Annotated in this window: 54 protein-coding genes and 1 pseudogene (2 of these 55 cut by a window edge); 26 read left to right on the top strand and 29 right to left on the bottom strand. The window is 70.5% G+C overall.

Annotated features, from left to right (window positions below):
• The 3 genes from AWC30_RS11060 to AWC30_RS11050 all read right to left on the bottom strand — a co-directional run.
• On the bottom strand, positions 1-959 hold the 5' portion of the coding sequence (locus tag AWC30_RS11060) for an ArsA family ATPase (RefSeq protein WP_234808044.1). It extends 259 nt beyond the left edge of the window; only the first 959 of its 1,218 coding nucleotides appear in the window; the start codon lies at positions 957-959; its stop codon lies beyond the left edge, outside the window.
• A gap of 40 nt (positions 960-999) precedes the next feature.
• Positions 1,000-1,437 (bottom strand): SRPBCC family protein, encoded by a 438-nt coding sequence (locus tag AWC30_RS11055; protein ID WP_085110246.1) that lies wholly within the window; start codon positions 1,435-1,437, stop codon positions 1,000-1,002.
• A gap of 63 nt (positions 1,438-1,500) precedes the next feature.
• Positions 1,501-1,896: a polyketide cyclase / dehydrase and lipid transport gene (locus tag AWC30_RS11050; protein ID WP_085110244.1), complete on the bottom strand. Its 396-nt coding sequence runs from the start codon at positions 1,894-1,896 to the stop codon at positions 1,501-1,503.
• Positions 1,897-2,021: 125 nt separating this feature from the next.
• On the opposite strand from AWC30_RS11050, the gene AWC30_RS11045 reads away from it, so the two are divergent.
• Complete coding sequence (locus AWC30_RS11045; protein ID WP_085110243.1) at positions 2,022-3,845, top strand: AMP-dependent synthetase/ligase; 1,824 nt, start codon at positions 2,022-2,024, stop codon at positions 3,843-3,845.
• Between the two features lie 78 nt (positions 3,846-3,923).
• On the opposite strand, the gene AWC30_RS11040 is transcribed toward AWC30_RS11045, so the two are convergent.
• Positions 3,924-4,841 carry an alpha/beta hydrolase family protein gene (locus AWC30_RS11040; RefSeq protein WP_085110241.1) on the bottom strand — a complete coding sequence of 306 codons (918 nt, stop codon included), beginning with the start codon at positions 4,839-4,841 and terminating at the stop codon, positions 3,924-3,926.
• A 139-nt stretch (positions 4,842-4,980) separates the two neighbouring features.
• On the opposite strand from AWC30_RS11040, the gene AWC30_RS11035 reads away from it, so the two are divergent.
• Positions 4,981-5,838 carry a helix-turn-helix domain-containing protein gene (locus AWC30_RS11035; protein WP_085110239.1) on the top strand — a complete coding sequence of 286 codons (858 nt, stop codon included), beginning with the start codon at positions 4,981-4,983 and terminating at the stop codon, positions 5,836-5,838.
• A 134-nt stretch (positions 5,839-5,972) separates the two neighbouring features.
• On the opposite strand, the gene AWC30_RS11030 is transcribed toward AWC30_RS11035, so the two are convergent.
• From AWC30_RS11030 to AWC30_RS11010, 5 genes are all read right to left on the bottom strand, one after another.
• A complete protein-coding gene (locus tag AWC30_RS11030; protein ID WP_085110238.1) occupies positions 5,973-7,121 on the bottom strand; it encodes a glycosyltransferase family 4 protein in 1,149 nt (382 codons plus the stop codon).
• 9 nt (positions 7,122-7,130) lie between these two features.
• A complete protein-coding gene (locus AWC30_RS11025) occupies positions 7,131-7,874 on the bottom strand; it encodes a hypothetical protein (protein ID WP_207568430.1) in 744 nt (247 codons plus the stop codon).
• A gap of 61 nt (positions 7,875-7,935) precedes the next feature.
• Positions 7,936-9,030 (bottom strand): peptidoglycan hydrolase RipC, encoded by a 1,095-nt coding sequence (gene ripC / locus AWC30_RS11020; RefSeq protein ID WP_234808043.1) that lies wholly within the window; start codon positions 9,028-9,030, stop codon positions 7,936-7,938.
• 160 nt (positions 9,031-9,190) lie between these two features.
• Positions 9,191-9,445, bottom strand: a complete 255-nt coding sequence (locus AWC30_RS11015; protein ID WP_085110235.1) for a hypothetical protein — start codon at positions 9,443-9,445, stop codon at positions 9,191-9,193.
• Between the two features lie 106 nt (positions 9,446-9,551).
• Positions 9,552-10,955, bottom strand: coding sequence for an IS110 family RNA-guided transposase (locus AWC30_RS11010; protein ID WP_085110233.1), 1,404 nt, complete (start codon positions 10,953-10,955; stop codon positions 9,552-9,554).
• Between the two features lie 250 nt (positions 10,956-11,205).
• Here AWC30_RS11010 and AWC30_RS11005 point away from each other — a divergent pair.
• Positions 11,206-13,050 (top strand): annotated as a pseudogene (locus tag AWC30_RS11005) (DEDD exonuclease domain-containing protein); the annotation flags it as partial.
• Here AWC30_RS11005 and trpD read toward each other — a convergent pair.
• Positions 12,988-14,082 carry an anthranilate phosphoribosyltransferase gene (trpD, locus tag AWC30_RS11000; protein WP_085110231.1) on the bottom strand — a complete coding sequence of 365 codons (1,095 nt, stop codon included), beginning with the start codon at positions 14,080-14,082 and terminating at the stop codon, positions 12,988-12,990. The pseudogene AWC30_RS11005 and the gene trpD overlap by 63 nt on opposite strands.
• Before the next feature lie 167 nt (positions 14,083-14,249).
• Between trpD and ctaE the strand changes: the two genes are divergently transcribed.
• From ctaE to qcrB, 4 genes are read left to right on the top strand one after another with little or no spacing between them, the layout of a single operon-like run.
• Positions 14,250-14,861 (top strand): aa3-type cytochrome oxidase subunit III, encoded by a 612-nt coding sequence (gene ctaE, locus AWC30_RS10995; protein WP_085110230.1) that lies wholly within the window; start codon positions 14,250-14,252, stop codon positions 14,859-14,861.
• Entirely contained in the window at positions 14,858-15,727 is an 870-nt protein-coding gene (gene qcrC / locus AWC30_RS10990) for a cytochrome bc1 complex diheme cytochrome c subunit (RefSeq protein ID WP_085110228.1), read from the top strand. Before ctaE ends, qcrC begins: the two co-directional genes overlap by 4 nt.
• Positions 15,724-16,902, top strand: a complete 1,179-nt coding sequence (gene qcrA / locus AWC30_RS10985) for a cytochrome bc1 complex Rieske iron-sulfur subunit (RefSeq protein ID WP_085110226.1) — start codon at positions 15,724-15,726, stop codon at positions 16,900-16,902. Before qcrC ends, qcrA begins: the two co-directional genes overlap by 4 nt.
• Complete coding sequence (gene qcrB / locus AWC30_RS10980; RefSeq protein WP_085110225.1) at positions 16,899-18,539, top strand: cytochrome bc1 complex cytochrome b subunit; 1,641 nt, start codon at positions 16,899-16,901, stop codon at positions 18,537-18,539. Before qcrA ends, qcrB begins: the two co-directional genes overlap by 4 nt.
• A 146-nt stretch (positions 18,540-18,685) precedes the next feature.
• Here qcrB and AWC30_RS10975 read toward each other — a convergent pair whose 3' ends face one another.
• From AWC30_RS10975 to ctaC, 5 genes are all read right to left on the bottom strand, one after another.
• Positions 18,686-19,672 carry an alpha/beta hydrolase gene (locus AWC30_RS10975; protein ID WP_133053684.1) on the bottom strand — a complete coding sequence of 329 codons (987 nt, stop codon included), beginning with the start codon at positions 19,670-19,672 and terminating at the stop codon, positions 18,686-18,688.
• A gap of 5 nt (positions 19,673-19,677) precedes the next feature.
• A complete protein-coding gene (locus tag AWC30_RS10970) occupies positions 19,678-20,289 on the bottom strand; it encodes a DUF2561 family protein (RefSeq protein WP_109562021.1) in 612 nt (203 codons plus the stop codon).
• A complete protein-coding gene (locus tag AWC30_RS10965) occupies positions 20,289-21,071 on the bottom strand; it encodes an MmpS family transport accessory protein (protein WP_085110222.1) in 783 nt (260 codons plus the stop codon). Before AWC30_RS10965 ends, AWC30_RS10970 begins: the two co-directional genes overlap by 1 nt.
• A gap of 163 nt (positions 21,072-21,234) precedes the next feature.
• A complete protein-coding gene (locus AWC30_RS10960) occupies positions 21,235-21,654 on the bottom strand; it encodes a cytochrome c oxidase subunit 4 (protein ID WP_085110220.1) in 420 nt (139 codons plus the stop codon).
• Between the two features lie 8 nt (positions 21,655-21,662).
• Entirely contained in the window at positions 21,663-22,685 is a 1,023-nt protein-coding gene (gene ctaC / locus AWC30_RS10955) for an aa3-type cytochrome oxidase subunit II (protein WP_085110219.1), read from the bottom strand.
• A gap of 199 nt (positions 22,686-22,884) precedes the next feature.
• Here ctaC and asnB point away from each other — a divergent pair, with 199 nt between their 5' ends.
• Positions 22,885-24,840: an asparagine synthase (glutamine-hydrolyzing) gene (asnB, locus tag AWC30_RS10950; RefSeq protein WP_085110285.1), complete on the top strand. Its 1,956-nt coding sequence runs from the start codon at positions 22,885-22,887 to the stop codon at positions 24,838-24,840.
• A 13-nt stretch (positions 24,841-24,853) separates the two neighbouring features.
• Here asnB and AWC30_RS10945 read toward each other — a convergent pair whose 3' ends face one another.
• Entirely contained in the window at positions 24,854-25,828 is a 975-nt protein-coding gene (locus AWC30_RS10945) for a carbohydrate kinase family protein (protein WP_085110218.1), read from the bottom strand.
• A 101-nt stretch (positions 25,829-25,929) separates the two neighbouring features.
• On the opposite strand from AWC30_RS10945, the gene AWC30_RS10940 reads away from it, so the two are divergent.
• Positions 25,930-26,571, top strand: coding sequence for an Rv0361 family membrane protein (locus AWC30_RS10940; protein ID WP_085110217.1), 642 nt, complete (start codon positions 25,930-25,932; stop codon positions 26,569-26,571).
• Positions 26,572-26,596: 25 nt separating this feature from the next.
• Here AWC30_RS10940 and AWC30_RS10935 read toward each other — a convergent pair whose 3' ends face one another.
• The gene (locus tag AWC30_RS10935) at positions 26,597-26,953 is read right to left on the bottom strand and encodes a HesB/IscA family protein (protein ID WP_085110216.1); all 357 of its coding nucleotides are present in this window, start codon (positions 26,951-26,953) and stop codon (positions 26,597-26,599) included.
• A 69-nt stretch (positions 26,954-27,022) separates the two neighbouring features.
• Positions 27,023-28,147, bottom strand: a complete 1,125-nt coding sequence (locus tag AWC30_RS10930; RefSeq protein WP_085110215.1) for a glycerate kinase family protein — start codon at positions 28,145-28,147, stop codon at positions 27,023-27,025.
• Positions 28,148-28,217: 70 nt separating this feature from the next.
• Between AWC30_RS10930 and AWC30_RS10925 the strand changes: the two genes are divergently transcribed.
• From AWC30_RS10925 to AWC30_RS10910, 4 genes are read left to right on the top strand one after another with little or no spacing between them, the layout of a single operon-like run.
• Positions 28,218-28,895 carry a DUF3043 domain-containing protein gene (locus tag AWC30_RS10925; protein WP_234808041.1) on the top strand — a complete coding sequence of 226 codons (678 nt, stop codon included), beginning with the start codon at positions 28,218-28,220 and terminating at the stop codon, positions 28,893-28,895.
• Between the two features lie 33 nt (positions 28,896-28,928).
• On the top strand, positions 28,929-29,465 hold the full coding sequence (locus AWC30_RS10920) for a bifunctional adenosylcobinamide kinase/adenosylcobinamide-phosphate guanylyltransferase (RefSeq protein WP_234808040.1): 537 nt from the start codon (positions 28,929-28,931) through the stop codon (positions 29,463-29,465).
• Positions 29,465-30,529, top strand: coding sequence for a nicotinate-nucleotide--dimethylbenzimidazole phosphoribosyltransferase (cobT, locus tag AWC30_RS10915; RefSeq protein WP_085110213.1), 1,065 nt, complete (start codon positions 29,465-29,467; stop codon positions 30,527-30,529). The genes AWC30_RS10920 and cobT overlap by 1 nt, the downstream gene beginning before the upstream one ends.
• Positions 30,526-31,257, top strand: coding sequence for an adenosylcobinamide-GDP ribazoletransferase (locus AWC30_RS10910; protein WP_085110212.1), 732 nt, complete (start codon positions 30,526-30,528; stop codon positions 31,255-31,257). Before cobT ends, AWC30_RS10910 begins: the two co-directional genes overlap by 4 nt.
• Positions 31,258-31,266: 9 nt before the next feature.
• Here AWC30_RS10910 and AWC30_RS10905 read toward each other — a convergent pair whose 3' ends face one another.
• Together AWC30_RS10905 and gcvT are read right to left on the bottom strand one after the other, a co-directional pair.
• Positions 31,267-32,370 (bottom strand): branched-chain amino acid aminotransferase, encoded by a 1,104-nt coding sequence (locus AWC30_RS10905; RefSeq protein ID WP_085110211.1) that lies wholly within the window; start codon positions 32,368-32,370, stop codon positions 31,267-31,269.
• Between the two features lie 22 nt (positions 32,371-32,392).
• On the bottom strand, positions 32,393-33,487 hold the full coding sequence (gene gcvT, locus AWC30_RS10900) for a glycine cleavage system aminomethyltransferase GcvT (protein ID WP_085110210.1): 1,095 nt from the start codon (positions 33,485-33,487) through the stop codon (positions 32,393-32,395).
• 31 nt (positions 33,488-33,518) lie between these two features.
• Here gcvT and AWC30_RS10895 point away from each other — a divergent pair, with 31 nt between their 5' ends.
• On the top strand, positions 33,519-34,586 hold the full coding sequence (locus tag AWC30_RS10895) for an adenylate/guanylate cyclase domain-containing protein (protein WP_085110209.1): 1,068 nt from the start codon (positions 33,519-33,521) through the stop codon (positions 34,584-34,586).
• Between the two features lie 11 nt (positions 34,587-34,597).
• Positions 34,598-36,130, top strand: a complete 1,533-nt coding sequence (locus tag AWC30_RS10890) for a leucyl aminopeptidase (protein ID WP_085110208.1) — start codon at positions 34,598-34,600, stop codon at positions 36,128-36,130.
• A gap of 4 nt (positions 36,131-36,134) precedes the next feature.
• Here AWC30_RS10890 and AWC30_RS10885 read toward each other — a convergent pair whose 3' ends face one another.
• Entirely contained in the window at positions 36,135-37,592 is a 1,458-nt protein-coding gene (locus AWC30_RS10885) for a PPE family protein (protein WP_085110207.1), read from the bottom strand.
• 260 nt (positions 37,593-37,852) lie between these two features.
• Between AWC30_RS10885 and sucB the strand changes: the two genes are divergently transcribed.
• From sucB to AWC30_RS10860, 5 genes are read left to right on the top strand one after another with little or no spacing between them, the layout of a single operon-like run.
• Positions 37,853-39,640 carry a 2-oxoglutarate dehydrogenase, E2 component, dihydrolipoamide succinyltransferase gene (sucB, locus tag AWC30_RS10880; RefSeq protein WP_085110206.1) on the top strand — a complete coding sequence of 596 codons (1,788 nt, stop codon included), beginning with the start codon at positions 37,853-37,855 and terminating at the stop codon, positions 39,638-39,640.
• A 4-nt stretch (positions 39,641-39,644) separates the two neighbouring features.
• On the top strand, positions 39,645-40,547 hold the full coding sequence (locus AWC30_RS10875; RefSeq protein WP_085110205.1) for a TIGR01777 family oxidoreductase: 903 nt from the start codon (positions 39,645-39,647) through the stop codon (positions 40,545-40,547).
• A gap of 20 nt (positions 40,548-40,567) precedes the next feature.
• The gene (gene lipB / locus AWC30_RS10870) at positions 40,568-41,272 is read left to right on the top strand and encodes a lipoyl(octanoyl) transferase LipB (protein ID WP_085110282.1); all 705 of its coding nucleotides are present in this window, start codon (positions 40,568-40,570) and stop codon (positions 41,270-41,272) included.
• Positions 41,269-42,204 (top strand): lipoyl synthase, encoded by a 936-nt coding sequence (lipA, locus tag AWC30_RS10865; RefSeq protein WP_109562020.1) that lies wholly within the window; start codon positions 41,269-41,271, stop codon positions 42,202-42,204. The genes lipB and lipA overlap by 4 nt, the downstream gene beginning before the upstream one ends.
• A gap of 58 nt (positions 42,205-42,262) precedes the next feature.
• On the top strand, positions 42,263-43,015 hold the full coding sequence (locus AWC30_RS10860) for a DUF4191 domain-containing protein (protein WP_085110204.1): 753 nt from the start codon (positions 42,263-42,265) through the stop codon (positions 43,013-43,015).
• 6 nt (positions 43,016-43,021) lie between these two features.
• Here AWC30_RS10860 and AWC30_RS10855 read toward each other — a convergent pair whose 3' ends face one another.
• Positions 43,022-43,480: an RDD family protein gene (locus tag AWC30_RS10855; protein ID WP_085110203.1), complete on the bottom strand. Its 459-nt coding sequence runs from the start codon at positions 43,478-43,480 to the stop codon at positions 43,022-43,024.
• A 167-nt stretch (positions 43,481-43,647) separates the two neighbouring features.
• On the opposite strand from AWC30_RS10855, the gene glnA (AWC30_RS10850) reads away from it, so the two are divergent.
• Complete coding sequence (glnA, locus tag AWC30_RS10850) at positions 43,648-45,084, top strand: type I glutamate--ammonia ligase (protein ID WP_085110202.1); 1,437 nt, start codon at positions 43,648-43,650, stop codon at positions 45,082-45,084.
• A gap of 24 nt (positions 45,085-45,108) precedes the next feature.
• Here glnA (AWC30_RS10850) and AWC30_RS10845 read toward each other — a convergent pair whose 3' ends face one another.
• Entirely contained in the window at positions 45,109-45,510 is a 402-nt protein-coding gene (locus tag AWC30_RS10845) for a hypothetical protein (RefSeq protein ID WP_085110201.1), read from the bottom strand.
• 83 nt (positions 45,511-45,593) lie between these two features.
• On the opposite strand from AWC30_RS10845, the gene AWC30_RS10840 reads away from it, so the two are divergent.
• Positions 45,594-45,806 carry a hypothetical protein gene (locus AWC30_RS10840; RefSeq protein WP_085110200.1) on the top strand — a complete coding sequence of 71 codons (213 nt, stop codon included), beginning with the start codon at positions 45,594-45,596 and terminating at the stop codon, positions 45,804-45,806.
• Positions 45,807-45,864: 58 nt separating this feature from the next.
• Here the strand turns inward: AWC30_RS10840 and AWC30_RS10835 are convergent, their stop codons facing one another.
• Positions 45,865-46,713, bottom strand: coding sequence for an endonuclease domain-containing protein (locus tag AWC30_RS10835; RefSeq protein ID WP_085110199.1), 849 nt, complete (start codon positions 46,711-46,713; stop codon positions 45,865-45,867).
• Between the two features lie 115 nt (positions 46,714-46,828).
• Between AWC30_RS10835 and dtd the strand changes: the two genes are divergently transcribed.
• The 3 genes from dtd to AWC30_RS10820 are packed head-to-tail and all read left to right on the top strand — an operon-like array spanning position 46,829 to position 48,875.
• Positions 46,829-47,260, top strand: a complete 432-nt coding sequence (gene dtd, locus AWC30_RS10830) for a D-aminoacyl-tRNA deacylase (RefSeq protein WP_085110278.1) — start codon at positions 46,829-46,831, stop codon at positions 47,258-47,260.
• A gap of 30 nt (positions 47,261-47,290) precedes the next feature.
• Positions 47,291-47,713: a DoxX family protein gene (locus AWC30_RS10825; RefSeq protein WP_085110198.1), complete on the top strand. Its 423-nt coding sequence runs from the start codon at positions 47,291-47,293 to the stop codon at positions 47,711-47,713.
• A gap of 10 nt (positions 47,714-47,723) precedes the next feature.
• On the top strand, positions 47,724-48,875 hold the full coding sequence (locus AWC30_RS10820) for an acyl-CoA dehydrogenase family protein (RefSeq protein ID WP_085110277.1): 1,152 nt from the start codon (positions 47,724-47,726) through the stop codon (positions 48,873-48,875).
• 6 nt (positions 48,876-48,881) lie between these two features.
• On the opposite strand, the gene AWC30_RS10815 is transcribed toward AWC30_RS10820, so the two are convergent.
• From AWC30_RS10815 to AWC30_RS10805, 3 genes are read right to left on the bottom strand one after another with little or no spacing between them, the layout of a single operon-like run.
• A complete protein-coding gene (locus tag AWC30_RS10815; protein ID WP_085110197.1) occupies positions 48,882-49,742 on the bottom strand; it encodes a TIGR03619 family F420-dependent LLM class oxidoreductase in 861 nt (286 codons plus the stop codon).
• Positions 49,739-50,365: a PaaI family thioesterase gene (locus AWC30_RS10810; RefSeq protein WP_085110196.1), complete on the bottom strand. Its 627-nt coding sequence runs from the start codon at positions 50,363-50,365 to the stop codon at positions 49,739-49,741. Before AWC30_RS10810 ends, AWC30_RS10815 begins: the two co-directional genes overlap by 4 nt.
• 47 nt (positions 50,366-50,412) lie before the next feature.
• Positions 50,413-53,379 (bottom strand): bifunctional [glutamine synthetase] adenylyltransferase/[glutamine synthetase]-adenylyl-L-tyrosine phosphorylase, encoded by a 2,967-nt coding sequence (locus AWC30_RS10805; protein ID WP_085110195.1) that lies wholly within the window; start codon positions 53,377-53,379, stop codon positions 50,413-50,415.
• Positions 53,380-53,528: 149 nt separating this feature from the next.
• Here AWC30_RS10805 and AWC30_RS10800 point away from each other — a divergent pair, with 149 nt between their 5' ends.
• Complete coding sequence (locus AWC30_RS10800) at positions 53,529-53,879, top strand: ectoine synthase (RefSeq protein ID WP_085110194.1); 351 nt, start codon at positions 53,529-53,531, stop codon at positions 53,877-53,879.
• Positions 53,880-53,888: 9 nt separating this feature from the next.
• Here the strand turns inward: AWC30_RS10800 and glnA (AWC30_RS10795) are convergent, their stop codons facing one another.
• Both glnA (AWC30_RS10795) and AWC30_RS10790 read right to left on the bottom strand, forming a co-directional pair.
• Complete coding sequence (glnA, locus tag AWC30_RS10795) at positions 53,889-55,229, bottom strand: type I glutamate--ammonia ligase (RefSeq protein ID WP_085110193.1); 1,341 nt, start codon at positions 55,227-55,229, stop codon at positions 53,889-53,891.
• A 47-nt stretch (positions 55,230-55,276) separates the two neighbouring features.
• A protein-coding gene (locus AWC30_RS10790) for an alpha/beta hydrolase (RefSeq protein ID WP_085110192.1) crosses the window boundary here: on the bottom strand, positions 55,277-56,452 show its 3' portion. The gene runs 348 nt beyond the window's last position; 1,176 of the gene's 1,524 nt are visible here — the last part of the coding sequence; the start codon falls outside the window, past its right edge; its stop codon occupies positions 55,277-55,279.

Raw genomic sequence — 56,452 nt, 5'->3', positions numbered from 1 at the left:
GGCCCCGGCGGCGCCGAACCGTCCCGCCGCCGGATCGCGGCCAGCAGGTCGGCCAGGGCTTTGGCGCCGATCGGCTCGCCGGGCAGGTGCGGTGCCAGCACCAGCGCCACATCGCCGATCGCGTCGTCCAGTTCCTCGAGCACCGTGCGTTGTTCGGCGATGCGTTCGGCGTACCAGTCGAAGGCGGGGTGGGCGGGAAGATTGTGGTACTCGTATGAATCATCTTGCAGCAGAACCTGGTTGACGATGAGCTCGTCGACCCGAACCCCCATCAGGGCCAGCGATCCCAGCGTGCGCGTCGCCTCGGCGGCGACCACCCGCTCCGCGGTCAACACCAGATGCGCCCCGACCCGGTCGCCGTCGGTGAGCAGCTCGGTGAGGCGTTCCACGCCTGCGGACAGGCCCTCGAGCAGCAGCGCGATCGCCGCGGTGGCGCCGTCGGCGGCGGTCAGCCGGCGATGCCGCGGCCAGGCCCGTTCCGCGTACAGCGCGAACGTGCCCGGCAGGGTGAGCATCCGCAACGCGTCGGCGGTCGAGGCGCAGTCCACCACCACGTGATCCCAGCGTCCGCAGTCGGCCAGTTCGCCGACCTCGTGGAGCCCGAGCACCTCCTGCACGCCGGGAAGCGCGGAGAGCTCTTCGGGCGCCAGCGAGCCCAGCTCGGAGTCGGGGAAACGGGCGGCCAGCGCCGCGGCCACCTGACGCCACCGGTCGGCCAGCAGCGCCAGGGTGTCCAGCGCGAGGGCGTCGAGCGATCCGACGTCGGCGACGCCGTCGTCGAGCCGGACCTCGACCGGGTCCCGGCCGCCGGTGGGCGGCACCGCCACGCCGAGGACGTCGCCGAGCGAGTGCGCCTGGTCGGTGGAGACCACCAGCACCCGCTCGCCGGCCGTGGCGCCGTGCACCGCGGTCGCCGCGGCGAGGGTGGATTTGCCTACGCCACCCTTACCGACGAACAAACTGATGCGGGCCGGGCCGGAAGCCGTGGCCGTGGCGTTCTCACTCAGCCTCGACTCGTTTCTTCAGGTCCTTCAACGCGGTGTCGGTCAGCCGCCGCTCCGCCTTGCGCTTGAGCAGGCCGATCATCGGGACCATCAGGTCCACCGACAACTCGTAGGTGACTTCGGTACCGGAGCCCTTGGGGCGCAACAGGTACGCACCGTCGAGGGCTTTGAGCAGCGAGCTGGAGACCAGCGACCAGCGCACCGAGTTGCGGTCGGCGGGCCACTCGTAGGACAGGACCATGGTGTCTTTGATGACGGCGGCGTCCAGCTGCAACCGGGCCACCTTCGGATAGCCGTCGGCGTCGGATTCCAGCACCTCGGCCTGCTTGTACTCCGACACCCACTGGGGGTAGGCGGTGATGTCGGCGATGACCGCCATCACCGCTGCGGGTTCGGCCTCGATGTAGATGGTCTGCGCCGTCTTGTCCGTCACGTAAATGCTTCCTGCTCGCTACGCCCGTACTCCCCCAGGCAAGAACGGTACCCTGCCGGGCCGCTACCCGGTTCGGCCAGGTGCGACGCCGATCGGCCGGTCGGCCTCGAGGATCTGTTTGAGTTCGAACGACATGGCCTTGCCCGCGACCCGGCGGCGGTGGGTCATCGCGGCCAGGTTCATCCGGGCCAGTTGCCAGGCCGCCACACCGCTCGGTTCGGCGTGCAGGAAGTAGTGCAGCAGCACCCCGTCGAGGCACGGTTCCAGCCAGATCTCCATGGTGCCGGTCAGCGGGCCGGCCACCGTCCAGCGCACGCCCAGTTCGGCCCGGTCCTCGACGACCTGCAGCAGCAGGTCGGGCCACCACCGCCGCCAGTTGGCGGGATCGCCGACCGCGCCGCCGACCGTGGCGGGGTCGGCGGCGATGAACGTCTCGTCGGCGACCTGGATGCTGTTCACCGCCCTAGCTTCACATACCGGCGCGCGTCGCCGTCGGCGGCGGCGGCGGAGGTGAACCGAGTCACATCGGTGCGGTCTAGGGTGGACGGCAAACCGCCCACCGCGATGTTGAAGAGGTCAGCAAAGTGCCTGAATTCACCGTTCCGGCGTCGTTTACCGTCGAGGACCACGACACGCTCGCGAGCGCGATCTTCGACCACGAACGCCGGAATCCCGACAAGGTGGTCTTTCAACGCCAGACCGACGGCGACTGGACCGACGTCACCTACGCCGAGGCCGCCGAGCAGGTGCGCACCCTGGCGCGGGGCCTGATCGGGCTGGGCGTGCAACCCGGCGACCGGGTGGGCCTGCTGTCGGCGACCCGCTACGAGTGGGCACTGGTGGACCTGGCGATCCTGACGGTCGGCGCGGTGCTGGTCCCCATCTACGAGACCTCGTCGACCCAGCAGGTCAACTGGGTGTTGCGCGATTCGGGTGCGGTGCTGGTGGTCGCCGAGACCGACGAACACGCCGCCACGGTGGCCGACGCGGCCGGCGAGGACACCGCGTTGAAGGAGACGCTGGTGCTCGACGGCGCCGGGACCTCGGCGTTCGCCCGGCTGGCCGAAGCCGGCGCCGGAGTCGAGGCCGCGGAGGTGGAGGCCCGACTGTCGGCGGTGCGGTCATCGGATCTGGCCACCCTGATCTACACCTCGGGCACGACCGGGCGGCCCAAGGGCTGCCAGCTCACCCACGCCAACCTGGTCTACGAGGCGCGCGGGGCCAAGGCGGTGCTGCCGTCGTTGTTGAGCGAGGACGCCCGGATGCTGACGTTCCTGCCGATGGCGCACGTGTTCGCCCGCTCGATCACGTTGGCCGCACTGGTCAACAAGGTCACCGTCGGGTTCACCAGCGACATCAAGAACCTGGTACCGCTGTTCGCCACCTTCAAACCGACCGTGGTGGTCTCGGTGCCGCGGGTGTTCGAGAAGGTGTACAACACCGCCGCCCAGAACGCCGCCGACGGCGGCAAGGGCCGCATCTTCGAGGCGGCCGCCGAAACGGCGGTGGCCTGGAGCAAGTCCCTCGACGAGGGCGGTCCGGGGTTGTGGCTGCGCGCCAAGCATGCGCTGTTCGACCGGTTGGTCTACCACAAGCTGCGCGAGGCACTCGGTGGTGACTGCCGGGCGTCGATCTCCGGCGGTGGGCCGCTGGGCAAGTGGTTGGGCCACTTCTACCGCGGGGTGGGACTGACCATCTACGAGGGCTACGGCATGACCGAGACCTGCGCGGCCATCACCGTCAACCAGATCGGCGCGGTGAAGGTCGGCACGGTCGGACAACTGCTGCCCGGCAACAGCATGCGCATCGCCGAGGACAGCGAACTGCAGGTGCGCGGCGGGGTGGTGTTCACCGGCTACTGGAACAACGAGGAGGCCACCGCCGACACCTTCACCGACGGGTGGCTCAAGACCGGAGACCTGGGTTCGATCGACGACGACGGTTTCCTGACGATCACCGGGCGCAAGAAGGAGATCATCGTCACCGCAGGCGGGAAGAACGTCGCCCCCTCGGTGTTGGAGGACCAGTTGCGCGCCCACCCGCTGATCAGCCAGGCGATGGCGGTCGGCGACGCCAAGCCGTTCATCGGTGCGCTGATCACCATCGACCCGGAGGCGTTCGAGGGCTGGAAGCAACGCAACAGCAAGGACGGCGGGGCGACCGTGGCGGATCTGGCCACCGACCCGGATCTACTGGCGGAGGTGGACGCGGCGGTCAAACAGGCCAATCTCGCGGTGTCGCATGCGGAGTCGATCCGCAAGTTCCGGATCCTGCCGAGCGACTTCACCGAGGAGAGCGGTGAGCTGACCCCGACGATGAAGGTCAAACGCAAGGTGGTGGCCGAGAATTTCGCCGACGAGATCGAGGCGATCTACGGCGACGCCCCCGACGCGGGCCGGCGTGGGTAGCTGTGATGTCTCAGTACGTTGGTGACGCGAGAGGGAATCGGGGTTGGTCGACGCCCGCGCTGACGGTTGCCGGAGGTGTCAGTTGACGTGTTTGTCGAACCACTCGATCGGTAATTCGGGGTGTGCACCGAAGAAGTTGTAGCCGTCGAATCGGCGATCGGTGCCCTCGATCCAATACAGGCTCTTCTCGGCAACGGGGAGAGCGTCATAGATGTCCTGCACATCTTGCGGGCGAGTCATCGTGTCGTCGTGCACCTGGGCGACCAGCGTGGGAACGGTAACCGCCTTAACGTGCTGCAATGGTGATTGCTCAGCGAGGTGAAACCCGGTGCGCTCATGCACAGCCGTAGCGAACTTCTCGTAGCCGTCGTCCATGCCGATGCTCTTGACGAACTCCTCGACGATGTATTTGCCGGAGACCGGTTGTAGCATCACCATCGCCTGGACCTCGGCGAACTCCTCGGGATGTTTGGACCACGCGACCGTCGTTGAATCGGCACCCAGGCACACCGACAGCAGCGCTTTCTTCATGGCCTTTGTGTCCGAACGAGCCGCGGCGTAGCGAAGCGAGCCGATGACGTCGCGGTATTCGGTCAACCCGATGCCGGCGATCCCACCGTTGCCCTGGCCGCTCATCCCATGGTTGCGGATGTCGTATGCCAACACGTTGTAACCGGCATCGTGCAGCGCCTTGTATTCAGGCAAGAAATTGACCTCAAAACCACCAAGGCCACCAAACTCGGGCAGATGGCCCGGATAGCCGTACCGGTTTCCCGGCAGGAAATGGTTGTGGATGATGACCTTGTCGGAGTCGGCGGGGATGAACCATCCCTCCAGAGGTACGCCATCCATGGAGGGGAAGGTCACGTCCTCGTATCGGAGACCGACCTCGTCGGGCCGGCGGAGCACCGGTGCCCGGCGTCCCGCCGTGGTTCCCGTCGTCCACAGCTGCACAAAGTTGTCGAATGCGGCTTGCGCTTGATCGTTGCTCGTCATTGCCCTAACTCTTTTTCCCGATGTCCGTGAACCGTCTGCAATCGAAGCTAGCTTCGGATACCGGGCCTCGGCAGACACCGTTTATAGGGGGGATAGCCAGTACCCCCCACAGCCTCGGTGTCGTTCCTAAGGTGGTGGGATGGACGTCGCCCAGGACATCAGAGAGTTCTTGATGAGCCGCCGCGCCAAGATCGGACCGGAACAGGTGGGGCTCACTCGGAGCGGTCGCCGCCGCGTTCCCGGCCTCCGGCGCGAAGAGGTTGCGCAGCTCGCTGGGGTTAGCACCGAGTACTACACCAAGATTGAACGCGGCAATATCGCTGGTGTATCAGTCGACGTCCTCGACGCTGTCGCCAGGGCATTGCGTCTCAACGACGACGAGACAGCTCACTTCTGGGATCTCACTCGCGCCGGCGCCGACACCAAAACCGGCCGGCCCAAACGCAGGAATGATCAGAAGATCCCCGATGGAATCCAAACGCTGATGGACAGCATGGCCACCTCGCCGGCCATCGTGATGAACGGCAGCCTCGACTTCCTGGCGGCGAACGCTCTGGGCCGCGCGATTTACGCGCCTATGTTCGCCAGGGCCAACGGCGCGCCGAACCTCGCTCGGTTCCTGTTTCTCGACGCGTCCTCTGATCAGTTGTTTCCGCAGTGGGATCGCACCGCCGACGAGGCGGTCGCGCTACTGCAAGCGGAGGCGGCCCGCGCCCCTCACTCACCTGGCGTCACCAAAGTCGTCGGCGAGCTTGCCACTCGCTGCGAATCATTCCGATTGCGGTTGGCCGCCCACAACGTCACCGCCCACAAGCACGGCAGCAAAAAGTTCGGCAACGCGCGATTCGGCGAACTGACGTTGACCTACCACGTCCTGGCCATAACCGCCGCACCAGGACTGTCACTGGTCGGCTACACCGCCGAACCGAACTCGCCTGCCGCTCAGGCAATTCAGATGCTCGCCGACGAGCATTCCACCAGCCCGCCGACACCGTGACCCCGAGCCCGCACGTGTCGGCGGGGGGTCGAAGGCGACGCCATCCGCGACGCGGCGCAATCCGTCCGCTTTACTCCGGGCGATGCCATGCGCGTCACCGCGGCGCAACCAACCTCATGAGACAGCACAGTTGGCTAGCACTCGCCGCCCAGCAGGCCCGCCAGCCGCTCGGTCAGCACGTCCCAGCGCCAGTGGGCACTGACCCACTCGCGCCCGGCTGCACCCATCGCGGCCGCCCGGTCCGGGTCGGCGAGCAGGCCGGCCACGGCGTCGGCGATCTTCTCGACGGCACGACCGTCGACCACCAGGCCGGTCTTGTTGTGCTGCACCGTTTCCGGAGCACCGCCCGAGTCGCCCGCCACCACCGGGACGCCGGTGGCCGAGGCCTCCAGGAACACGATGCCCAGCCCTTCGACATCCAGTCCGGCCCCGCGGGTGCGGCACGGCATCGCGAACACGTCGGCCACGGCGTGGTGGGCCGGTAGCTCCGCCGCCGGGACCCCGCCGGTGAACGTGACGTGCTCGCCGACGCCGGTGCGCTCGGCCAGCCGCTGCAGCGCGGCCCGGTGAGGGCCGCCGCCGACGATGAGCAGGGCGGCGCCGTCAACGCGCCGGCGGATCCTCGGCAACGCCTGGATGAGCATGTCCTGGCCCTTGCGCGGCACCAGCCGGGACAGGCACACCACGGTGGGCCGCTCCCCCAGTCCGTAGCGGGTCCGCAGTTCGGCGCGGGCCGCCGGGTCGGGCCGGAACCGCTCGGTGTCCACCCCCGGCGGCAGATGCTCGAGTGTCGCGGCCGGACCGAACGCGGCGGCGAACCGGCCTTTGGTGTAGTGACTGACGAAGGTGACCGTGTCGGTGTGGTCGCCGATGCGGCGCAGCACCGAGCGGGCCACCGGAAGCATCGACCAGCCGACCTCGTGACCGTGGGTGCTGGCCAATACCCGCGAGGCGCCGGCGCGGCGGGCGGCCGGCGCCAGCAGCGCCAGCGGCGCTGCCGCGCCGAACCACACGGTGTCGATGCCGTGTTCGGCGATCAGCGCTCGCATCCGTGACTCCACCGACGGCACCGGCAGCATCAAGCTTCCGGGGTGGCGGACCACCGGATAGCCGGCCGCGGCGGCCGCGGCGTCGTAGGTCTCGGCGCCCTTCCACGCCGGGGCGTAGACGGTGACCTGCCGGTCGCTTGAGGTGACCAGCCGGCCCACCAGTTGCTCCAGGTAGGACTGGATGCCGCCGGGCCGCGGCGGGAAGTCGTTGGTCACCAGCAGTACCCGGGTCACGTCAGCAGGCTAACCGGTCGCCCACCGCTGCCACTGCTCGAGCAGCTGCGGCAACCCGACACCGAGCGTCGCGTGCACCGCGTCGGGCAGGCCGGGGTGGTCGACACCGCACGCGGCGGCGTAGAGCGCCCGCAGCCGTTGCGGCCCGTAGCGGTCGGCGACGAAGCGGGCGAACCACCACGCCCGGTCGTAGGCGTCGGCGCGGTCCGGTCCGGGGCCGTCGAGTTCGGCGTCGGTGGGCAGCCTCAACTCGGTTCCGGCGGGCACCGGTGCGTCGTGGTCGCCGTCGCGGGCCACATAGTCGGCGACGCCCTCGACCAGCCAGCGCGGCGCATCCAGCGCGGTCACCGCGCGGGTGGCGTAGTGGAAAAGCTCGTGGCGCAGCACGATGCGAAGCGCCGCGTCGCTCATCGCCGCGGCGCCGGGTGCCAGCACGATCCGCTGCCCCTCGGCGGTGCGACGGGCCGGGTCCACCCGGGTGGCGATCGCCACCGCCGCCGTGTCGGGGGCCACCGGGGCGCCGACGGCGGCCCGGAACTCCGCCGGGGTGGCGGTGGCCTGCACCACGATGCGATGGGGCCAGTCCCGGCCCCAGAATTCCTCGACCGCGCCGGTGGCGGGTCCGATCTCGGCGCCGACCCGGTCGAGCAGCACGGCGGTGGCCGCGTCGCCGATCAACTCGACACTGCGGCGGTCCCCGACGAACAGCGGTCCGTCGGGCCGGCCTGAGGTGTCGGCCGAGTGCAGCAGCACTGCGGCGGCGAGAACCAGCTCGGCCAGCAGCAGCGCGAGCAGCGTTGCCGCGGCCCGCCGGTCAGTAACGGCGGGCGTTGTAGATCGGGCCGGAGGCGGTCATCGGCACGACCGCGACGGGCACCCCGTAGGTGGAGGCGTGCACGATCATCCCGTCACCGATGTAGAGGCCGACGTGCGAGGCGTCGGAGTAGAAGCTGAGCACGTCGCCGGGCTGCAGTTCGGACAGCGAGACCGGCTGGCCGCCGGCGGCCATCGCGTAGCTGGAGTGCGGCAGCGAGATGCCGGCCTGCTGGAAGGCCCACATCACCAGCCCGGAGCAGTCGAAGGCGCCGGGACCCGAGCCGCCCCACGAATACGGCGAGCCCACCCGGCTCAGCGCGGCCTGGACGGCCGTCGCGCCCGCCCCGGAACCCCCACCGAGGTTGGGCGGCAACGCCTCCGGCGGGCCGCCGGGCGCCGCCTCCGGTGGAGCGGGCAGCGCCTCCGGCGGCGGTCCGACGTCGGCCAGCGCGGTGCGCTGGACCGGCGTCAGCGCCTGGTATTGGGCTTTGACGATGGCGATCTGGGTCTGCAGTTCGCGCTGCTTGTTGACCAGGCCGGTGCGCACCTCGGCGGCCTGCTCGGCGGCGGTCTTGGCGTCGGCCGCCGATTTCGCCGAGGTCTGCTCGGCGGCGGCGGCCTCCCGGCCCGCGGTGCGGTACTGCGACATCTGGGTGGACATCTCGGTGCCCATCACCTGCTGCACGGAGAGTTTGTCGATGACCGCCTGCGGGGAGGTGGCGGTCATGATCGCGTCGAATCCGTCGGTGCGACCGCCCATGTACATGGTGGCGGCGAATCCGTCGACGGACTTCTGGTAGGACCCCAGCCGCTCGCGGGCCGCGTCGACGGCGGCCTGGTCCCGGTCGTGTTGCTCTTCGGCGGCCTGCTGGGCGGCGAGTTTCTCATCGAGGTCGAGCTGGGCGGCGTGCATCGCCTCGGTGGTCTGCTCAGCCTGCCGCGACAGCTCGTTGAGCCTGGTCAAAGCGTCGTCGGCCGGGTCGGCGTAGCCGGTGGCGCTCAAGGCTCCCGCCGCCACGGTGAGGCCGACGACCGCAGCGACGACCGGTCGCCGGGCCGCACGCAACGTCCTGTGCATCCAGTCGAGCACCACGATGACATCCTCACAACTGCGCTCGACGGCGCGGCCACCCCGGCCCCGAGCCGTCGATCGAACTTTGATCTCGAACAGGTTACGAAACGGTCACGTCCCTGTCTACCAGGGCAGAAACTTTACCAGTCACCCGTCGCCCGGCGGACAGACACGCCGCCGGTCAGGCTACCCCAGACTCGCGCCCGTCCCGAATCGGCACGAGCCGCAGCCGCGGCGCCAGACCGGCCTCGGCGAGCACGTCCAACGCGGCCCGCTCGTCGTCGTGCAACGTGGCCGGCACCCCGAGCAGGACGCTGACCACGCAGTCCTGGCACGCCGGGCCGCGCACCGCGCAGCTGTCGCAGTCGATGAGCACCGGCTCGCCGCCCGATGGCGGGAGTGCGGACGGGTGGGCGGGCTGATTGGGAGAGGCCACGAGGGATCCTTTCGACTGCTTTGCGGTCCGGTTGTCCGGCACGCTAACGACGCCCACCGACAGCCGCGCCCGGCGTGCCCCGGCCGTCCTGAGTTCCTAACCGGAGTCAAGCCACGTGTTGGCTCGTAGGCTGGGTGTCGGCGGGCCTGGATGTTGGAGCGCTTGGCGACTCCTGTGACTCCTGGCCCGCCGCCTGCTTGCGGCGCTCGCGCATTCTCTTGTGCCGGACGTTGTCGCGTCTGTGCGCTTCGAGTTGGTAACGCTGCTGGACGATGATGCGGCCTTTGGCCTCGGTGATCACGGTGCCGTCGACGTCGCGCAGGACGTAGTGCTCACCGTTGCGCATGCAGGCCGCGATCCGGGTCAGCATGATCGTTGCCAGGTGGCAGATAGCCGAGGAATGGTGCCGGTCGCCGGCCATCAGGCGCTGGTACTTCGCTGCGATCTGGGGATCGACCTTGCGGGCGTGGTCGGCGGCCGCGAACAGCATCTCACGCAGCAGTGGGTCGCCGGCTTTGGTGATCCTGGACTCGACCTTGCTGACCCCGGACTGGCTGACCCGAGGCACCAGACCGGAGTAGGCACGGACCGCCGCCAAGGACGTGAACCGGTGGGGGTCGCCGATCCGGCCGGCGATCACGGCGCTGATCGTGGGACCGACGCCGGGCGCTGAGGCGACGATGCCGTCGGGGTCAGCGTCGGCGTAGAGGTTCGCGAGCCGCTCGTCGATCTCTTTGAGCTGACCGGTCAAGAACAGCGCCTGCTCGGCCTCGTGGGCGATGTCAGCGGCCAGTTCGGCGAAGTCCATCCCGTCGCCATCCCCGGTATCCCACAGTGCGAGAGTCTCTTTCGCCGCGAGGATCAGCACAGCGGCCCGGTCCTCGCGCCAGGCGCCGCGGGAACGGCCGATCAGGAACCGGGACAGGCGGGCCTGGCCGAGCCGGATCACCGCGTGCGGGTCGGCGTAGCGGGCCAGGAACTCCAACGCCGCGACGCCATAGCGAGCGTTCATGGCCTCGTACCAGGCCGGGCCGAGAAGCTCGGTCAGCGCGTCGAGTCGGGCGAAGATCGCAGTACGACGTTTCACCATCGTCGAGCGCTGCTTGGTCAGCCGGCGCAACGGATCGGCCGGCCCCTGCCCTGAGTACTCGCGCAGCCCTTCGGGATGCAGCAGCGGCAGCCGCGCCAGGAGCTCGGAGTCGATCCGATCGTTCTTGGTGTGCTTGGAGTAGTACTTGCGCAGGTCCGACGACTGCGTTGTCGGGACCATCACCACCTTCGCGCCGCGGCGGCGGAACCACTCCGCGACCACGATCCACGCGTTCCTCGTCGGCTCGACCACCACGGTCAGCTCGCCCGGGTCTTCAAGATCGAGGTCGTTCCAGAGCCGCTCCAAATCCGCCAGCCTGGTCCAGAACTTCCGGCCCCGCCACACCGTCTTCCCGTCAGCGGCGAGGGTCGCCTGATGCGCAGCCCGGCAGGCCACGTCGATACCCAACGTCAACGCCATCGTCGTCCTCCTGTCAGTCACTTCGGATTCCCAGGTGACTGACCACCACGGCCACGGCCCAGACATTCTCTAAGCAGGAGTCCCGCACCCAGGCTGGCTCCAAGTTCCCGAACAGGGACACCGCTCGACCAGACACCGGGCCCGCGGGCGGCCACTCAGATGCCAGGGATCACCACGTGTCCCGGTCGGTAGCCTCGACCGCCCACGGACCCACTCAAAGGCTAAATGTCGGTGCGGTTGCCTACCGTCGGTGAGTGTGGCCGTCCCCGCTTCCCCCGAGGTGACCCAGCTCAGCCTGCCCGGCCTGGGCTCGGAGCCCGAGACGGCGGCCGACACCGCCCTGGCCGAGACCACCTTCGTCATCGTCGACCTGGAGACCACCGGCGGCAGCGCCGCGGGCGCCCGGCCCGACGCGATCACCGAGATCGGCGCGGTGAAGGTGCGCGGCGGGGAGATCCTCGGCGAGTTCGCCACGCTGGTCGACCCCCGCCGCGGCATCCCGCCGCGGATCGTGGAGCTGACCGGCATCACCACCGCCATGGTGCGCACCGCCCCGACCATCGAGGCGGTACTGCCCGCTTTTCTGGAGTTCAGCGAGTTCGGCCGCGGCGCGGTGCTGGTCGCCCACAACGCCGGGTTCGACGTGGGTTTCCTGCGTGCCGCCGCCGCCGGCTGCGGGCTGGACTGGCCGCGCCCGCCGGTGCTGTGCACGGTGCGGCTGGCCCGCCGGGTGCTCAGCCGCGACGACGCCCCCAGCGTGCGACTGGCGGCCCTGTCGCGGCTGCTCGGCGTCTCCGTGCAGCCCACCCACCGGGCCCTCGACGACGCCCGGGCGACCGTGGAGGTGCTGCATGCCCTGATCGAACGGGTCGGCAACCTAGGGGTGCACAGCTACGCCGAACTGCGCGACTACCTTCCGGCGGTGCCGGCCGCCCAGCGCCGGAAGCGGGTGCTCGCCGCGGACCTGCCGCGCCGGCCGGGGGTGTATCTGTTCCGTGCCCCGTCCGGCGAGGTGCTCTACATCGGCACCGCCACCGACCTGCGCCGACGGGTCGGGCAGTACTTCACCGGGTCCGAACGGCGGTCCCGGATGGCCGAGATGGTCGGCCTGGCCGGGCGGGTCGACCACGTCGAGTGCGCCCATCCGCTCGAGGCCGGGGTCGCCGAACTGCGGCTGCTGGCCGCCCACGCCCCGCCCTACAACCGCCGGTCGCGGTTCCCCCGGCGCTGGTGGTGGCTGGTGCTCACCGAGGAGGCGTTCCCGCGCTGGTCGGTGGTGCGCTCACCGCGCCACGACCGCGCGGTGGGGCCGTTCCGGTCCCGCGCGAAGGCCGCCGAGACCGGTGCGCTGCTGGCCCGCTTCACCGGGGTGCGGACCTGCACGACCCGGCTGGCGCGCGCGGCCGTGCACCACTGCCCCCCGCGGGAGGTCGCCCCGTGCCCGGCGCCGGCGGGTCTGAGCGCCACCCAGTACGCCGCGGCCGTCGCCCGTGCCGCGGCCCTGATCGAGGGGTCGGACTGCGCGCCGCTCGGCGAGGCGGTGCAGCGGGTCGCGGCCCTCGCCGGCGCGCATCGCTACGAGAGCGCCGCGCGGCTGCGCGACCGGGTGGCCGCCACCGTCGAAGTGCTCTGGCGGGGGCAGCGGCTGCGGGCGCTGGCGGCGGTGTCCGAGCTGGTCGCCGCGGCCCCCGACGGCGCGGGCGGCTGGGCGCTGGCGGTGATCCGCCACGGCCGGCTGGCCGCGGCCGGGTCGGCGCGGCGCGGGGTTCCCCCGCTGCCGGTGGTCGCGGCCATCAGCGCGGCCGCACAGACCGTGCTGCCCGAACCGGCGCCGCTGGGCGGCGCCCTGATCGAGGAGACCGCGCTGATCGCACGCTGGCTGGCCGGTCCGGGGGTGCGCATCGTGCGCGCCGACGAGACCGGCTGGACCTCGCCGCTGGGGTCGGCGGGCCGGTGGGCGGAGTGGGCGGGTGCGGCCCGCTCGGCGCGCCTCGCCGCCGAGCAGGCCCTCGGGGATGCGGTGGCGGGCCGCTCAGAGCTGCTGGCCGAACCGCACCCAACGCGCGAGCAGCTGTTCGGCGGCGCCGGTGTCGATCGCCTCGGCGGCGCGGGACAGGCCGTCCTCCCAGGCCGGGAGCCATTCGGCGCTGCTGGATAGCCCGGCGTGGGCGACCATCGCGCCGGCGGCGTTGAGGACGACGGCGTCGCGGACCGGGCCGGCGACCCCGGCCAGCACCGCACGCACCTCGGCGGCGTTGGTCTCGGCGTCCCCGCCGACCAGCTGGTCGAGCTCGGCGCGGGCGAAGCCGAAACCGGCCGGGTCGAAGGTCACCTTCTCCACGGTGCCGGCCTGCACCCGCCAGATCGTGCTCGTCGTGGTGGTGGTCAGTTCGTCGAGCCCGTCGTCGCCGTGGACCACCAGCACGCTGGAGCGCCGGGCGGCGAACACGCCGGCCATCACCGGCGCCAGTTCGGCGAACGCGCAGCCGATCAGCCCGGCGCGCGGCCGGGCCGGGTTGGTCAGCGGGCCGAGCAGGTTGAACACGGTGGGCACGCCGATCTCGCGGCGCGGCGCGGCGGCGTGCCGGTAGGACGGCTGGAACTGCGGGGCGAAGCAGAACCCGATGCCGACCTCGGCGACGCTGCGGGCGACGTCCTCGGGCCGCAGGTCGATGCGCACGCCGAGGGCCTCCAGGGTGTCGGCGCCGCCGGAGAGCGATGAGGCCGCCCGATTGCCGTGCTTGACCACCGGGATCCCGGCGGCGGCCACCACGATGGCCGCCATCGTCGACAGGTTCACCGTGCTGACCCCGTCGCCGCCGGTGCCGACGACGTCGACGGTGTCGGTGCCGATCGCCTCGGTGGGCATCCGGCGGGCGTGGTGCAGCATGACGTCGGCCAGTTCGGCGACCTCCGCGGCGGTCGGGCCCTTCATCTTCACCGCGACGCCGAACGCCGCGATCTGTGCCGGGGTGGCCGTACCGGCCATGATCTGCTCCATCACCCAGCCCGCCTGCCCGCGCGCCAGGTCCTGGCCGGTCGTCGCCCGACCCAGGATCTGCGACCACGACCAGCCGGCTTCGGCTGCCGGGACCGGTCCGGGATGCTGCTGAGATGACGCCGTCACGCGCCGATCGTCGCATGCCGGCCGCCGACACGCCGCACGCCCGTCACCCCCCGCGGAGGTGGCAACCCGCTGAGAAGCTGCTGAAATCCGCCCGGGTGCGACCGGTTTGCGACCAAATCGGCGACCCGGGTGGAGATTGACAACTACATAACGTCATACTTGCGGATGTGACGAGCGCTGTTGGGTCTTCAGGTACTGCCATCACATCGCGCGTGCATTCGCTGAACCGGCCGAACATGGTCAGTGTGGGCACGATTGTGTGGCTCTCCAGCGAGCTGATGTTCTTTGCTGGATTGTTCGCGATGTACTTCACCGCCCGCGCCCAGGGCGGCGACCAGTGGCCACCGCCGCCCACCGAACTGAACCTGGCGCAGGCCGTGCCGGTCACCCTGGTGCTGATCGCCTCGTCGTTCACCTGTCAGATGGGCGTGTTCGCCGCCGAGCGCGGCGACGTGTTCGGGCTGCGCCGCTGGTACACCATCACGTTCCTGATGGGTGCGTTCTTCGTCGCCGGGCAGGGCTACGAGTACTACCACCTGGTCACCCACGGCACCACCATCTCCTCCAGCGCCTACGGCAGCGTCTTCTACATCACCACCGGGTTCCACGGCCTGCACGTCATCGGTGGTCTCGTCGCGTTCCTGTTCCTGCTGGCCCGCACCAAGATGAGCAAGTTCACCCCGGCGCAGGCCACCGCGAGCATCGTGGTCTCCTACTACTGGCACTTCGTGGACATCGTGTGGATCGCGCTGTTCGCGACGATCTACTTCATTCGATGAGCAGCCACCCGACGAACAGGAGTGTTCGGTTGAAGTCACTGCGTATCCCCCGGTCGGCCGGTTCCGATCGGTCCCGTCGTCGCCTCCGCCGACGGATGTCCGCAGCGGTGTTGCTGCTGATGGCGTTGACGGTGGCCGGCGGCCTGGCCGCGCTGCTCACCCCCAGCCCGCAGGTGGCGGTGGCCGACGAGGACTCCTCGGCGCTGCTGCGCACCGGTAAGGACCTGTTCGACACCTCGTGTGTGTCCTGCCACGGCGCCAACCTGCAGGGCGTCGACGGGCGCGGGCCGAGCCTGGTCGGGGTCGGCGAGTCCGCGGTGTACTTCCAGGTCTCGACCGGCCGGATGCCGGCGGTGCGTGGTGAGGCCCAGGCCCCCCGCAAGTACCCGGTGTTCGATGAGCACCAGACCGACGCGCTGGGCGCCTACATCGCGGCCAACGGCGGTGGGCCCGCGGTGGTCCGCAACGCCGACGGCACGGTGGCCCAGGAGTCGCTGCGGGGCAACGACATCGGCCGCGGCGGTGACCTGTTCCGGCTCAACTGCGCGTCCTGCCACAACTTCACCGGTAAGGGCGGCTCGCTGTCCTCGGGTAAGTACGCGCCCAACCTCGACGGCGTCAGCGAGCAGCAGATCCTCGCGGCGATGCTGACCGGTCCGCAGAACATGCCCAAGTTCTCCGACCGGCAGATCCCGTTCGAGGAGAAGCGCGACATCATCGCCTACGTCAAGAGTTCCACCGACGAGCACAACCCCGGCGGTGTCGGGCTCGGCGGCTTCGGCCCCGCCCCCGAAGGCATGGTGATGTGGATTGTTGGGATGGTCGCCGTCATCGGCGTCGCAATGTGGATCGGGGCACGCGCATGACCGAGAGCAACAACACCGGCCGGCCCGACGACGCGGAGCTGGCCGCCATGTCCCGCGAGGAGCTCGTCGAGCTCGGCGGCCGGCTCGACGGCGTGGAGACCGTCTACAAGGAGCCGCGCTGGCAGGTCGAGGGCACCCGCGCCGAGAAGCGCGCCGAGCGGCAGGTGGCGCTGTGGTTCCTGCTGGCCGGGTTCTTCGGCTTCGCCTTGCTGCTGGTGTTCCTGTTCTGGCCGTGGGAGTACAAGTCCGTCGACGACCCCGGCGGCTTCCTCTACTCCATCGCCACCCCGCTGTACGGGTTCACCTTCGGCATGTCGGTGCTGTGCCTGGGTATCGGCGCGGTGCTGCTGCAGAAGAAGTTCATCCCCGAGGAGATCTCGGTTCAGGATCGGCACGACGGTCAAGGTGACGGCTCGGCGGAGATCGACCGCAAGACCGTCGCCGCCAACCTCACCGACGCGCTGGAGGGCTCGACGATCCGTCGCCGCAAGGTGCTCGGCCTGTCCGTCGGGATCGGCTTCGGCGCCTTCGGTCTGGGCACCGTGGTCGCCGGCCTGGGCGGCATCATCAAGAACCCGTGGAAGCCGGTGGTCCAGACCGCCGACGGGATGAAGGCCGAGCTGTGGACCTCCGGGTGGACCCCGCGCTACCACGGCGAGACCATCTACCTGACCCGCTCCACCGGCACCCACGGCCCCGGCGCGTTCGTCAAGATGCGCCCGGAGGACCTCGACGCCGGCGGCATGGAGACCGTCTTCCCGTGGCGGGAGACCGACGGCGACGGCACCACCGAGGAGTCCCGCGAGCGGCTGCACGCGATCACCATGGGGGTGCGTAACCCGGTCATGTTGATCCGGATCAAGCCCAACGACATGGAGCGGGTGGTCTACCGCAAGGGTCAGGAGAGCTTCAACTTCGGCTCCCTGTTCGCCTACACCAAGATCTGCTCGCACCTGGGTTGCCCGTCGTCGCTGTACGAGCAGCAGACCTACCGCATCCTGTGCCCGTGCCACCAGTCGCAGTTCGACGCGTTGCACTTCGCGAAACCGATTTTCGGCCCGGCCGCACGCGCCCTGGCGCAGCTGCCGATCACCATCGACAAGAACGGGTATCTGGTCGCCAACGGCGACTTCGTCGAGCCCGTGGGACCGGCATTCTGGGAGCGTTCCTCATGAGTCCGACCAACAACTCCAAGATCGGCGCCCTGCTCACCGCGCAGGGCAACGACATCGACTCGCGCTACCACCCGTCGGCGGCGCTGCGCCGCCAGCTGAACAAGGTGTTCCCGACGCACTGGTCGTTCCTGCTCGGTGAGATCGCCCTCTACAGCTTCGTGATCCTGCTGATCACCGGGGTGTACCTCACCTTGTTCTTCGACCCGTCGATGGCCGAGGTCACCTACAACGGCGTCTACCAGCCGCTGCGCGGTGTGCAGATGTCGCGGGCCTACGAGACGGCGCTCAACATCTCCTTCGAGGTGCGCGGCGGCCTGTTCGTCCGTCAGGTCCACCACTGGGCGGCGCTGATGTTCGCCGCGGCGATCATGGTGCACCTGGCCCGGGTGTTCTTCACCGGCGCTTTCCGCCGCCCCCGCGAGGCCAACTGGATCATCGGCTCGCTGCTGCTGATCCTGGCGATGTTCGAGGGCTATTTCGGCTACTCGCTGCCCGACGACCTGCTCTCCGGCATCGGTCTGCGTGCGGCGCTGTCGTCGATCACGCTGGGGATGCCGGTGATCGGCACCTGGCTGCACTGGGCGCTGTTCGGTGGGGACTTCCCCGGCGACATCATCATCCCGCGCCTGTACGCCCTGCACATCCTGCTGATCCCGGGCATCATCCTGGCCCTCATCGGCGCCCACCTGGCGCTGGTGTGGTTCCAGAAGCACACCCAGTTCCCCGGCCCGGGCCGCACCGAGCGCAACGTCGTCGGCGTGCGGGTGATGCCGGTGTTCGCGGTGAAGTCCGGTGCGTTCTTCGCGCTGACCACCGGGGTGCTCGGCCTGATGGGTGGGCTCATGCAGATCAACGGGATCTGGAACCTGGGCCCCTACAAGCCGTCGCAGATCTCCGCGGGCAGCCAGCCCGACTTCTACATGATGTGGACCGAGGGTCTGGCCCGGCTCTGGCCGGCCTGGGAGATCTACGTCGCCGGCTACACCATTCCCAGCTCGGTCTGGGTGGCGCTGATCATGGGCCTGGTCTTCGGTCTGCTGGCCGTCTACCCGTTCCTGGAGCGCCGGTTCACCGGCGACAGCGCCCACCACAACCTGCTGCAGCGGCCCCGCGACGTCCCGGTGCGCACCGGGCTGGGCGTCATGGCGATCACCTTCTACATGATCCTCACGCTGGCCGCGATGAACGACATCATCGCCTGGAAGTTCCACATCTCGCTGAACGCGACGACCTGGATCGGCCGGATCGGCATGGTGGTTCTGCCGATGGTCATGTTCTTCGCGACCTACCGCTGGTGTGTGGGTCTGCAGCGCAGTGACCGCGCGGTGCTCGAGCACGGTATCGAGACCGGCATCATCAAGCGGTTGCCGCACGGCGCCTACGTCGAGATGCACCAGCCGCTCGGGCCGGTCGACGAGCACGGCCACCCGATCCCGCTGGAATACCAGGGTGCACCGGTGCCGAACAAGATGAACAAGCTGGGCTCGGCCGGCTCCCCCGGCAGCGGCAGCTTCCTGTTCGCCGACCCGGTCAGCGAGGACCGCGCGCTGCGCGAGGCCGAGCACGCCGCCGAGCAGCGGGCGCTGACCGCGCTGCGCGACCACCAGGACGACGAGCACCCGAACGGGCAGCACTAGCGAGCCCACGAGGGCGTCGGCTCACCAGACGAATCCACGAGTGAAGCGTCAGGGCGGAAAAACCTAACGGATTCCGCCCTGACGCTTCACTCGCGGGAGTTGTCGCCGCGGTCGTCGCCTGAGATCTCGGCGGCCTACGCAGCGGCCTACTCAGCGGCAGCCGCCACCCGCTCCTGAATGAACTGGGCGATCAGGTCGAACGCCGCCTTGCTCTCGGGCAGGAACGGGAACACCGCCGGGAACGCGTGCAACTGGCGCGGCCACACCCGCAGGGTGCAGGAACAGCCGGCGGCCACCAGCGCGTCATGCATGTGCTCGGCGTCGTAGCGCAGTGCCTCGCTCTCCGCGACGACGATCAACGACGGCGGAAAACCGGTCAGGTCGCCGTGCACCGGCGACGGGTCCGCGATGCCCTCGTCGGGGCGCGCGCAGGCCATGATCGGCGGCAGCGCCGCCGCCCAGATGACCGGGTCCCGCCACGCGTTCTCGTGCTCGGCGCGACCGACGCAGTCGATCTCGAGCAGCGGGGAGATCCCGACCACCCCGCCCGGGGCCGCCAGGCCCTCCCGCCGGGCGGCCAGCGCGGTGGCGAAGGCCAGGAACCCGCCCGCGGAGTCGCCACCGAAGACCACCCGATCCGGGCTGACGCCGCGGTCCAGCAGCCAGCGGTAGGCGCTCAGGCAATCCTGCACCGACCCGTCCACCCGCACCGCCGGGTGCTGCCGGTAGTCGACATGGACCACCGGCAGCCCGGTGCGTTGGGCCAGGATCGCCACGGTCTGCAGATGGGAGTCCAGATTGCCCAGGAAGAAGCCGCCGCCGTGGAAGTACAGCAGGGCGCCGTCCTGCAGCGCCGCGGTGCAGCCCCGGGCGCGCACCGTCTCCACGGTGACCCCGCCGACGACCTCACGGGTGATGTTCAGCCGGCGGACGAACGGGCGCCGCCGCTGCGCGCGGGACAGCCGCTCCACCGCCCGGCCGACCGTCACCATCCGGTCGGCGATCGGAACCTTGCCGTCCTCGGACAGGTAGCGGCGGGTCAGCGGCCCGATGGCGCGCACCCCCACCGAGTAGGCCGCCCGCGCCCGCCAGCTGGGCCGGGTGGTGGACAGGGAACCGGCGGGCAGGGGCATGGAGTTCACTCCGTTTCTCGGGCCAGCAGGACGTGGAGTTGACGCAGGAAGTACCACGGGATGGCCGGCATCGCCGCGGTGATCACTCCGGCCACCGCGTAGCTGATCCAGGACACACCGTCACGGCCGACGGCCATCAGGTTGGTGCCGATCGCGACCGCGGTCAACGCCGCGCCCACCGCGATGGCCAGCAGCACCGTGCCGCGCACCCAGATCCGCTCCATCGGCGTGACCGAGACCGGGTCGAGCATCCGCAGTTTCTCGGTGGCCGCTCCCCCGTTCGGGATGTCCGCCGAGTACTTGTCGGGCCGTACCGGCCGGCGCGGTGCCGCCGCGGGCGTCGCGGCGTTCTGCCGGGCCCGCAGCAGCACCGGGATGGCGGCCAGGATCACCAGCGCGGAGACCACCGCGATGACGTAGAGCGCCCACGGCGTGCTCCCGCTGCGCACCGCGTCGCCGTGGTTGTCGCCCTGGGCCAGGTTGACCAGCGACACCACCGCGGCGACGCCGGTGCCCAGCAGGACCAGCCAGATCACCGCGCTCACCCCGATCAGGATGCGGTCGGTGTCGACCGGGGACCGGGAGATCCGGTTGGGGACAAATTTCCATCGACTCATCAGCAACTCGTCTGGGGTGCGTTGTTGGTATTGGAGGACAGTACGGTTCCGTCGTTGGTGGTGATCGAGCAATTGAGCTTGCTGACCCGGAACAGGCTGGACGCCTCGACGGAGCCGACCTCGGACGCCGAGATCGGGGTGAGGGTGATCGACCACGGGATGTAGACGTTGCGCTGGGTGCGCCGGCGCCCGGAGGCGTCGATGTAGGTCACCGTGATGATGTCACCGGGTGCTTTCGTGCCGGTCACCGAGTAGGTGCCCTGCCGCGGGCCGGCCCGCGTCGTGGTGGTCGGGGTGGTCGTGGTCGGCTCCGGGGTCGTCGTCTCCGGCTCCGGTTCCTCGCTGGGCGGCGGAGGCGGCGGTGGCGGCGGTGGCGGCGGCTCCGGCTCCTCGATCGGCGGGGGCGGCGGTGTGCTCTTGGGGTATTCGTCGTGCACCGGCGGCAGCGAGGTGGTCGGCGCGGCGGTATCCGCGGTGTCGCTGGTGTCGGTCCCGGTCACCACCAGCGACACCGAGACCACCAGCGCGATCGCCGCGATGATCGCGGTGATGCCGACGACCCAGGGCCAGCGCGGTGGCGGTGGTTCGTCGTCGGCGTCGGACTCGGCGTGAGCGTCGTAGGCGTCGTAGTCGTAGAGTTCGCCCGGCGGCACATAGGGCGCCAGCAGATGTTCGGATTCGGGGGCCGAATAGGCCTGCGAGAAGGGTTCCTCGGCCTCCGTCTGATCGCCCGCGATCGGCTCGTCCGGCTCATCCGGATCGGGAGGCTTCGGGCCGCTCATCTCCGCTTATCCTGTTCGGCTGCTTCACCGGGGCGGGCCGCCGCCCGGCGTGGCCGGTGCGCCGATCCCCCGCGATGGGTCGTGGTGTCCGCGGGCAACATTACCCAAATGTCGGGGCCACCCGCGGTAGCCACCCTCGGCACGTCTTCGCCCGCGGCGAGGTTCAGTGCTTCTCCGCGCCGAGGTAGTACTCGAACACCAACCCGCCCGCGGCGGCGATGACCATCACGATGCCGGCGCCGAACAACCACGGCAGCCACAGCGCGATACCGACGGCGACGATCGAGAAGGCCAGCGCGCACAGGATCGGCCACCAGCTGTGCGGGCTGAAGAAGCCCAGCTCACCGGCGCCGTCGCTGACCTCGGCCTCTTCGTAGTCCTCCGGCCGGACGTCCACCCGGCGGGCGACGAAGCCGAGGAAGGTGGCGGTGATCATCGCCATCGCGCCGGTCAGCGCCAGCGCGGTGGTACCGGCCCACTCGATCCCACCGGTGCCGAACCGGTCGGTCAGGAACCCGTAGACGATCGCGGTGATGAAGAAGAACGCGGAGATGAACTCGAACAGCCTGCCTTCGATGTGCATGGGGTGTCCTAACTACTCGCTTGGGAGACCTGCAGGCCGCGCCGGCTGTCGAACGGGCGGGTCGACGTGGCCAGCGGGTCCTGGCCGATCGCCGAGAGCGCCTCGGCGTTGGTCAGGCCGTCCCGCCGCTTGTCGAGGTAGAGCTTGAACTCGTTGGGGCTCACCGCGCGGAGCTCGAAGTTCATCATCGCGTGATAGGTCCCGCACATCTCGGCGCAGTGCCCGAGGAACGCGCCCTCCTTGGTGATCTCACTGACCTGGAAGACGTTCACCGAGTTGTTCGCCTCCGGGTAGGGCATCATGTCCCGCTTGAACAGGAACTCCGGGACGAAGAAGGCGTGGATCACGTCGGTGGCGATCAACCGGAACTCGATGCTCTTGCCGGTCGGGACCACCAGCACCGGCACCTCTTCGGTGGTGCCGAGGGTCTCGACCTCGTCGTAGTACAGGAAGCTGCGGTCCTCGGGGTTGAGGCCGTGCAACGCGCCGACCCGCTCCTTGCCGTGCTCGTCCACACCCTCGGGCTTGGAGACCATCGCGTCCTTGCGCTCGGGCTGCGCACCGTCGTAGGTGTAGGTGCCGTCGGCGAAGTCGACCTTGTTGTAGCCGAACTTCCAGTTCCACTGGAACGCGGTGACGTCGACCACGACCTCGGGGTCGTCGACGAGCTTGAGCTGGTCCTCCTGCACCCTCACGGTGAAGTAGAACAGCACCGAGATGATCAGGAACGGGACCACCGTCAGCACCAGCTCCAGCGGCATGTTGTAGCCGAACTGGCGCGGCAGTTCGGTGTCGGTGGGCCTCTTCCGGTATGCGATAACGCACCAGAACATCAGGCCCCACACGATCACGCCGACCACCAGCGAGGCGATGACCACACCGACCCAGAAGGCGCGGTTGTGGTGCGCCTCGGGGGTGATCCCCTCCGGCCACCCCAAGCCGAGCGCCTGCGACCAGCTGCAGCCACTGAGTGTGACCGCGACCAATCCGACGGCGCCGACCAGCACCGATCGTCGTAGCCAACGAGGCATGGTGCGGCGCTGCGAAGCGGCCTGCGGCAAGCCTGTCCCGCGAAGTGTCACGGTGGGCGCCTCCTGAGTCAGAACCTGGAGCGAGAGTCGATCACGTCGAATACTACGCACCGTAATCCACGACCGGAACACAGGCCCGACGAGCCACCGGTCCGTGTCCGAAATCGCCCTCGGCGACGGTGCGGCATACTGGGTCGCGATGTGTGGACTGCTGGCCTTCGTGGCCGCCTCCGGGGGAGCCCCGGCCGGCACCGGAACCATCGATCAGCGCGGGATCGCCGCGGCCGTCGCCGAGGCTTCACACCTGATGCGACACCGTGGCCCCGACGAGTTGGGGACCTGGTCCGACGAGCGGGTCGTCCTCGGCTTCAACCGGCTGTCGATCATCGACATCGAGCACTCCCACCAGCCGCTGCAGTGGGGCCCGCCGGAGTCGCCGGACCGCTACCGGCTGGTGTTCAACGGCGAGATCTACAACTACCTGGAGTTGCGGGAGCGGCTGCGCGCCGAGCACGGCGCGGTCTTCCACACCGGCGGCGACACCGAGGCGATCGCGGCCGCCTACCACTACTGGGGGACCGCGGCGCTGGCCCGGCTGCGCGGCATGTTCGCCTTCGCCCTGTGGGACACCCACACCGGTGAGCTGCTCTGCGCCCGCGACCCGTTCGGCATCAAACCGCTGTTCATGGCCGACGGGCCCGGCGGCACCGTGGTCGGCAGCGAGAAGAAGGCCCTGCTCGAACTCGCCGACCTGGTGGGTTTCGACACCGCCCTCGACGCGCGGGCGGTGCAGCACTACACCGTGCTGCAGTACGTGCCCGAACCGGAGACGCTGCACCGCGGGGTGCGCCGGCTGGAGTCGGGCTGCTACGCCCGGATCCGACCCGACTCCCCCGCCCCCGAGATCACCCGGTATTTCACCCCCCGATTCGAGGCCACCCCGATCGCCGCGGGCGCCGAGCAGGCCCGCTACGACGAGATCACCGCGGTGCTGGAGGACTCGGTCGCCAAACACATGCGCGCCGACGTCACGGTCGGGGCGTTTCTGTCCGGCGGCATCGACTCCACCGCGATCGCTGCGCTGGCCATCCGGCACAACCCCGACCTGATCACCTTCACCACCGGTTTCGAGCGCGAGGGGTTCTCCGAGGTGGACGTGGCGGTGGCCACCGCCGAGGCGATCGGGGCGCGCCACATCGCCAAGGTGGTCAGCCCGGCCGAATTCGTCGCCGCCCTGCCCGAGATCGTCTGGTACCTCGACGAGCCGGTGGCCGACCCGGCCCTGGTGCCGCTGTTCTTCGTCGCCCGCGAAGCCCGCAAGCACGTCAAGGTGGTGCTCAGCGGTGAGGGTGCCGACGAGTTGTTCGGCGGCTACACGATCTACCGGGAACCGCTGTCACTCAAGCCGTTCGACTATCTGCCCGCGCCGCTGCGCCGCGGGGTGGGCAGGATGTCCAAACCCCTGCCGGAGGGGATGCGCGGCAAGAGCCTGCTGCACCGCGGTTCGCTGACGTTGGAGCAGCGCTACTACGGCAACGCCCGCAGCTTCTCCGATGAGCAACTGCGGGCGGTGCTACCGCAGTTCTCCCCGGACTGGACCCACACCGACGTCACCGCCGCGATCTACGCGCAATCGCAGGGCTGGGACCCGGTGGCCCGCATGCAGCACATCGACCTGTTCACCTGGCTGCGCGGCGACATCCTGGTCAAAGCCGACAAGATGACGATGGCAAACTCGCTGGAGCTGCGGGTGCCGTTTCTGGACACCGAGGTCTTCGCGGTGGCCTCGAAGCTGCCGGTGTCGGCGAAGATCACCCGCACCACCACCAAGTACGCGCTGCGCCGGGCGCTGGAGTCGGTGGTGCCCGCCCATGTGCTCAACCGGCCGAAGCTGGGCTTCCCGGTGCCGATCCGGCACTGGCTGCGCGCCGGGGAGCTGCTGGACTGGGCACACGAGATGCTGAACACCTCGCAGGCCGACGAGTTCATCGACCTGGGCGCCGCACGACAGCTGCTCGAGGAGCACCGTGCCGGGGTCAGCGACCACAGCCGCCGGTTGTGGACGGTGTTGATCTTCCTGCTCTGGCACGCGATCTTCGTGGAGCGCAGCGTGGTGCCGCAGATCAGCGAACCGGATTACCCGGTGCAGTTGTAACCGGGACGTCGGCTCAGTGCAGCGCGGCGGCGATCTCGGCGGCGGCCTGATCGCCGTACGCGCCGGCCAGTCGGGTCACCGCGGCCTCCCGGTCCCACTCCCATTCCTGGGTGCCGGTCGATTCGAGCACCAGCACCGCGACCAGGCAGCCGAGCTGGGCGGAGCGTTCCAGGTTCAGCCCGGCGCTGCGGCCGGTGAGGAACCCGGCCCGGAAGGCGTCGCCGACCCCGGTGGGGTCCACCCGGCTGGTCTCCGGTACCACCCCGACGTGGACGCGTTCGCCGCCGGGCTCGACGATGTCGACCCCGTTCTCGCCGAGCGTGGTCACCCGCAGGCCGACCTGGCTCATCACGTCGGCCTCGCTCCAGCCGGTCTTGGACAGCAGCAGGTCCCACTCGTAGTCGTTGGTGAACAGATAGGTCGCACCGTCGACCAGGGTGCGGATCTCCTCGCCGGTGAGCCGCGCCAGCTGCTGGGAGGGGTCGGCGGCGAAGGGCAGCCCGAGTTCACGGCATTCGGCGGTGTGCCGGAACATCGCCTCCGGGTCGTTGGCCCCGACGATCACCAGCTCGGGTGCGCCGCCGTCGGCGACCAGCCCGGCCAGCGAGATGTCTCGGGCCTGCGACATCGCGCCCGGGTAGAACGACGCGATCTGGGCCATGTCCTGGTCGGTGGTGCACACGAACCGGGCGGTGTGCGCGGTCGTCGACACCAGGACGTGGTCGCAGTCGACGCCGTGGCTGGTCAGCCAGCGCCGGTAGTCGTCGAAGTCGGTGCCTGCGGCCCCGACGAGTTGGACCTGCCCGCCGAGCACGCCGATGGCGTAGGCCATGTTGCCGGCGACCCCGCCGCGGTGGACCACCAGATCGTCGACGAGGAAGCTCAGCGACACCTTCGCGAGGTGGTCGGCGAGCAGCTGTTCGGAGAATCGGCCGGGAAACCGCATCAAGTGGTCTGTCGCAATCGAACCGGTCACCGCTATCGCCACGAAGTCTCCGCCCTTTCTCGATCTGCCTGTCCAGCGAACGGTGCTCAGCGTAGCGGCCTGCGTCCTGATCGGGTCGCGCAGAGGTGCGCTAGCCTGCCTACATGACCGGCCCGTATCCCCTGCCGCCGCAGTTCGGCACGCACGGACCGCCCCGTCACGCAGCACACACCGGGCCGCACCCGGTCGGGTACGCCGGGCCGACGACCGGGCCACTGCCGGTGCCGCCGCCCGGCTACCAAGGTCCGCCGCCGCTGCCCTATCCCCCGCGCCGCTCGCCGTGGCCGCTGGCGATCGCGGTCACCGTGACGGTAGCGGTGATCGCGGCATTGGGTGCGGCGACCGTCTTCGCGGTGCGCGACACCGCCGCTCCGCTCACCGACACCGCCGCGCAGTCCGCGATCCAGGGGTATCTGGACGCGCTGGCCGATCGCGACATCGACGTGGTCGCCCGCAACACCTTGTGCGGCACCTACGACGCGGTGTCCGACCGCCGCTCCGACGAGGCGCTGGCCAAGCTGAGCAGCGACGCGTTCCGCAAGCAGTTCGACACCGCCGAGGTGACGTCGATCGACAAGATCGTGCTGCTCTCGGACTACCAGGCGCAGGTGTTGTTCAGCATGCGGGTGACGCTGGCCGTTGGCGGTGATCCGCGCGACGGTGTGCAGGGCACCGCGCAGCTTCTGATGCAGGACGACCAGATTCTGGTCTGCTCCTACGTGTTGCGGACCGGCGGGGCCTACTGATCGGCCCGGCCGGCCCGGCGGCGGCTCAGTTGAACGAGTCGCCGCAGGAGCAGGAGCCGCCTGCGTTCGGGTTCTCGATGGTGAAGCCCTGCTTCTCGATGCTGTCCACGAAGTCGATGGACGCCCCGTCGAGGTAGGGCAGGCTCATCCGGTCGACGGTGAGTTTCACCCCGGCGAACTCAGCGGTGGCGTCACCGTCGAGGGACCGGTCGTCGAAGAAGAGGTTGTAGCGCAGCCCCGAGCAGCCACCGGGCTGGACGGCGATCCGCAGCGCCAGGTCGTCGCGGCCCTCCTGGTCGAGCAGCGATTTCGCTTTCGCCGCTGCCGCGTCGGTGAGGATGACGCCGTGGGCGGCGGTGCTGGTCTCGTTCTGAACTGTCATTGCTTCTCCCTACACGTTGCGGCGTGTCAGACGCTGTCGCGGGCCGCTCGACGGCGAAAACCCACCAGGTCAACGGTACCGCGTCGGACTGTTATTCCCGAGTTGGGCCGCGGTCACCGTGGCGAGCCCCATCAGTTGGTTGACGGCGTCCTCCAACGCCAACTCTACCGACCCGGCGTAGTCGGAGATAGCCACCGCGGCGGCGATTCCGGCGGCGTGCAGCGCGGCGGGGTCCACGTCGACCTGGCCGGCCAGCACCAGCACCGGGGTCTGCCGCTCGCGGGCGGCGGCGGCCAGCGAGCCGACCACCTTGCCGCGCAGCGACTGCCGGTCGATCCGGCCCTCCCCGGTGACGATCAGATCGGTCACCTCCAAATCGGCGGCCAGCCCGGTGTGCTGGGCGATCACCGCGGCACCGGGGACTCGTCGGGCACCCAGCGCCAGCAGGGCCGCGCCGATCCCGCCGGCCGCTCCGGCCCCGGGCTCGGCGCTCACCTCGCGGCCGGCCGCGGTGTCCAACTCGACGGCCCACTCGGCGAGGCGCTCCTCGAGGAGGGTGACGGTGGCACGGTCGGCCCCCTTCTGCGGGCCGAACACCCGCGCCGCGCCCCACGGACCCAGCAGCGGGTGGTCGACGTCGGTGGCGGCCACCACGTCCAGCTCGGCCAACGCGCGCCGCGCGGCGATCAACCCGCCGAGGTGCTCCACCAGGCCGCGGCCGCCGTCGGTGGCGGCGCTGCCGCCCAGCCCGACCACGATCCGGCGCGCGCCGGCTTGCCGGGCGGCGTCGATGAGCTGGCCCACCCCGGCACTGTGCGCTGCCAGCGCGCTCTGCGGGGTGGGCGGACCGCCGAGCAACTCCAGGCCGCACGCCTGCGCGACCTCCAGGTAAGCGGTCTCGGTGTCCTGGTCGTAGAGCCAGGCCGCCTCGACATCGCTGTCCAGCGGCCCCCGCACCGGCAGTCGGCGGGTGCGCCGGCCGAGCCGGTCGGCGAGCACGGTGACGAACCCGGGGCCGCCGTCGGACTGTGGAGCGATGGTGAACTGGTCGCGGGGCCGCGACCGGTACCAGCCGGTGGCGATGGCCGCGGCCGCCTGCTGAGCGGTGAGGCTGCCGCCGAAACAGTCCGGGGCGATCAGCACCCGCAACGGCAGCGTGCCCGGCTCGGGGGGCGGCGCGGCGGCGTTGCTCATGCCAGCAGCGTAGGCCCAGCCGATGCGGCCGCATGCCCGACATCGAGATCAGCGAAGTAACCTGGCAGCCGTGAGGTTGCTGGGGCGCAGGAAAGACGACGACCGCGCCGCCGACACGGCGGGCGGGACCGACGAGGCCGCCGAAACCGGTGACGACGCCGCCCGTCCGGCGGGCACCACACCGCCCAAGGGCCGGCCCACCCCGCGCCGCGACGCCACCCGGCGCCGTGGGCCGGTAGCCCCGCCGCCGATGACCGCCGCCGAGGCTCGTGCCCGCCGCAAGGAACTCGCCGGCCCCAAACTCAGCCGGGAGGAGCGTCGGGCGCAACGCGCCGAGCGGCTCGAGCGGCGCACCGAGTACCGCGAGCGGATGCTGGCCGGCGACGACGCCTACCTGCTGCAACGCGACCGCGGGCCGGTCCGTGGCTATGCCCGCGACCTGGTCGACGCCCGCCGCAACCTGCTGGGTCTGTTCATCCCGTCGGCGATGCTGCTGCTGTTCCTGACGCTGAGCATGCCGCTGGCGGTGCAGCGTTACGTCTCGCTGGGCCTGCTGGTGCTGATGGCGGCGATGGCCGTCGACGCGGTGCTGCTGGGCCGCTACGTCAGCCGTCGGGTGGACGAGAAGTTCCCGGACAACACCGAGGCGCGCTGGCGGCTGACCATGTACGCGGCCGGCCGGGCCTCACAGCTGCGCCGGATGCGCGCCCCCCGCCCGCAGGTCGCCCGCGGTGAGCGGATCGGTTAGCCGGCGCCCGCCCGGCCCGACTGCGACGGCGTCGTGACCTCCCGACTGCTGGTGCTCGGCGGAATCCGGTCGGGCAAATCACGGTGGGCCGAGAGCCGGTTCGGCGCGCCCGGCCCGGCGGTGCGGTACCTGGCCACCGGGACCGGCGGCGATGATGCGGACTGGGCGGCCCGGGTCGACGCGCACCGCGCCCGCCGCCCGGCGCACTGGTCGACCGTCGAATCCACCGATGTGGCCGCCGTGTTGGGCCGGCCCCCGCACCCGCCGACCTTGGTCGACGACCTGGGCGGCTGGCTGACCGCGTTGCTGGACCGGCACGGCTGGGACCCGGCCGCACGGCTCGGCGCCGACGTCGACGCGCTGTGCGGCGCGGTGCGCGCCTTCCCCGCCGACCTGGTGTTGGTGAGCCCGGAGGTCGGGTTGAGCGTGGTCGCGGGGACGACGTCGGGCCGTCGCTTCGCCGACGAACTGGGCGCCCTCAACCAGCGGCTCGCCGCCGAGTGCGACCGGGTGGTGCTGGTGGTGGCCGGGCAGCCCCTCGAGGTCAAACCGGACGGGGGTGGTCGCTGATGGACCCCGCCGACGCCCGATACGACCCGGTGCAGGCGCCGGACCCGGCCGTCGCCGAGGCGGCCCGCGCCCGCCAGGCCGACCTGATCAAGCCGCCCGGTTCGCTGGGCCGGCTGGAGGAACTGTCGGTGTGGGCCGCCGCCTGCCAGGGCCGCTGCCCGCCGCAGCCGTTCCAGCGGGCCAGGATCGTGGTGTTCGCCGGCGACCACGGGGTGGCCCACGCCGGCGTCTCGGCCTATCCGCCGCAGGTCACCGCGCAGATGCTGGCCGGGATCAACGCGGGCGGCGCGGCGATCAACGCGCTGGCCGAGGTGGCGGGCGCGTCGGTGCGGGTGGCCGACCTGGCCGTCGACGCCGAACCGGACTCCGCGCCGCCGGGAGCGCACAGGGTGCGCCGCGGCAGCGGCGACATCACCCGGGAGGACGCGCTCACCGAACAGCAGGCCGTCGCCGCGGTCGCCGCGGGCCGCGCCATCGCCGACGAGGAGGTCGACGCCGGAACCGACCTGCTGATCGCCGGGGACATGGGGATCGGCAACACGACGGTCGCCGCGGTGCTGATCGCGGCGCTGGTCGGCGCCGAGCCGGTCGCGGTGGTCGGTCGTGGCACCGGCATCGACGACGCCGGCTGGGCGCGTAAGACCGCGGCGGTGCGCGACGCGCTGTTCCGGTCCCGGGCGGTGCGGTCGGATCCGGTCGCGTTGCTGCGGGTCTGCGGCGGGGCGGATCTGGCCGCGATGGCCGGGTTCTGCGCGCAGGCCGCGGTGCGGCGCACCCCGGTGCTGCTCGACGGGGTGGTCGCGGCGGCGGCGGCGCTGCTGGCCGACCGGCTGGCCCCGGGTGCGCGACGGTGGTGGCAGGCCGGGCACCGCTCGGCGGAGCCGGCCCACGCGCTGGCGCTCGCCGATCTGGGTCTGGAGCCGATTCTGGACCTGGGGATGCGGCTGGGCGAGGGCACCGGCGCGGCGGTGGCCCTGCCGGTGCTGCACGCGGCGGTGGCCGCGCTCGCCTCGATGTCCACCTTCGACGAGGCCGGGGTCGCCCGCCCCGACGGGCCGCGATGATCGGTTCGCTGCGCAGCGCGTTCGCGTTCGCCACCGTGCTGCCGGTGCGCGGCGCGGGCCCGCTGGGGCGGGGCGGGCTGACCGCCCTGCCGGTGGTCGGGGTCGCGCTGGGCGGGTTGGCGGCCGCGGTCTGCACGGCCGGGGCCGCGGTATTCGGCCCGGGCAGCACGTTGGCCGGGCTGCTCGCGGTCGCGGTGCTGGCCGCCGCCACCCGCGGCCTGCACCTCGACGGGTTGGCCGACACCGCCGACGGGCTCGGCTGCTACGGGCCGCCCGAACGCGCGCTCCAGGTGATGCGCGACGGGCCCAGCGGCCCCTTCGGGGTGATCGCGGTGGTGGTGGTGATGGTGGCGCAGACCGCGGGGTTTCCGGTGCTGGGTCCGGCCGCGATCGTGGTGGCGGTGGTATGCGGGCGGGTGGCCGCGGTGGCGGCCTGCCTGCGCGGGCGGCCTGCGGCGGCCGGCAGCGCCCTGGGCACCCGGGTGGCCGGCAGTCAGAGTCTGCCGGTGGTGTCCGGCTGGGTGCTGCTGTTGGTGGCGGCGTCGGTGTTCGCGACGCCGACGCGATGGCTCGGGCCGGTCGCGGTGGTGGTCGGGTTGGCGGCCGCGCTGCTGCTGGTCGCGCACTGCCGGCGCCGGTTCGGCGGGGTCAGCGGCGATGTCCTGGGCGCGGCGGTGGAGGTGGCCACCACCGCGGCGGTGCTGGTGCTGGCCGCGGGCCCCGGCTGAGCGAACCGGTCAGCTGAGCCGCGCCATCCAGCCGTGGGTGTCGGCGAAGGTGCCGCGCTGGATACCGGTGAGGGTGTCGCGCAACGCCATCGTCACCTCGCCGGGCTCGCCGTCGGCGACGGTGAAGTCGCCGTCGGCGTATTTGACGTGGCTGACCGGGGTGATGACCGCGGCGGTGCCGCAGGCGAACACCTCGGTGATCTCCCCCGCCAGCGTCTTCTTCTGCCACTCGTCGACGTCGATCTTGCGTTCCTCGACGCTGAAGCCGGCGTCGACCGCCAGCTGCAGCAACGAATCCCGGGTGATGCCGGGCAGCAGGGAGCCGGACAGTTCCGGGGTGACCAGCCGCGCGGACCCGCCGCTGCCGAACACGAAGAACAGGTTCATGCCGCCCATCTCTTCGATGTAGCGCCGTTCGGTCGCGTCCAGCCAGACCACCTGGTCGCAGCCCTGCTCGGCGGCCTGCGCCTGGGCGAGCAGCGACGCAGCGTAGTTGCCGCCGAACTTCGCGGCACCGGTGCCGCCCGGGGAGGCCCGCACGTACTCGGTGGACAGCCACACGCTGACCGGTTTGATCCCGCCCTTGAAGTAGGCGCCGGCCGGTGAGCCCAGCACCAGGTAGCGGTATTCGCGGGCCGGGCGCACCCCCAGCCCCGGCTCGGTGGCGAAGACGAACGGCCGCAGGTACAGGGACTCCTCACCGCCGGCCCGCGGCACCCACTGCCGGTCCACCGCGATCAGCTGCCGCAGCGATTCGAGGAAGACCTCGTCGGGCAGTTCGGGGATGGCCAACCGGCGCGACGACGATCGCAGTCGGGCGGCGTTGGCCTCCGGCCGGAACGACACCACCGAACCGTCCGCCCAGCGGTAGGCCTTGAGCCCTTCGAAGACCTCCTGGGCGTAGTGCAGCACGATCGCCGACGGGTCGAGTTCGATGGGGCCGTAGGGGATCACCCGGGCGTCGTGCCAGCCCCGTTCGGCGGTGTAGTCGATCGACACCATGTGGTCGGTGTGGTATCTGCCGAAGCCGGGGTCGGCCAGGATGGATTCCCGGACCGCATCGGCCGTCGGGTTCGGGTTGACCGTGACGGTGAACTCGGGGCCGCTGCTCATGGGGTGATTGTATCCCCGCCTCTCAACGGGTTTTTGGCGTCACGAACGGTGGCCGGACGACTTCGCAGGCCAAGGCGCGGCCCCGGACGTCGACGGTGAGCCGGGCGCCGTCGGCGATCTCGGCGGCGGTGTCGATCAGCGCCAGCGCGATCCCGGCCCGCAGGGTCGGCGAGAACGTACCCGAGGTGGTCTGCCCGACCGGGGTGTCCCCGTCGAGCACCGTCTGGCCGGCGCGCAGCACCCCACGGTCCACGGCCCGCAACCCGCGCACCACCCGCGCCGGTCCGGCCTCCTTCTCGGCCAGCAGCGCCGACCGCCCCCAGAACTGCGGCTTTTTCCAGCCCACCGCCCAGCCGCAGCGGGCCTGCACCGGGGAGATGTCGAGGGACAGTTCGTGGCCGTGCAGCGGGTAGCCCATCTCGGTGCGCAGCGTGTCACGGGCGCCCAGCCCGGCCGGCGCACCCTCGCGGGCCTCCACGGCGTTCAGCAACGCGTCGAACAGCGGCTGGGCCGACTCCCAGGCCGGGAACAGTTCGTAGCCCTGCTCGCCGGTGTAGCCGCTGCGGCACACCCGCACCGGCGCACCCCGGTAACTGGTGTCGACGAACGCCATGTAGTCCATCTCGGTCGGCAGGCCCAGCTCCTCGATCACCGCCGGCGCCTGTGGCCCCTGGACCGCGAGCACCGCCATGCTGCGGTGCTCGTCGGTGACGGTGATCCCGGCCGGAGCGGCGTCGCTGAGCGCGCCGATCACGGCGCCGATGTTGGCGGCGTTGGGGACCAGGAAAATCTCGTCGTCGGCGACGCGGTAGGCGATGAGATCGTCGATGACTCCGCCGGATTCGTTGCAGCACAACGTGTATTGAGCCTGCCCGGGTCCGATCTTGGACAGGTCGTTGGTGAAGGCGGTGTTGACGAACGCCGCGGCGCCGGGCCCGCGCACGGTGGCCTTGCCGAGGTGGCTGACATCGAAGAGTCCGACGGTGGTGCGGGTCGCGTTGTGTTCGGCGACGGTGCCCGCGAAGGATACCGGCATCGACCAGCCGCCGAATTCACCGAAGGTGGCTCCGAGTTCGCGGTGGCGGGCTTCCAGTGGTCCGTGTTGCAGTTCGCTCACACCGAACCACCCTAATCGGCAGACTGAGACGATGACCGGTCCCCGACACTCCGGCGAGCGGCGCGCGGCGCTGGTCGCCTACCTCGGCGCGCTGGGTTTCACCGCCGAGGAGATGGCCGACGCTGAACGGCGCGGCCGGCTGTTCGGGCTGGCCGGCGACGCGCTGGGCTGGTCGGGACCGCCCCGGTTCAACCTGCGGGACGCCGCGGCCACGCTGGGGGTGACGGTCGGCGAACTCGAGCGCACCTGGACGATGCTCGGTCTGCGTCTCGAGGATGCGGACGCACCCACGCTGAGCCGGGCCGATGTCGATGCGTTGGGCACCTGCGTGGCGATGCGCGACCAGCTCGGCTACCTCGCCGAGGGGTTCCTGCGGGTGCTGGGGGTGACGATGGCGCGGTTGGCCGAGGCCGAGTCGTCGATGATCCGGGCGGCCCGGCCCGACGTGTGGCTCGACCACAGCGGCGACGAGCTCACCACGGCGCAGGCCTGGCGGGCGGCCGCGGAGTTCATTCCGCGGGTGGGGGCGCTGATCGACACCATCCACCGCCACCATCTGGTCAGCGCCCGCACCTTCCTGGAGGATCTCGGCGGCGGGCCGACACTGAGCCTGGTCTGCGGGGTCGGGTTCACCGACCTGTCCGGGTTCACCGCGCTGACCCGACTGTTGTCCCCGGTCGAGTTGACCGAGCTGGTGACCGGCTTCGTGGCCACGGTGACCGATGCGGTGCACGCGGCGGGCGGACGGGTGGTGAAATTCATCGGCGACGCCGTGATGTGGGTGAGTGCCACCCCGGACCTGCTGGTCAGCGCGGCGATCGATCTGGTCGATCACCCCAGGGCGATCGAGGCCGGGGTGCGGGTGCGCGCCGGGTTGGGCTACGGCGAGATCCTGGCGGTCAACGGCGATTACTTCGGCAACCCGGTCAACCTGGCCGCGCGGCTGGTCTCCGCCGCCGACCCGAGCCAGATCCTGGTCGCCGAGAACCTGCGCGTGCTGCTGCCCGATTGGCCGGCCCGGGCGCTGGACCCATTGACCCTCAAGGGCTTCGACGGGCCCATCGCGGCATACGAGCTGGGGCGCGCCAGCACTCGATAGGGTGGGTCTCCGTGAGCATCGATTCCGGTTACCAGTCCCCCACCGTCTCCGTCGCCGCCGAACTGCCGGATGGTGCCGACGATTCCACCGCCGCCGCCGTGCTGATCGTGCCCGTCGTCAGCGACGACGACCGGGCCGCGCTGGCCGCGACCGAGCCCGCGCTGGCCGCGGAGGCCGTGAGCGAGATCGAGACCGGTCTGCGCGCGCTGGGCGCCACCGGTGCGACCGACCAGGTGCATCGGCTGGTGGTGGCGTCGCTGCCGGCGGGCAGCGTGCTCACCGTCGGCCTGGGCGAGTCGCGCGACGCCTGGTCCCCCGACGCGGTGCGCCGCGCCGCAGGCACCGCTGCCCGGGCGCTCAACGGCGCCGCCTCGGTGATCACCACCCTGTCCGGGCTCCCCGGCACCGGGGTGGTCGGCGCCGCGGTGGAGGGGCTGATCCTGGGCGCCTACCGGTTCACCGATTTCCGCAGCGACAAGACCGCCCCCAAGGACGCCGGGCTGGGCGCGATCACGGCGCTGTCGGCGGCGAGCAGCGCACAACGGGAAGCCGAGCACGCCACCGCCGTGGCGACCGCGGTGGCCACCGCCCGCGACTTCGTCAACACCCCGCCCAGCCACCTGTACCCGGCCGAGTTCGCCCGGCGGGCCGCTGCCCTGGCCGAGGACGCCGGCCTCGAGGTCGAGGTGCTCGACGAGACGGCGCTGGCCGACGCCGGTTACGGCGGGGTGATCGGGGTCGGGCAGGGCTCGTCGCGGCCGCCGCGGCTGGTGCGGTTGATCCACCGGCCGCCGACCGGCACCAAGCCCAAGCGGGTCGCGCTGGTCGGTAAGGGGATCACCTTCGACACCGGTGGCATCTCGATCAAGCCGGCCGCCAACATGCACCACATGACCTCCGACATGGCCGGGGCGGCCGCGGTGATCGCGACCGTGGTGCTGGCCGCGCGCCTGCAGTTGCCGATCGACGTCATCGCCACGGTGCCGATGGCCGAGAACATGCCGTCGTCGACCGCGCAGCGCCCCGGTGACGTGCTGACCCAGTACGGCGGCACCACCGTGGAGGTGCTCAACACCGACGCGGAGGGCCGGCTGGTGCTGGCCGATGCGATCGTGCGGGCCTGCGAGGACGACCCGGACTACCTCATCGAGACCTCGACGCTGACCGGCGCGCAGACCGTCGCGCTGGGCACCCGCACCCCCGGGGTGATGGGCAGCGAGGAGTTCCGGGACCGGGTCGCGGCGATCTCGCAGGCCGTCGGCGAGAACGGGTGGCCGATGCCGCTGCCCGACGAACTGCGCGAGGAGCTGAAATCCACGGTGGCCGATTTGGCCAACGTCAGCGGTCAGCGGTTCGCCGGGATGTCGGTGGCCGGGGTGTTCCTGCGGGAGTTCGTCGCCGAGGACGTGCAGTGGGCGCACATCGACGTGGCGGGCCCGGCGTACAACAGCGGCAGCCCCTGGGCCTACACCCCCAAGGGCGGCACCGGCGTGCCGACCCGCACCATGATCGCCGCGCTGGAGGACATCGCCGCCCACGGCTGACCGGTCACCGCCGGTCGGTCGGCTCCCAACCGGCCGGCACCATCGGGACGGCCGGTCCGCGACCGAAGTCGTCGGCGTCGAGGGTGGCCAGCCCGGCCGCCGTTCGGCGCTCTCCGCGCTGCGCGGTGCCGGCGAAGCCGATCGCGCCGGCCCCCTCGTCGGAGACGGCCGCGACGGTGTCGGCGCTGTCGGCTTCGGCGCTCATCCGCATCGGCTCACGGCCGCGGTCGGTGTCGGTGGAGCGCCGGTTGCGGCGGCCGCGGGCCGCCCGGCGCGCGGCCGCGGCACTCGCTTCCGCCACCGGGGTGCCGATCCCGGGGGCACGGAGGCGGGCTTGCGCGGCCACCCGCACCGCCGGGCCCAGCGTGGGGCCGCCGTCGCCGCCGGGTACGGCGAACCCGACCGCTTCGGCGCCGGTCGCCGGCGGTGGCGCGGCGGCCGGAGCGGGTGCCGGTGCGGGAGCCGGGGCCGGCGACGCGGGGGCCGCGGGGGCGGGTGCCGGGGCGGCACCCGGTGCGCCGGCGGCCACCGGTGCGGGTACCCGCAGCGGGGCGGATTCGGTGCCGGGCAACGCGGTCGGTGCCGGGGTCGGCGCCGGTGCGGTGGCGACGCCGGCCAGTCCGGCGAGCCCGGCCAGCCCGCCCAGGCTCGCGATCGACAGCATGAGCGCCGGCTGGAGCAGCGCCGGGGCGAACTGCAGTGCGGTGGAAAGCAACTGACTGGCATGGAAGGTCAGGTCCGCCATCACCATCGGCAGATCGGTCAGCAGCGCCGAGGGGTTGGTGAACAGATCGGTGAGCAGCAACTGGAAGTTCTTGAGCTGTTCGGAGCCGACCTCGGTCCACCACTGCGGGTCGGTGGGGTTGAGTTCCCCATCGTGGGCGCCGTCGCCATGGTCGTGGTCGTGGTCACCGCTGTGCTCGGTGGTGAGGATCCGGGGCGCCGGTGCGGTCTGCGGGGTGGCGACCAGCGCGCCGGTGCTGGTGGCGTCGTAGGCGGTCATGACGGTGGCGGCCTGGATCCACATCCGGACGTAGTCGGCTTCGTTCAGGGCGATCGGGACGGTGTTGATGCCGAAGAAGTTGGTGGCCACCAGCACGCCGTGCACGGCGTGGTTTGCGGCGAGTTCGGCCAGCGTCGGCATTCCGGCGAGCGCGGTGGTGTAGGCGGCGGCCGCGGTGTGGTGCTGGGCGGCGGCGCCCGCGGCATCGGAGCTGGCCTGCGCCAGCCAAGCCAGGTAGGGCACGTGCGCGGCGAGATAGCGTGCGGCGGAAGGGCCCTGCCAGGCGCCGGCTGCGGTGGCGCCGAGCAGTGCGGTCAGCTCACCTGCGGCACCGGCGTATTCCGCGCTCAGCGTCGACCAGGCACCGGCCGCGGCCTCCAGTGCGGCCGGGCCGGGACCGCTGCTCAGCGCACCGGAATGCACTTCCGGCGGCAGAGCCATCCAGACCGGCGCCGTCATCCACCCTCCCGACGATAATGACAATCGTTGTCGACAAGGATTACGGTAACCGCTCGGCGGCTGATTTGAAAACCGTTTTCAACAGTGTCGTCCAAATCGGCGCCGACGGAGGGCCGGGTTCGCCGCCCCGCCGTGGCGCGTTGGGACGGCAGTGACAGGATGGTCGACAGAAACGACCTCAGTTTCCGCCCGGATTCACAGCGCTGTGGTAAGCCAGAGGTCGAACCTGTGTTCAGCCGACCGATCGAGGAGTCAAGACGATGTCCTTCTCCGTGCAGATGCCGGCACTCGGCGAGAGCGTCACCGAGGGCACCGTCACCCGGTGGCTCAAGAAGGAGGGCGACACCGTCGAGGTCGACGAGCCGCTCCTGGAGGTCTCCACCGACAAGGTCGACACCGAGATCCCCTCACCCGCGGCCGGCGTTTTGACCCGGATCATCGCCGAGGAGGACGACACCGTCGAGGTCGGCGGTGATCTCGCGGTGATCAGCGAGTCCGGTGAGGACACCGGCGGCGACGACGACCACGACGCCGACAGCGGCGGCCAGGACGACTCCGACACCGCTGACTCCGCTGACTCCGCTGACTCCGACACCGCCGACTCCGGCGAGCGCGAGGAGCAGCCCGCCGCGGACAGCTCATCGGACGCCGGGGACTCGTCCGGCGGCCAGTCCGGTGACGAGGGCCAGTCGGTGGTGATGCCGGAGTTGGGCGAATCGGTCACCGAGGGCACCGTGACCCGCTGGCTGAAGCAGGTCGGCGACCCGGTCCAGGTGGACGAGCCGCTGGTCGAGGTCTCCACCGACAAGGTCGACACCGAGATCCCCTCGCCGGTCGCCGGGGTGCTGCTGTCGATCACCGCCGAGGAGGACGACACCGTCGAGGTCGGCGGTGAACTGGCCCGCGTCGGCTCCGGCGGTGCCGGGGGTGGCGACCGCGAGAGCGCGAAGCCCGAACCGAAACCCGAACCCAAGCCTGAGCCTGAGCCCGAGCCGGAACCCGAACCCGAACCCGAGCCCGAGCAGAAGCGCGCACCCGAGCCGAAGCCGGAGCCGAAACCCGAACCGGCAGAGCCGCAGGCGAAGAAGTCCGCCGGCACCCCGCAGTCCGGCGTTCCCTACGTCACCCCGCTGGTGCGCAAGCTGGCCACCGACAACGACGTCGATCTCAGCCAGGTGAAGGGCACCGGCGTGGGCGGGCGCATCCGCAAGCAGGACGTACTCGAGGCCGCCGAACGGCAGAAACAGCCCGCCGCCGAGCCCGCGCCGTCGCGGCCGTCGGCCGCGCAGCCCGCTCCCCCGCAGCCGGCGCCCGCACTGGCCCACCTGCGCGGTACCACCAAGAAGGCCAACCGGATCCGGAAACTCACCGCGAAGAAGACCCGCGAGTCGTTGCAGGCCACCGCGCAGCTCACCCAAACCCATGAGGTCGACATGACCCGGGTGGTGTCGCTGCGCGCCCGCGCCAAGGCCGACTTCGCCGAACGGGAGGGCGTCAACCTCACCTACCTGCCGTTCATCGCCCGCGCGGTGATCGACGCGTTGAAGTCCCACCCGAACGTCAACGCCAGCTACAACGAGGACACCAACGAGATCACCTACTACGACGCCGAGCACCTCGGTATCGCGGTCGACACCGAGCAGGGGCTGCTGTCCCCGGTGATCCACAATGCCGGTGACCTGTCGCTGGGCGGGCTGGCCCGGGCCATCGCCGACCTCGCTTCACGGGCCCGGTCGAACAACCTGCGGCCCGACGAACTGTCCGGCGGCACGTTCACGATCACCAACATCGGCAGCCAGGGCGCCCTGATGGACACCCCGATCCTGGTGCCGCCGCAGGCGGCGATGCTGGGGACCGGAGCGATCGTCAAACGCCCGCGGGTCATCGTCGACGATTCCGGCAACGAGTCGATCGGTGTGCGGTCGGTCTGCTACCTGCCGCTGACCTACGACCACCGCCTCATCGACGGCGCCGACGCCGGCCGGTTCCTCACCACCGTCAAACAGCGGCTCGAAGAAGGGGCGTTCGAGGCCGACCTGGGGCTTTGACGACGTGTCCGACGCGGTCATCGCCATCGCGGGCTCCTCGGGGCTGATCGGCACGGCCCTGGTCGCCGCGCTGCGCTCCGCCGACCAACACGTGGTGCGCATCGTGCGGCGGCCGCCGGCCAACTCCGACGAGCTGTACTGGAACCCCGACAGTGGCGAGCTCGACAGTGCGGCGCTGGCCGACGTCGACGCGGTGGTCAACCTGTGCGGCATCAACATCAACCGGCGCCGATGGTCGGGTAGCTTCAAACAGCAACTGCGCGACAGCCGGATCACCCCGACCGAGGTGCTGGCCGCCGCGGTGGCCGAATCCGGGGTCGGCGTGCTGGTCAACGCCAGCGCCGTCGGCTACTACGGCAACACCCGCAACCGGGCGGTCGACGAGACCGGCCCGGCCGGAGCAGGCTTCCTCGCCCAGCTCTGCCAGGACTGGGAGGCCGCGACCGGCGCGGCCAACGCGGCGGGCGCGCGGGTGGTGCTGGCCCGCACGGGTTTGGTGCTGGCCCCCTCCGGCGGGGCCCTCAAACCGCTGCGGCTGCTGTTCGGGCTGGGAGCCGGTGGCCGGCTCGGCAACGGCCGCCAGTACATGTCCTGGATCAGCCTGGAGGACCAGGTGCGCGCGGTGTTGTTCGCACTCTCGCACGAGGAACTGGCCGGGCCGGTGAACTTCACCGGCCCCGCACCGGTCACCAACGCCGAGTTCACCGACGCGCTCGGCCGGTCGGTGAACCGGCCGACCCGACTGGCGCTGCCCGGTTTCGCGGTGCGCGCCGCCCTCGGTGAGTTCGCCGACGAAGGGTTGCTCGTCGGCCAGCGGGTCATCCCGGCGGCGTTGGAGCGGGCCGGTTTCCAGTTCCAACACAACACCATCGGCGAGGCGCTGAGCTACGCCAACGCCCGGCAGTGACCCCGGGTAACGTCACTGACGTGGCCACCTCGATCCGATCGCAGACCGCGGCGCTGACCGTCCGGCAACTCGGCACCGTCGACTACCACGCGGCGTGGCAGTTGCAGCGCGAGTTGCTCGACGCTCGGGTGGCCGGCGGCCCGGACACCATGCTGCTGCTCGAACACCCGGCGGTCTACACCGCCGGGCGGCGCACCCTCGAGCACGAGCGGCCGATGGACGGGACCCCCGTCGTCGACACCGACCGGGGCGGCAAGATCACCTGGCACGGCCCCGGCCAGCTGGTCGGCTACCCGATCATCGGGCTGGCCGAACCGCTGGATGTGGTGAATTACGTTCGGCGCCTTGAGGAAGCCCTCATCCGGGTCTGCGCCGACCTGGGCGTCGAGACGATGCGGGTGGAGGGCCGTTCCGGGGTGTGGTGCCCCGGCGGCGGTGGACGCCCGGCCCGCAAGATCGCCGCGATCGGGGTGCGCGTCTCCCACGGCACGACCCTGCACGGGTTCTCCCTGAACTGCGACTGCGACCTCGGCGCGTACTCGGCGATCGTGCCGTGCGGCATCACCGACGCCGGGGTGACGTCCCTGTCGGCGGAGTCGGGCCGCGCGATCACCGTCGAGCAGGTCCGCGCACCGGTCGCGGCCGCGGTCGCCGACGCGTTGGACGGCCGGCTGCCCCTGACCTGGCAGCCGCCGACCACGGCTCGCGTAGCATCGAACCCGTGAGTGTCGCTCCGGATGGCCGCAAACTGCTCCGGCTGGAAGCACGCAACGCGCAGACCCCGATCGAACGCAAACCGTCGTGGATCAAAACCCGCGCCAAGATGGGCCCGAACTACACCGATCTCAAGGGCCTGGTCCGCCGCGAGGGCCTGCACACCGTCTGCGAGGAAGCCGGCTGCCCCAACATCTACGAATGCTGGGAGGACCGTGAAGCCACGTTCCTCATCGGCGGCGAGGTCTGCACCCGGCGCTGCGCGTTCTGTCTGATCGACACCGGCAAGCCGAAGAAGCTCGACCGCGACGAGCCGCGCCGGGTCGCCGAGAGCGTGCAGACGATGGAGTTGCGCTACTCCACCGTCACCGGGGTGACCCGCGACGACCTGCCCGACGAGGGCGCCTGGCTCTACGCCGAGACGGTGCGGGCGATCAAACGGCTCAACCCCGAGACCGGGGTGGAGTTGCTGATCCCGGACTTCAGCGGGAAACCCGACCTGCTCACCGAGGTGTTCGAATCACGCCCGGAGGTGTTGGCGCACAACGTCGAGACCGTGCCGCGGATCTTCAAGATCATCCGCCCGGCGTTCAACTACCAGCGCAGCCTCGACGTGTTGACCCAGGCCCGCGACTTCGGCCTGGTCACCAAGAGCAACCTGATCCTGGGCATGGGCGAGACGCCCGAGGAGATCCGGTCCGCGCTGACCGACCTCTACGAGGCGGGCGCCGAACTGGTCACCATCACCCAGTACCTGCGGCCGTCGCCACGACACCACCCCATCGACCGGTGGGTCAAACCGCAGGAGTTCGTCGAGCACGCCCAGTTCGCCGAGGAACTCGGTTTCGCCGGGGTGATGTCGGGGCCGCTGGTGCGGTCGTCGTACCGGGCGGGCCGGCTGTACAAACAGGCGATGGAACGCCGCGCCACTGCGCGCAGCTAGACCGACCACCACACGGCTGCGGCGGGCGCCAGTCCGCGCCGAAGTATCCTTGGGTGCTATGCCGAAACGTCGTTCCGCCGCCGAAACGAAAGCCGCCCGCGCCGAGGCCAAGGCCGCCCGCAAGGCCGCCGCGCGGCAACGCCGCAGCCAGTTGTGGCAAGCGTTCAATCTGCAACGCAAAGAAGACAAGCGGCTGCTGCCCTACATGATCGGCGCGTTCGTGCTGATCGTGGGCGCCTCGGTCGCGCTGGGTCTGACCGGCGGCACGTTCTCGAAGGTCACGATGATCCCGCTGGGTGTGGTGCTCGGCGGCCTGGTCGCGTTCATCATCTTCGGTCGTCGCGCGCAGCGGTCGGTCTACCGCAAGGCCGACGGCCAGATCGGTGCGGCGGCGTGGGCGCTGGACAACCTGCGCGGCAAATGGCGGGTGACCCCGACGGTGTCGGGCACCGGCAACTTCGACGCGGTACACCGGGTGCTGGGCCGGCCGGGAGTGATCCTGGTCGCCGAGGGCTCCGCCAGCCGGGTCAAGCCGTTGCTCGCCCAGGAGAAGAAACGCACCGCGCGACTGGTCGGCGACGTGCCGATCTACGACATCATCGTCGGCAACGAGGAGGGGCAGGTCCCGCTGGCGAAGCTGGAGCGTCACCTCAACAAACTGCCGGCCAACATCCCGGTCAAGCAGATCGACGCGCTGGAGTCGCGGATGGCGGCGCTGGGCTCGCGGATGGGTCCGGCCGCGATGCCCAAGGGGCCGCTGCCGCCCGGCGCGAAACTGCGCGGCGTGCAGCGCACCGTGCGCCGCAAGTAGGTGCGCTCAGCGGCGGACCACCGCGGTCGCGGTGAGCCGGTCCTGGAAACCGCGGCCGTCGACGTCGGTGAACAGCGCCGGGAAGACCAGCGCGATCAGCAACCCGCGCGACACCGCGCGCCCGAAGCCGACGTGCCTGCGCCCGTCGACCGACGCCACCCGCAGTCCCAGCACCAGCTGCCCCGGGCTGAACCCGTACAACCGGACCGAGACCGCCCCCAACACCAGCCAGGCCACCAACACCGCCAGCGACAGCTGCGGTTGGGTGATCAGCCCGGCGGTCATCGCCAGCGCCGCCAGTCCGTAGCCGATGAGCCAGTCGACGATCAGCGCCAGCAGCCGTCGTCCCATGCCCGCCAGCGACCCGGGCCCCTGCTCGGGCAGCCCGAGCGATTGGCCGCGGTAGGCGTCGTCGTTGTCCGGCCCGACCGGCCCGGACAACCAGGAGGAGCTGCTGCGGGTCATGGCTCCAACAGTAGGCGGCGCGCCCGGCCGGCCGGCAGTGCGCCCCGCTCGGCCCCCCGGTGCCAGCCGCGCGCCGTTGCGTAACGTCTGTGAAACATCCGGTTAAAGGCTGAGAAATATGCTCTTCTTAGCGTCAGCCGGAGACGAGGTTAAGGAGACCCCCTTCCGTGACTGATAAGACGGCGGACGACATCATCAAGCTCATCGCCGACGAGGGTGTCGAATACGTCGACGTCCGGTTCTGCGACCTGCCCGGCACCATGCAGCACTTCTCGATCCCGGCATCGGCGTTGGAGACCGAGGTCTTCGAGGACGGGCTGGCTTTCGACGGCTCCTCGATCCGCGGTTTCCAGTCGATCCACGAATCCGACATGATCCTGCTGCCGGATGCCAACACCGCGTTGATCGACCCGTTCCGGGCGGCCAAGACCCTGAACATCAACTTCTTCGTCCACGACCCGTTCACCCGCGAGCCGTACTCCCGCGACCCGCGCAACGTGGCCCGCAAAGCCGAGAAGTACCTGGCCAGCACCGGCATCGCCGACATCGCCTACTTCGGCGCGGAAGCCGAGTTCTACATCTTCGACTCGGTGGCCTTCGACTCGCGCACCAACGGCTCGTTCTACGAGGTCGACTCCGGCTCGGGCTGGTGGAACACCGGCAACCGCACCGAAGCCGACGGCAGCCCCAACCTCGGCTACAAGACCCGGCTCAAGGGCGGGTACTTCCCGGTCGCGCCCAACGACCAGTACGTGGACCTGCGCGACGAGATGACCACCACGTTGATCAACTCCGGGTTCACCCTGGAGCGCGGTCACCACGAGGTCGGCAGCGGTGGGCAGGCCGAGATCAACTACAAGTTCAACACCCTGCTGCACGCCGCCGACGACCTGATGTTGTTCAAATACATCATCAAGAACACCGCGTGGCAGCGCGGCAAGACCGTCACGTTCATGCCCAAACCCCTCGTCGGCGACAACGGGTCGGGCATGCACGCCCACCAGTCGCTGTGGAAGAACGGCGAGCCGCTGTTCTACGACGAGGCCGGCTACGCGGGTCTGTCAGACGTCGCCCGGCACTACATCGGCGGCATCCTGCACCACGCGCCGAGCCTGCTGGCGTTCACCAACCCGACGATCAACTCCTACAAGCGCCTGGTGCCCGGCTACGAGGCACCGATCAACCTGGTCTACTCGCAGCGCAACCGGTCGGCCTGCGTGCGGATCCCGATCACCGGCAACAACCCGAAGGCCAAGCGGATGGAGTTCCGCTGCCCGGACTCCTCGGGCAACCCGTATCTGGCCTTCGCGGCGATGCTGATGGCCGGCATCGACGGCGTCAAGAACAAGATCGAGCCGATGGCCCCGGTGGACAAGGACCTCTACGAGCTGCCGCCGGACGAGGCCAGCGAGATCCCGCAGGCGCCCACCCAGCTGGCCGAGGTGATCGACCGGCTGGAGGCCGACCACGAATACCTCACCGAGGGCGGGGTCTTCACCGAGGACCTGATCGAGACCTGGATCCGGTACAAGCGGACCACCGAGATCGAGCCGATCAACCTACGGCCGCACCCCTACGAGTTCGCGCTGTACTACGACTGCTGAGCGACTGACCGCTGAGCGGGTCGTTCACACCCGCCGGCGGGCCTTGAGCTCAAGGAAGACCGGCACCATCCGGTCCCGCTCGACGGCGCTGAGGTCGGTCAGTTGCAGCCCGTAGCCGGCGGGCGGCTCGCTCTGCCGCTGCCCGAGCAGCCGGTCCCGTTCGACGGTGGCCATCCCGGCCCACCAGTGCTCGAGCTGCAGCTGTTCCTCCTCCAGCAACGCCACCCCGGGCGCCGCGAGGGCGGCCGGCCCCGGACCGTCCTCGACCCAGTAACTGCCCAGCGCGCCCTGAAGCTGTCGGGAGGCGTCGCTGCGGGCGACCGCATCCAGCGAGAACTCCATATCCGGGTTGGCGAGCAGGACCACCTTGTCGTCCATGGACAGGCTGTGGAACCACTCGAGGAACTGACTGATGTCGGTTGTCATGCTTCGACGCTAACCCTGTTTCCCACCACCGCGAAACCGAATGCCCGTCGCGGCGGCACGCATCGGCGTGGCAGGCTCGCGTCATGGCGTTCACCGTGTACCTCAACGAGCCCAAACGGCCCAATGAGCCGGAAGTCCCCGCCGACCGGTATCCGGATGACACGATCTACCACTTCCATGACGGCGGCGTGCTGGGGGTGCGCCGCCGGTCCGGCGCGATGACGTACTACGCGCCGTACCGCTGGCTCTCCATCCAGGCCGATCCGGGGCACGGGCCGGGCCAGATCAGCGGTTGATCCCTGAGATCGACACGAATAACGGCGTTTCTGGGCGTTTTTGCCGCCATGACACCGCTCAGGCGTCGATTTCAGGGCTACGGCGGTGCTCGCCTCGGCTGATCACCGCGTCGAGCGCCGCGGCCACACCCTCGAACTGGTAGAAAACCTGCTGGTAGGAGACCCGGAACGGGAGAAACCCGAGTCGCTGCAACTCGAGGTCCCGGCGCCGGTCGTTCTCGATGCCGTCCCCACCGTGATGGCGGCGACTGTCCGCCTCGATCACCAGGCGCCGCCCGACCAGGAAATCGACGGTTCCGACACCGGGGATGAACACCTGCGGCCGAAAATCGAACCGGCGGGCGCGCAGATGCAACCGCAGCACGGTCTCAGTGCCCGAGTCCGCCGAGCCGTCGGCGAGCACGAAGCTGTCCAACACCCGCTGCGGCTGCCCGGCGAGCAACTCCGCGAGGTCGTGCTGGGCCAGCAGGCGCTTGTTCAGCAGCGAATCGAAGATCGCGGTCAGCTCCGCTCCGGCCGCGCACCTCGCGGCGGCGAGCACCGCCGACTCCAGATCGTCGACGGCGCGCCGGGTCGGACCCGGCCGGCCTGAGCAGTACCGCGCGCCCGGCACGCGCCTCGCCGCACGCCGCTGATAGCCGTTGAGCCGCAGGTGCACCACGCGGGCCCGCGATTCCGGGATCCACACCCCGGCGCGCGCCAGCACCGACAGACAACTGAGCGTTCCACCCAGCGCGACAGCCCGGCACACCAGCGGGTCGGCATGCGGTGCGGCGAACCAACCGGCCCGCAGCCGCCGCAACCCGTCACCGGCGGTCAACCGTCGGATCGCCTGGTCATCGAGGCCCGCCGCCAGCAACTCCGCACGGCAGAGCACGCCGTGCTCACGCCACGGCAGCTCGGGCATCGGTGTCACGCCCAAGATCGTGGCGCTCCGGCGGCCGACCGAACAGTCGCCCGCCCCGCCCGCTGTGGACAACCGCTCCCCGACCGGCGCGGTGCCCGTGGCACCATCGACGGTCATGCGGGTTCTGCTGCAGCGTGTCACCGCGGCGCGCGTTCTGGTCGAAGGCACCGTCGTCGGCGTCATCGAGCCGGCGACCCAGGGTCTGCTCGCGCTGGTCGGGGTCACCCACCACGACACTGCCGGGACCGCACGCCGGCTCGCCGAGAAGTTGTGGCGGCTGCGCATCCTCGACGATCAGCGCTCCGCCGCCGACGTGGACGCGCCGGTGCTGGTGGTCAGTCAGTTCACCCTCTATGCCGACACCGTCAAGGGGCGGCGACCGTCCTGGAACGCCGCCGCACCGCGGGAGGTCGCCGAGCCGCTGGTGGCCGCGTTCACCGATGCGCTCCGCGACCTGGGTGCCACCGTGCAAACCGGGGAGTTCGGGGCGCACATGCAGGTCGAGTCGGTCAACGACGGCCCGGTGACGCTGCTGCTGGAGAGCTGAGCCCCGCCCCGCACTGGGTAGCCTCAGCGCATGACAACCGATCTCGAGTCCCGGCTGACCGCCTACCGGCCGGCGGTGCTGAGCCTGTTCCGGGTGGTGTTCGGGTTGCTGTACTGCGCGCACGGCACCGCGAAACTCTTCGACTGGCCGGTCCCGATGAACATCCCGGTGGGGCATTGGCCGTACTGGTGGGCCGGCCTGATCGAATTCGTCGCGGGGCTGCTGATCATGACCGGGCTGTTCACCCGCGCCGCGGCCTTCGTGGCCTCCGGTCAGATGGCGGTCGCCTACCTCTGGGAGCATCAGCCGCTCGCCCTGTGGCCCATCGACCCCGCCCAGGGCGGCCACGGCGGCGGTGAGCCCTCGGTGCTGTACTGCTTCGGCTTCCTGCTGCTGGTGTTCACCGGCGGCGGCAGCTACGCACTGGACCGGCTGCGCAACCGCTCCCAGTAGGGTGCTGCCCATGACCATCAAGCGGCAGCCGTCCTGGTACGACGACGAGGTCCGGGCGCTCTACGAGCTCGCCTCGGGGTTCTTCGAACGTGAGGTGGTGGCGCACGTCGAGAAGTGGGACCGCCAACGCCACATCGACCGGGAGGTCTGGCTCAAAGCAGGTGAGCTGGGCCTGCTGCTCTGCTCGATCCCGACCGAATACGGCGGCGGGGGTGGCACGTTCGCCCATGACCTCGCCGTCTTCGACGCGCAGGGCTACTCCGGTGACCTGTCGCTGGGTATCGCGGTGCACAGCGGGATCGTGCCGCACTACATCGCCGCCTACGGCACCGAGGAGCAGAAGCAGACCTGGCTGCCGCCGATGGCGCGCGGCGAGGTGCTCGGCGCGATCGGGATGAGCGAGCCGGAGGCCGGTTCGGACCTCAAGGCGCTGCGCACCACCGCGGTGCGTCGCGGCGACGAGTACGTGGTCAACGGGTCGAAGACGTTCATCACCAACGGCGGCTCGGCGGACATGGTGGTGCTGGCCGTCAAGACCGATCCCAAGGCCGGCGCCCGCGGCATCTCGTTGCTGATCGTGGACCTGCGCGACACCCCCGGGTATCAGGTCACCCGGGTGCTCGACAAGGTCGGGCAGCACGGCGCCGACACCGCCGAATGGTCGTTCACCGACGTGGTGGTGCCTGCCTCGAACCTGCTGGGTTCCGAGGAGGGGCAGGGTTTCGGCCAGATGTTGACCCAGCTGGCGCAGGAGCGGTTGATCGTCGGCGCCCAGGCGGTGGGCGGCACCGAGCGTGCCGTCGATGAGACCGTCTCCTACACCCGGTCCCGGAAGGCGTTCGGCCAGAGTCTCTTCGACTTTCAGAACACCGCGTTCGAGCTGGCCGAGTGCGCCACGCTGGCGCGGGTCAGCCGGACCTTCCTGGACAGCTGCATCGAGGCGCACCTGCGCGGTGAGCTCGACGCCACCGACGCGGCCATGGCCAAGTATTGGCTGACCGATCAGCAGTGCGCGGTGATCGACCGGTGCGTCCAACTGCACGGCGGCTATGGCTACATGCGGGAATACCTGATCGCGCGGATGTACGAGGACGCCCGGGTGCAGCGCATCTACGCCGGGGCCAACGAGGTGATGAAGCAGATCATCGCCCGGGCGCTGTGAGCCGGGTCAGTCGTCGAGACGGTAGTCGGCGCGGAAGCGCTTCATGCCCTCCACCTTCTCCGCGAGGGTGGCCTGCGGCCCGGTGTAGAACATCCACGGCATGGTCAGAATCCCGGTGATGCCTGCCGCTTCGGCACGCTGATAGTCCTCGATCGCCAGCGCGTCGGTCAGCGGTGTGAGGATGGTGAAATCGTCGACCGGCAAGTCGTTTTCGGCGCGTAGCTTCCGGAGCCGCCCGGCGACCTCGATCGCGCGGTCGGTCTTGATCAGGTCACCGATCCAGCCGTCGTTGCGGGCCGCGCGCCGCAGGGCGATGTCGCTGAGCCCGCCGACGTAGATCGGGATCGGCGGTGGTGTCGGTGTCATCTCCAGTTTGGGGGTTCGGTAGAACTCACCCTCGAACTCGGTCCAGCCCGGTTCCCACAGTTGGCGCATCAGCGCCAGCATCTCGTCGGTACGCCTGCCGCGGCGGTCGAACCGCTGGCCCATCAAGGTGAACTCTTCCTCGCACCAGCCGACGCCGACACCGAGTTCGACCCGCCCGGCCGCCAGGTGCGCGGCGGTCCCGATGGATTTGGCCGCCGAGTAAGGATCGCGCATCGCCGGAATGTAGACGGTGGTGACGAACTTCAGCCGTTCGGTCACCTGGGCGAGCGCACCGGCCAGCACCCACGGGTCGGGCCAGTCGGTGAACGGCTGCCACCGGCGCTGCCCGTCGCGGGTGTAGGGGTAGGGCGTCTGCAGCGTTTCCAGGTTCACCACGTGATCCGGGATGCCGACGCCGTCGTAGCCGAGTTCGTCGGCCGCCTTGGCGACGTCGATGATCTCCCGGGTCTCCAGGAACGCGGTGCTGATGTAGTACTTCACCGGTTCTCCCTCGCCCAGGCCGGCATTATGAACACGCCCTCCGCTTCCACCGTGACCCCGTCGGCATCACTGAGTGTCCCGCGGGCAAACGCTTTGACGCCTTCGGTACGTTCCACATCGGCCTCCACCCGCAACCGGCCCAGTGGCGTGCCGCGCAGGTAGCGACAGGTCAGAGTGCCGGTGAAGTACGGCTTGTTCAGTCCCTCGCTGACCACCTCGCCGAGCACGTGGTCGAGGATCAGCGCGCAGATCCCGCCGTGCACCAGGCCGGGCGGGCCCTCGTAGGCGCCGCCGAGGTCGAATTCGCTCCAGCAGTGTCCGTTCTCGTGCTCGATCAAGACCGGCGGAGCAATCGGGTTGCGGGTTCCCACCACCGGGTTGCCCCAGGCCACCGGCAGGCCGGTCTCGGCCTGCCGCAGGGTGCGGCTGCCGTTGCGCCGGCTGCGGCCCAGCGCGCCGGCGGCGGCTTCGATCGCGGTGTGGGCTTCGCGGACCGTGGCCTCGTCGGCGTCGGTGTGGACCGCGGCGTCGATCAGCTCGCGGATCGCCCGGGTCAACGGGGCGTGCAGCGTTTGCAGCCGGTCGAGTTCGGCTGCGGCGATGGTGTCGAAGGGGAACTCCACCCGTCCTTACTAACATCACCGGCCGCACGGGGGTCGACCGGTCGCGGCTACTCGTCGAAGACCCGACGTACCACGGACTTGGCGCGGCGGGTCACCCGCAGGTAGTTGTCCAGGAATTCACCGCCGTCACCGTTGTGCCAGCCGGCGGCAGCCGCCACCGCGTTGAGCTGGCGGCCCGGCCCGGGCAGCTGGTCGGTGGGTTTGCCGCGCACCAGCACCAGCGCGTTGCGGGCCCGGGTCGCGGTGAGCCAGGCCTGTCGCAGCAAGTCCACCTCCTCGGCGGGCAGCAGGGCGGCCTCGGCGATCGCATCCAGCGACTCGAGGGTGGAGGTGTTGTGCAGCGCCGGGACGCGGTGGGCGTGCCGCAGCTGCAGCAGTTGGACGGTCCACTCCACGTCGGCGAGTCCACCGCGGCCGAGCTTGGTGTGGGTGTTGGGGTCGGCGCCGCGCGGCAACCGTTCGGCGTCGACCCGGGCCTTGATGCGCCGGATCTCACGGACCGCCTGCTCGGAGACCCCCTCCGGTGGGTAGCGGGTCTGGTCGATCATCAGCAGGAACCGATGTCCCAGATCGGCGTCGCCGGCGACGGTGTGAGCCCGCAGCAGCGCCTGGATCTCCCAGGGCTGAGCCCACTGGGCGTAGTAGGCGGCGTAGGAGCCCAGCGTGCGCACCAGCGGCCCGGACCGGCCCTCCGGGCGCAGGTCGATGTCGATGTCCAGCGGCGGGTCCACGCTGGGGGTGCCCAGCAGGGCCCGGACCTGCTCGGCCATCGAGGCCGCCCAGCGCACCGCGGTGGAATCCTCGACGCCGGCGACCGGCTCGCAGACGAACATCACGTCGGCATCGGAGCCGTAGCCGAGTTCGCGGCCGCCGAGCCGGCCCATCCCGATCACCGCGATGCGGGCCGGCGGCTCTTCCCCGCCGCTGAGGTTGGCCCGGACCACGACGTTGAGGGCGGCCTGCAGCACCGCGGCCCACACCGAGGTCAGCGCGGCGCACACCGCCCGCACGTCCAGCAGTCCGAGCAGGTCCGCCGAGCCGATGCGGGCCAATTCGTGGCGGCGCAACGCCCGCGCGGTGGCGATCGCCCGCACCGGGTCGGCGTAACGCCCCGCCGAGCGGATCAGGGCCCCGAACACGGCGTCCGGGTCGGTGTCGAGCAGTTTCGGCCCGTTCGGGCCGTCCCCGTAGGACTGCAGCACGTCGGGAGCGCGCATCAGCAGTTCGGGCACATAGGCCGACGTTCCCAGCACCCGCATCAGCCGCTTGGCCACCGCACTCTCGTCGCGCAGCGTCGCCAGATACCAGTGCAGTCCGCTCAACGCCTCGCTGAGCCGCCGGTAGGCCAGCAAGCCGGTGTCGGGGTCCGGGGTGTCGGACAACCAGTCGAGCAGCCCCGGCAGCAGCACCGCTTGCACGGTGCCGCGCCGCCCACTCTGGTTGATCAGGGCGTCGAGATGGCTCAGCGCGCTCTGCGGGGCCTCGTAACCGAGCGCCGCAAGCTGCCGTTGCGCGGCCTCGGTGGTCAGCCCGTCGGTGAACTGCAGCCCCGAGCCGGCGATCAGTTCCAACAGTGGCTGGTAGAAAAGCTTGGCGTGCAGCCGCGACACCCGCAGGTTCTGCCGCCGGATCTCCGCGCGCAGCACCCCGAGGGCGTCGCGACGGCCTTCCGGGCGGATGTGGGCGGCGCGCGCGAGCCACCGCAGCGCCTCGTCGTCGTCGAGGGACGGCAGTAGGTGGGTTCGCTTGAGTCGCTGCAGTTGAAGCCGGTGCTCGAGCAGGCGCAGGAATTCGTATGAGGCGGCCAGGTTCGCCGCGTCGTCCCGGCCGACGTAGCCGCGGGCTCCCAGCGCAGCCAGCGCATCCATCGTCGATGCCACGTGCAGTGATTCGTCGGCGCGGCCGTGGACCAGTTGCAGCAGCTGCACCGCGAACTCCACGTCCCGCAGGCCGCCGGTGCCGAGTTTGATCTCGCGGGCCCGCACATCGGCGGGGACCAGCCGTTCCACCCGGCGCCGCATCGCCTGGACCTCGGTGACGAAATCGGTTCGCTCCGAGGCGGTCCAGACCATCGGCTGCAGCGCTGCGAGGTACTGCTCCCCCAGTTCGGCGTCGCCGACCGCGGGCCGTGCCTTCAGTAGCGCCTGGAACTCCCAGGTCTTGGCCCACCGCTGGTAGTAGGCGATGTGCGAGTCCAGGGTGCGGACCAGTTCGCCCTGCTTGCCCTCCGGGCGCAGCCCGGCGTCGACGGCGAAGAAGGTCTCCGAGGCCAGCCGCATCATCTCGCCGGCCACCCGCGCGGTCAGCGAGTCGGCGTGCTCGGCGACGAAGATGACGTCGACGTCGCTGACGTAGTTCAGTTCGCGCCCACCGCATTTGCCCATCGCGATCACGGCCAGCCTGGGGCGGGGCCGGTCACCGCAGACGATCTCCTGCGCCAGCAGCAGCGCCGCGGCCAGCGCCGCGTCGGCGAGGTCGGACAGGTGCGCGCCGACGGCCGGGAACGGCACCACCGGCTCGTCCTCGACCACCGAGGCCAGATCCAGCGCCGCGAGGACCAGCAGCCGGTCCAGGTAGAGCACCCGCAGCCGGTCCAGGCGGGTCTCGACGTCGTCGCCCGAATCGGCACAGTCGGTGAACGCCGTCCGCAACTCCTCGCGGCCGGGCAGGGTGACCGTTCCGGCCAGCAGTCGCCAGGACCGCGGGTGGGCCACCAGGTGGTCGCCGAGCGCCAATGAGGAGCCGCAGACGGCGAACAACCGCCCACGCAGACCACGGTCGCCCGACAGCGCGGCGTCCAGTTCGGCCCAGTCGGGGCCGAGCGCCTCGGCGAGGCGGACCATCGCCAGCAGTGCCGCATCGGCGTCGGGCGCACGCGACAGCGACCACAGCAGGTCGACGTGCGCGCCGCTGTCCCACCCCAGTCCGGCGAGGTCGGCTGCCGCGGTCGGGTGGACCAGGCCGAGCCTGCCCACGCCGGGCACCGCGCGGCGGGCATCGGCGGGTCGGGTCACGACTAGTACGGTACCGGCGCAATTGCGGCGTTGCGCACGGTCTTCGGGCCGCGCCGGCGGGCGACGGCGTTTAGGGCACGACCGCGCGGGTACGGCTGTGAGGACGGGCCGCGCGGCCCGAGTGTTCCTACGACGGATTGGGTTCGATCATGATCGTGCGTACGACCGACGAGATCACCGGCACCGACCGGGAGGTCAGCGGCGACAACTGGGTGTCCAAGCGGATCATTCTCGCCGATGACGACGTGGGTTTCTCCTACCACGAGACGACGGTGCGGGCCGGGACGCAAACCCCGCTGCACTACCCGGATTACATCGAGGCGGTCTGGCTGATCGAGGGGCACGGCCGGCTTGTCGACCGGGAGAACGACAAGGAGCACCCGCTCAAGCCGGGCACCATGTACCTGCTCGACGGCCATGAGCGGCACACGATCGTCGCCGACGAGCAGTTGCGGATGTACTGCGTGTTCGCGCCCGCGGTGCCGCCGGGCAGCGACTGAGCCGGCGCGCTACAGCGACAGATAGGTGCGCAGTTCGTACGGGGTGACGTGGCTGCGGTAGTTCGCCCACTCCGCACGCTTGTTGCGAAGGAAGAAGTCGAACACCTGCTCCCCCAAGGCTTCCGCCACCAGTTCGGAGTCCTCCATTGCGTGCAGCGCCCGGTCGAGACTGCCGGGCAGTTCCCGGTAGCCCATCGCGCGGCGCTCGCCGGGGGTCAGGTCCCAGACGTTGTCTTCGGCCTGCGGGCCCAGCACGTAGTTCTTCTCCACGCCGCGTAGACCGGCGGCCAGCAGCACCGCGAACGTCAGGTACGGGTTGCACGCCGAATCGGGGCTGCGCACCTCGATCCGCCGTGACGACGTCTTGTGCGGGCTGTACATCGGCACCCGCACCAGCGCCGAGCGGTTCGAGGCACCCCACGACGCCGCCGTCGGCGCTTCCCCGCCGTGCACGAGGCGTTTGTAGGAGTTCACCCATTGGTTGGTGACCGCGCTGATCTCGTGGGCGTGTTCCAGGATTCCGGCGATGAACGACTTGCCGATGTCGGAGAGCTGCAGCGGATCGTCGGGGCTGTGGAAGGCGTTGACCTCGCCCTCGAACAGGCTCATGTGGGTGTGCATCGCCGAGCCCGCGTACTGGCCGAACGGTTTGGGCATGAACGTCGCGCGCACGCCCTCGTCGATGGCGACCTCTTTGATCAGGTAGCGGAACGTCATGACGTTGTCGGCCATCGACAGGGCGTCGGCGTAGCGCAGGTCGATCTCCTGCTGGCCGGGCGCGGTCTCGTGGTGGCTGTACTCCACCGAGATGCCCATCGACTCCAGCGCTTCGATGGCGTGGCGCCGGAAGCCCGACGCCGAGTCGTGCACCGCCTGGTCGAAGTAGCCGGCGTCGTCGGCGGGGACCGGCTCGGCGCCGTCGTCGGGGCCGGGCTGGAGCAGGAAGAATTCGATCTCGGGGTGCACGTAGCAGGTGAAGCCCAGGTCACCGGCCTTGGCCAGCTGGCGGCGCAGCACGTGCCGGGGATCGGCCCAGGCCGGGGAGCCGTCGGGCATGGTGATGTCGCAGAAGATGCGCGCCGAGTGTGGTTGGCCGGCGTGGTCGGTCCATGGCAGCACCTGGAACGTGGACGGGTCCGGCCGCGCGACCATGTCGGATTCGAAGACCCGCGCGAAGCCCTCGATCGAGGACCCGTCGAAGCCGACGCCCTCCTCGAACGCGCCCTCGAGTTCGGTCGGGGCGATGGCCACCGACTTCAGATAGCCCAGCACGTCGGTGAACCACAGGCGGACAAAGCGGATGTCGCGTTCCTCCAGCGTGCGGAGCACGAACTCCTTCTGCCGATCCATGGGGGAAGCGTATGCCACCGGCTGTTAAATCGGCGTTACGGACGCGGTCAGCAGCGGACCTGCGCCGGCGGCACCACACCGTTGATCAGGTAGCGCAGCACGGTGGTGTCCACGCAGCGGCTGCCGCTGAACACCACGGTGTGCTGGGTGCCCTGGTAGCTGATCAGCGGGGCGCCGAGTTGGCGGGCCAGGCTCACCCCCGCCGCGTACGGCGTGGCCGGATCGTGGGTGGTGGAGACGACGACCGCCTTGCCGGGGGCGGCCGGGCCGACGGTGTGGGGTGCCGCGGTGGCCGGCACCGGCCACAGCGCGCAGATGTCGCGGGGGGCGTAGCCGGTGAAGCTGCCGTAGCTGAGGAACGGCGCCTGTTGGCGGATCCGGCGGTCGGCGGCCACCCACGGCGCGGGGTCGGTCGGTGCCTGGGCGTCGACGCAGCGCACCGCGTTGAAGGTGTCCTGGATGTTGCCGTAGTGACCGTTGCGGTCCCGTTCGTGGTAGTCGTCGGCGAGCAGCAGCAGGTCGTCGGCCGGGGCGCCGGTGGCCAGCGCGGTCAGGCCGCTGGTCAGGTGCGTCCAGAACTGCGGCGTGTAGAGGGCGTTGAAGGTGGCGGTCATCGCGTCGGCGTAGCTGAGCCCGCGCGGGTCGGTGGTGGGTGCCGGCGTGGCGACCAGCGGGTCCACCAGCGCCCGGAAGCGGGTCACCGAGCGGGCCGGGTCGGTGCCCAGCGGGCAGGCGGGTGAGCGCGCGCAGTCGGTGGCGTAGTCGTTGAACGCGACCTGGAAGCCGGCCATCTGGGTGACGTAACCCTCGACCGGCCCGACGCTGGGGTCCACGGCGCCGTCGAGCACCATCGTGCGCACCCGGTCGCCGAAGTTCTCCAGGTAGGTCGCGCCCAGCTGGGTGCCGTAGCTGTAGCCCAGGTAGTTGATCTGTTCGTCGCCGAGCAGCCTGCGGACCATGTCCATGTCGCGGGCGGCGGCGACGGTGCCCATGTTCGCCAGGAAGTCCGCGCCCATCCGGTCGAGGCAGCGCTGGGCGATCTCGCCGAGCCGTTGGTCGATGCCGGCCACCCCGGCCTGGCTGTAGTCGACCATGGGATCGCGGCGGAAGTCGTCGAATTCCGCGTCGGTGCGGCAGCGTAACTGCGGGGTGGAGTGCCCCACGCCGCGCGGGTCGAAGCCGACGACGTCGAAATGCTCAGTCACCGGGGTGTCGGCCAGCGC

Source organism: Mycolicibacillus trivialis (genome assembly GCF_002102395.1).
GTDB classification, from domain to species: Bacteria; Actinomycetota; Actinomycetes; order Mycobacteriales; family Mycobacteriaceae; genus Mycobacterium; species Mycobacterium triviale.
Note: the sequence above shows the minus strand (reverse complement) of the source record. Positions and strands in the feature narration are given on the sequence as shown.

Coding starts and splice junctions, on each gene's coding strand:
- AWC30_RS10855 (WP_085110203.1), bottom strand. CDS start 43,480: ATGACCCGCAGCAGCTCCTCCTGGTTGTCCGGGCCGGTCGGGCCGGAC.
- asnB (WP_085110285.1), top strand. CDS start 22,885: ATGTGTGGACTGCTGGCCTTCGTGGCCGCCTCCGGGGGAGCCCCGGCC.
- AWC30_RS10935 (WP_085110216.1), bottom strand. CDS start 26,953: ATGACAGTTCAGAACGAGACCAGCACCGCCGCCCACGGCGTCATCCTC.
- AWC30_RS10800 (WP_085110194.1), top strand. CDS start 53,529: ATGATCGTGCGTACGACCGACGAGATCACCGGCACCGACCGGGAGGTC.
- AWC30_RS10960 (WP_085110220.1), bottom strand. CDS start 21,654: ATGCACATCGAAGGCAGGCTGTTCGAGTTCATCTCCGCGTTCTTCTTC.
- AWC30_RS10905 (WP_085110211.1), bottom strand. CDS start 32,370: ATGAGCAGCGGCCCCGAGTTCACCGTCACGGTCAACCCGAACCCGACG.
- AWC30_RS11010 (WP_085110233.1), bottom strand. CDS start 10,955: ATGGCGTTGACGTTGGGTATCGACGTGGCCTGCCGGGCTGCGCATCAG.
- AWC30_RS10965 (WP_085110222.1), bottom strand. CDS start 21,071: ATGAGCGGCCCGAAGCCTCCCGATCCGGATGAGCCGGACGAGCCGATC.
- sucB (WP_085110206.1), top strand. CDS start 37,853: ATGTCCTTCTCCGTGCAGATGCCGGCACTCGGCGAGAGCGTCACCGAG.
- AWC30_RS10910 (WP_085110212.1), top strand. CDS start 30,526: ATGATCGGTTCGCTGCGCAGCGCGTTCGCGTTCGCCACCGTGCTGCCG.
- dtd (WP_085110278.1), top strand. CDS start 46,829: ATGCGGGTTCTGCTGCAGCGTGTCACCGCGGCGCGCGTTCTGGTCGAA.
- AWC30_RS10975 (WP_133053684.1), bottom strand. CDS start 19,672: ATGCCCCTGCCCGCCGGTTCCCTGTCCACCACCCGGCCCAGCTGGCGG.
- ctaC (WP_085110219.1), bottom strand. CDS start 22,685: ATGCCTCGTTGGCTACGACGATCGGTGCTGGTCGGCGCCGTCGGATTG.
- AWC30_RS10970 (WP_109562021.1), bottom strand. CDS start 20,289: ATGAGTCGATGGAAATTTGTCCCCAACCGGATCTCCCGGTCCCCGGTC.
- AWC30_RS11040 (WP_085110241.1), bottom strand. CDS start 4,841: ATGACGAGCAACGATCAAGCGCAAGCCGCATTCGACAACTTTGTGCAG.
- cobT (WP_085110213.1), top strand. CDS start 29,465: ATGGACCCCGCCGACGCCCGATACGACCCGGTGCAGGCGCCGGACCCG.
- AWC30_RS10835 (WP_085110199.1), bottom strand. CDS start 46,713: ATGCCCGAGCTGCCGTGGCGTGAGCACGGCGTGCTCTGCCGTGCGGAG.
- AWC30_RS10930 (WP_085110215.1), bottom strand. CDS start 28,147: ATGAGCAACGCCGCCGCGCCGCCCCCCGAGCCGGGCACGCTGCCGTTG.
- AWC30_RS10885 (WP_085110207.1), bottom strand. CDS start 37,592: ATGACGGCGCCGGTCTGGATGGCTCTGCCGCCGGAAGTGCATTCCGGT.
- qcrB (WP_085110225.1), top strand. CDS start 16,899: ATGAGTCCGACCAACAACTCCAAGATCGGCGCCCTGCTCACCGCGCAG.
- AWC30_RS10940 (WP_085110217.1), top strand. CDS start 25,930: ATGACCGGCCCGTATCCCCTGCCGCCGCAGTTCGGCACGCACGGACCG.
- AWC30_RS10820 (WP_085110277.1), top strand. CDS start 47,724: ATGACCATCAAGCGGCAGCCGTCCTGGTACGACGACGAGGTCCGGGCG.
- AWC30_RS10840 (WP_085110200.1), top strand. CDS start 45,594: ATGGCGTTCACCGTGTACCTCAACGAGCCCAAACGGCCCAATGAGCCG.
- AWC30_RS10860 (WP_085110204.1), top strand. CDS start 42,263: ATGCCGAAACGTCGTTCCGCCGCCGAAACGAAAGCCGCCCGCGCCGAG.
- glnA (WP_085110193.1), bottom strand. CDS start 55,229: ATGGATCGGCAGAAGGAGTTCGTGCTCCGCACGCTGGAGGAACGCGAC.
- qcrC (WP_085110228.1), top strand. CDS start 14,858: ATGAGCAGCCACCCGACGAACAGGAGTGTTCGGTTGAAGTCACTGCGT.
- qcrA (WP_085110226.1), top strand. CDS start 15,724: ATGACCGAGAGCAACAACACCGGCCGGCCCGACGACGCGGAGCTGGCC.
- AWC30_RS11035 (WP_085110239.1), top strand. CDS start 4,981: ATGGACGTCGCCCAGGACATCAGAGAGTTCTTGATGAGCCGCCGCGCC.
- AWC30_RS10845 (WP_085110201.1), bottom strand. CDS start 45,510: ATGACAACCGACATCAGTCAGTTCCTCGAGTGGTTCCACAGCCTGTCC.
- AWC30_RS10895 (WP_085110209.1), top strand. CDS start 33,519: ATGACCGGTCCCCGACACTCCGGCGAGCGGCGCGCGGCGCTGGTCGCC.
- AWC30_RS10825 (WP_085110198.1), top strand. CDS start 47,291: ATGACAACCGATCTCGAGTCCCGGCTGACCGCCTACCGGCCGGCGGTG.